51 protein-coding genes, 1 tRNA gene and 1 riboswitch (1 of these 53 running past the window's edge) are annotated in these 57,671 nt (G+C 43.7%); of the genes, 26 read left to right on the top strand and 26 right to left on the bottom strand.

The window, feature by feature from the left end; all coding sequences use genetic code 11:
• Both nhaB and dsbB read left to right on the top strand, forming a co-directional pair.
• A protein-coding gene (gene nhaB, locus ACED48_RS11515; protein ID WP_017054970.1) for a Na(+)/H(+) antiporter NhaB crosses the window boundary here: on the top strand, positions 1-1,253 show its 3' portion. The gene continues 340 nt to the left of window position 1, outside the view; the window shows 1,253 of its 1,593 coding nt (coding positions 341-1,593); the start codon falls outside the window, past its left edge; its stop codon occupies positions 1,251-1,253.
• 147 nt (positions 1,254-1,400) lie between these two features.
• Positions 1,401-1,910 (top strand): disulfide bond formation protein DsbB, encoded by a 510-nt coding sequence (dsbB, locus tag ACED48_RS11510; RefSeq protein WP_017054969.1) that lies wholly within the window; start codon positions 1,401-1,403, stop codon positions 1,908-1,910.
• A 127-nt stretch (positions 1,911-2,037) separates the two neighbouring features.
• Here dsbB and ACED48_RS11505 read toward each other — a convergent pair whose 3' ends face one another.
• On the bottom strand, positions 2,038-2,658 hold the full coding sequence (locus ACED48_RS11505; protein ID WP_017054968.1) for an SEC-C metal-binding domain-containing protein: 621 nt from the start codon (positions 2,656-2,658) through the stop codon (positions 2,038-2,040).
• Between the two features lie 202 nt (positions 2,659-2,860).
• Between ACED48_RS11505 and dusC the strand changes: the two genes are divergently transcribed.
• Positions 2,861-3,817, top strand: a complete 957-nt coding sequence (dusC, locus tag ACED48_RS11500; protein WP_077680187.1) for a tRNA dihydrouridine(16) synthase DusC — start codon at positions 2,861-2,863, stop codon at positions 3,815-3,817.
• Between the two features lie 42 nt (positions 3,818-3,859).
• Here the strand turns inward: dusC and ACED48_RS11495 are convergent, their stop codons facing one another.
• The 3 genes from ACED48_RS11495 to yfbV form a co-directional block, all read right to left on the bottom strand.
• Positions 3,860-5,332, bottom strand: a complete 1,473-nt coding sequence (locus ACED48_RS11495; RefSeq protein WP_029626767.1) for a sensor domain-containing diguanylate cyclase — start codon at positions 5,330-5,332, stop codon at positions 3,860-3,862.
• Positions 5,333-5,588: 256 nt separating this feature from the next.
• Positions 5,589-6,554 (bottom strand): ABC transporter substrate-binding protein, encoded by a 966-nt coding sequence (locus tag ACED48_RS11490; RefSeq protein WP_017054965.1) that lies wholly within the window; start codon positions 6,552-6,554, stop codon positions 5,589-5,591.
• A gap of 268 nt (positions 6,555-6,822) precedes the next feature.
• Entirely contained in the window at positions 6,823-7,275 is a 453-nt protein-coding gene (yfbV, locus tag ACED48_RS11485; protein WP_017054964.1) for a terminus macrodomain insulation protein YfbV, read from the bottom strand.
• Between the two features lie 342 nt (positions 7,276-7,617).
• Between yfbV and ACED48_RS11480 the strand changes: the two genes are divergently transcribed.
• Both ACED48_RS11480 and pta read left to right on the top strand, forming a co-directional pair.
• Entirely contained in the window at positions 7,618-8,814 is a 1,197-nt protein-coding gene (locus tag ACED48_RS11480) for an acetate kinase (RefSeq protein ID WP_017054963.1), read from the top strand.
• 146 nt (positions 8,815-8,960) lie between these two features.
• Positions 8,961-11,126 carry a phosphate acetyltransferase gene (gene pta / locus ACED48_RS11475; protein ID WP_017054962.1) on the top strand — a complete coding sequence of 722 codons (2,166 nt, stop codon included), beginning with the start codon at positions 8,961-8,963 and terminating at the stop codon, positions 11,124-11,126.
• A gap of 81 nt (positions 11,127-11,207) precedes the next feature.
• Here pta and ACED48_RS11470 read toward each other — a convergent pair whose 3' ends face one another.
• The 11 genes from ACED48_RS11470 to moaA form a co-directional block, all read right to left on the bottom strand.
• Positions 11,208-12,146: a glutathione S-transferase family protein gene (locus ACED48_RS11470; RefSeq protein ID WP_017054961.1), complete on the bottom strand. Its 939-nt coding sequence runs from the start codon at positions 12,144-12,146 to the stop codon at positions 11,208-11,210.
• A 183-nt stretch (positions 12,147-12,329) separates the two neighbouring features.
• Positions 12,330-13,316, bottom strand: coding sequence for a murein tripeptide/oligopeptide ABC transporter ATP binding protein OppF (oppF, locus tag ACED48_RS11465; RefSeq protein ID WP_017054960.1), 987 nt, complete (start codon positions 13,314-13,316; stop codon positions 12,330-12,332).
• Positions 13,313-14,284, bottom strand: coding sequence for an ABC transporter ATP-binding protein (locus ACED48_RS11460; protein WP_017054959.1), 972 nt, complete (start codon positions 14,282-14,284; stop codon positions 13,313-13,315). Before ACED48_RS11460 ends, oppF begins: the two co-directional genes overlap by 4 nt.
• Before the next feature lie 42 nt (positions 14,285-14,326).
• Positions 14,327-15,229, bottom strand: coding sequence for an oligopeptide ABC transporter permease OppC (gene oppC, locus ACED48_RS11455; protein ID WP_017054958.1), 903 nt, complete (start codon positions 15,227-15,229; stop codon positions 14,327-14,329).
• Positions 15,230-15,244: 15 nt separating this feature from the next.
• Positions 15,245-16,165, bottom strand: a complete 921-nt coding sequence (gene oppB / locus ACED48_RS11450) for an oligopeptide ABC transporter permease OppB (protein WP_017054957.1) — start codon at positions 16,163-16,165, stop codon at positions 15,245-15,247.
• Between the two features lie 116 nt (positions 16,166-16,281).
• A complete protein-coding gene (locus ACED48_RS11445; protein WP_017054956.1) occupies positions 16,282-17,913 on the bottom strand; it encodes an ABC transporter substrate-binding protein in 1,632 nt (543 codons plus the stop codon).
• Between the two features lie 637 nt (positions 17,914-18,550).
• A complete protein-coding gene (moaE, locus tag ACED48_RS11440) occupies positions 18,551-19,024 on the bottom strand; it encodes a molybdopterin synthase catalytic subunit MoaE (protein WP_017054955.1) in 474 nt (157 codons plus the stop codon).
• 2 nt (positions 19,025-19,026) lie between these two features.
• Positions 19,027-19,272, bottom strand: a complete 246-nt coding sequence (gene moaD / locus ACED48_RS11435; RefSeq protein WP_017054954.1) for a molybdopterin synthase sulfur carrier subunit — start codon at positions 19,270-19,272, stop codon at positions 19,027-19,029.
• Positions 19,269-19,748, bottom strand: coding sequence for a cyclic pyranopterin monophosphate synthase MoaC (moaC, locus tag ACED48_RS11430; RefSeq protein ID WP_017054953.1), 480 nt, complete (start codon positions 19,746-19,748; stop codon positions 19,269-19,271). The genes moaD and moaC overlap by 4 nt, the downstream gene beginning before the upstream one ends.
• 12 nt (positions 19,749-19,760) lie before the next feature.
• Positions 19,761-20,273: a molybdenum cofactor biosynthesis protein B gene (moaB, locus tag ACED48_RS11425; protein ID WP_010437177.1), complete on the bottom strand. Its 513-nt coding sequence runs from the start codon at positions 20,271-20,273 to the stop codon at positions 19,761-19,763.
• A gap of 358 nt (positions 20,274-20,631) precedes the next feature.
• Positions 20,632-21,621 (bottom strand): GTP 3',8-cyclase MoaA, encoded by a 990-nt coding sequence (gene moaA, locus ACED48_RS11420; protein ID WP_017056508.1) that lies wholly within the window; start codon positions 21,619-21,621, stop codon positions 20,632-20,634.
• A riboswitch (molybdenum cofactor riboswitch) is annotated at positions 21,610-21,762 on the bottom strand. (Overlaps the previous gene by 12 nt.)
• A 193-nt stretch (positions 21,763-21,955) precedes the next feature.
• Here moaA and ACED48_RS11415 point away from each other — a divergent pair.
• Positions 21,956-22,843, top strand: coding sequence for a YvcK family protein (locus ACED48_RS11415; RefSeq protein ID WP_017056507.1), 888 nt, complete (start codon positions 21,956-21,958; stop codon positions 22,841-22,843).
• Between the two features lie 99 nt (positions 22,844-22,942).
• On the opposite strand, the gene luxU is transcribed toward ACED48_RS11415, so the two are convergent.
• From luxU to uvrB, 3 genes are all read right to left on the bottom strand, one after another.
• A complete protein-coding gene (luxU, locus tag ACED48_RS11410; protein ID WP_017056506.1) occupies positions 22,943-23,287 on the bottom strand; it encodes a quorum-sensing phosphorelay protein LuxU in 345 nt (114 codons plus the stop codon).
• A gap of 23 nt (positions 23,288-23,310) precedes the next feature.
• Positions 23,311-24,699: a quorum-sensing sigma-54 dependent transcriptional regulator LuxO gene (gene luxO, locus ACED48_RS11405; protein WP_017056505.1), complete on the bottom strand. Its 1,389-nt coding sequence runs from the start codon at positions 24,697-24,699 to the stop codon at positions 23,311-23,313.
• Between the two features lie 302 nt (positions 24,700-25,001).
• Positions 25,002-27,032 (bottom strand): excinuclease ABC subunit UvrB, encoded by a 2,031-nt coding sequence (gene uvrB, locus ACED48_RS11400; RefSeq protein WP_017056504.1) that lies wholly within the window; start codon positions 27,030-27,032, stop codon positions 25,002-25,004.
• A gap of 509 nt (positions 27,033-27,541) precedes the next feature.
• On the opposite strand from uvrB, the gene ACED48_RS11395 reads away from it, so the two are divergent.
• The 10 genes from ACED48_RS11395 to ACED48_RS11350 all read left to right on the top strand — a co-directional run bounded on the left by ACED48_RS11395 (position 27,542) and on the right by ACED48_RS11350 (position 36,111).
• Positions 27,542-27,617 (top strand) — tRNA-Asn (locus tag ACED48_RS11395).
• A 361-nt stretch (positions 27,618-27,978) separates the two neighbouring features.
• A complete protein-coding gene (gene rsxA, locus ACED48_RS11390) occupies positions 27,979-28,557 on the top strand; it encodes an electron transport complex subunit RsxA (RefSeq protein ID WP_004734039.1) in 579 nt (192 codons plus the stop codon).
• A 2-nt stretch (positions 28,558-28,559) separates the two neighbouring features.
• Positions 28,560-29,153 (top strand): electron transport complex subunit RsxB, encoded by a 594-nt coding sequence (gene rsxB, locus ACED48_RS11385; protein ID WP_004734040.1) that lies wholly within the window; start codon positions 28,560-28,562, stop codon positions 29,151-29,153.
• 7 nt (positions 29,154-29,160) lie between these two features.
• Positions 29,161-31,743, top strand: coding sequence for an electron transport complex subunit RsxC (gene rsxC / locus ACED48_RS11380; RefSeq protein WP_017056503.1), 2,583 nt, complete (start codon positions 29,161-29,163; stop codon positions 31,741-31,743).
• Positions 31,743-32,789, top strand: coding sequence for an electron transport complex subunit RsxD (gene rsxD / locus ACED48_RS11375; RefSeq protein WP_017056502.1), 1,047 nt, complete (start codon positions 31,743-31,745; stop codon positions 32,787-32,789). The genes rsxC and rsxD overlap by 1 nt, the downstream gene beginning before the upstream one ends.
• Before the next feature lie 12 nt (positions 32,790-32,801).
• Positions 32,802-33,431 (top strand): electron transport complex subunit RsxG, encoded by a 630-nt coding sequence (gene rsxG, locus ACED48_RS11370; protein WP_017056501.1) that lies wholly within the window; start codon positions 32,802-32,804, stop codon positions 33,429-33,431.
• Positions 33,431-34,123 (top strand): electron transport complex subunit E, encoded by a 693-nt coding sequence (locus ACED48_RS11365; protein ID WP_029626991.1) that lies wholly within the window; start codon positions 33,431-33,433, stop codon positions 34,121-34,123. Before rsxG ends, ACED48_RS11365 begins: the two co-directional genes overlap by 1 nt.
• A gap of 180 nt (positions 34,124-34,303) precedes the next feature.
• A complete protein-coding gene (gene nth, locus ACED48_RS11360; protein ID WP_010437137.1) occupies positions 34,304-34,939 on the top strand; it encodes an endonuclease III in 636 nt (211 codons plus the stop codon).
• 110 nt (positions 34,940-35,049) lie between these two features.
• On the top strand, positions 35,050-35,466 hold the full coding sequence (gloA, locus tag ACED48_RS11355) for a lactoylglutathione lyase (RefSeq protein ID WP_017056499.1): 417 nt from the start codon (positions 35,050-35,052) through the stop codon (positions 35,464-35,466).
• A gap of 210 nt (positions 35,467-35,676) precedes the next feature.
• Positions 35,677-36,111 carry a DUF2753 domain-containing protein gene (locus ACED48_RS11350; RefSeq protein ID WP_017056498.1) on the top strand — a complete coding sequence of 145 codons (435 nt, stop codon included), beginning with the start codon at positions 35,677-35,679 and terminating at the stop codon, positions 36,109-36,111.
• Between the two features lie 108 nt (positions 36,112-36,219).
• On the opposite strand, the gene ACED48_RS11345 is transcribed toward ACED48_RS11350, so the two are convergent.
• Positions 36,220-37,101, bottom strand: a complete 882-nt coding sequence (locus ACED48_RS11345; RefSeq protein WP_017056497.1) for an OmpA family protein — start codon at positions 37,099-37,101, stop codon at positions 36,220-36,222.
• 188 nt (positions 37,102-37,289) lie between these two features.
• Between ACED48_RS11345 and rnt the strand changes: the two genes are divergently transcribed.
• Positions 37,290-37,934 carry a ribonuclease T gene (gene rnt / locus ACED48_RS11340; protein WP_017061178.1) on the top strand — a complete coding sequence of 215 codons (645 nt, stop codon included), beginning with the start codon at positions 37,290-37,292 and terminating at the stop codon, positions 37,932-37,934.
• Between the two features lie 64 nt (positions 37,935-37,998).
• The gene (locus ACED48_RS11335; protein WP_029626989.1) at positions 37,999-39,324 is read left to right on the top strand and encodes a Na+/H+ antiporter family protein; all 1,326 of its coding nucleotides are present in this window, start codon (positions 37,999-38,001) and stop codon (positions 39,322-39,324) included.
• A gap of 193 nt (positions 39,325-39,517) precedes the next feature.
• Here the strand turns inward: ACED48_RS11335 and ACED48_RS11330 are convergent, their stop codons facing one another.
• Positions 39,518-40,147 carry a DsbA family protein gene (locus ACED48_RS11330; RefSeq protein WP_017056494.1) on the bottom strand — a complete coding sequence of 210 codons (630 nt, stop codon included), beginning with the start codon at positions 40,145-40,147 and terminating at the stop codon, positions 39,518-39,520.
• A gap of 98 nt (positions 40,148-40,245) precedes the next feature.
• Complete coding sequence (locus ACED48_RS11325; RefSeq protein ID WP_017056493.1) at positions 40,246-40,584, bottom strand: Grx4 family monothiol glutaredoxin; 339 nt, start codon at positions 40,582-40,584, stop codon at positions 40,246-40,248.
• Positions 40,585-40,853: 269 nt separating this feature from the next.
• On the opposite strand from ACED48_RS11325, the gene sodB reads away from it, so the two are divergent.
• The 3 genes from sodB (at position 40,854) to ACED48_RS11310 (ending at position 43,150) form a co-directional block, all read left to right on the top strand.
• Entirely contained in the window at positions 40,854-41,438 is a 585-nt protein-coding gene (sodB, locus tag ACED48_RS11320; RefSeq protein WP_010437112.1) for a superoxide dismutase [Fe], read from the top strand.
• Positions 41,439-41,687: 249 nt separating this feature from the next.
• Positions 41,688-42,191 carry a VC2046/SO_2500 family protein gene (locus ACED48_RS11315; RefSeq protein WP_261878789.1) on the top strand — a complete coding sequence of 168 codons (504 nt, stop codon included), beginning with the start codon at positions 41,688-41,690 and terminating at the stop codon, positions 42,189-42,191.
• Positions 42,192-42,466: 275 nt separating this feature from the next.
• Positions 42,467-43,150 carry an SDR family oxidoreductase gene (locus tag ACED48_RS11310; RefSeq protein WP_017056491.1) on the top strand — a complete coding sequence of 228 codons (684 nt, stop codon included), beginning with the start codon at positions 42,467-42,469 and terminating at the stop codon, positions 43,148-43,150.
• 200 nt (positions 43,151-43,350) lie between these two features.
• Here the strand turns inward: ACED48_RS11310 and adhE are convergent, their stop codons facing one another.
• Positions 43,351-46,056, bottom strand: coding sequence for a bifunctional acetaldehyde-CoA/alcohol dehydrogenase (adhE, locus tag ACED48_RS11305; protein WP_017056490.1), 2,706 nt, complete (start codon positions 46,054-46,056; stop codon positions 43,351-43,353).
• A gap of 638 nt (positions 46,057-46,694) precedes the next feature.
• Here adhE and ACED48_RS11300 point away from each other — a divergent pair.
• Together ACED48_RS11300 and ACED48_RS11295 are read left to right on the top strand one after the other, a co-directional pair.
• On the top strand, positions 46,695-47,333 hold the full coding sequence (locus ACED48_RS11300) for a YchE family NAAT transporter (protein ID WP_017056489.1): 639 nt from the start codon (positions 46,695-46,697) through the stop codon (positions 47,331-47,333).
• A gap of 145 nt (positions 47,334-47,478) precedes the next feature.
• On the top strand, positions 47,479-48,324 hold the full coding sequence (locus tag ACED48_RS11295) for an ion transporter (protein WP_017056488.1): 846 nt from the start codon (positions 47,479-47,481) through the stop codon (positions 48,322-48,324).
• Positions 48,325-48,402: 78 nt separating this feature from the next.
• Here ACED48_RS11295 and asd read toward each other — a convergent pair whose 3' ends face one another.
• On the bottom strand, positions 48,403-49,521 hold the full coding sequence (asd, locus tag ACED48_RS11290; RefSeq protein ID WP_017056487.1) for an aspartate-semialdehyde dehydrogenase: 1,119 nt from the start codon (positions 49,519-49,521) through the stop codon (positions 48,403-48,405).
• Between the two features lie 498 nt (positions 49,522-50,019).
• Between asd and nhaC the strand changes: the two genes are divergently transcribed.
• Positions 50,020-51,456, top strand: coding sequence for a Na+/H+ antiporter NhaC (gene nhaC, locus ACED48_RS11285; RefSeq protein ID WP_017056486.1), 1,437 nt, complete (start codon positions 50,020-50,022; stop codon positions 51,454-51,456).
• Between the two features lie 88 nt (positions 51,457-51,544).
• Here nhaC and ACED48_RS11280 read toward each other — a convergent pair whose 3' ends face one another.
• The 3 genes from ACED48_RS11280 to yejK all read right to left on the bottom strand — a co-directional run bounded on the left by ACED48_RS11280 (position 51,545) and on the right by yejK (position 55,336).
• Complete coding sequence (locus ACED48_RS11280; protein ID WP_017056485.1) at positions 51,545-52,723, bottom strand: hypothetical protein; 1,179 nt, start codon at positions 52,721-52,723, stop codon at positions 51,545-51,547.
• A gap of 84 nt (positions 52,724-52,807) precedes the next feature.
• A complete protein-coding gene (locus ACED48_RS11275) occupies positions 52,808-54,226 on the bottom strand; it encodes an Hpt domain-containing protein (protein ID WP_017056484.1) in 1,419 nt (472 codons plus the stop codon).
• Between the two features lie 105 nt (positions 54,227-54,331).
• Positions 54,332-55,336 carry a nucleoid-associated protein YejK gene (gene yejK / locus ACED48_RS11270; RefSeq protein ID WP_017056483.1) on the bottom strand — a complete coding sequence of 335 codons (1,005 nt, stop codon included), beginning with the start codon at positions 55,334-55,336 and terminating at the stop codon, positions 54,332-54,334.
• 84 nt (positions 55,337-55,420) lie between these two features.
• Here yejK and ACED48_RS11265 point away from each other — a divergent pair, with 84 nt between their 5' ends.
• Positions 55,421-55,648 (top strand): YejL family protein, encoded by a 228-nt coding sequence (locus ACED48_RS11265; protein ID WP_017056482.1) that lies wholly within the window; start codon positions 55,421-55,423, stop codon positions 55,646-55,648.
• Between the two features lie 28 nt (positions 55,649-55,676).
• Positions 55,677-57,479 (top strand): DUF3413 domain-containing protein, encoded by a 1,803-nt coding sequence (locus tag ACED48_RS11260; RefSeq protein ID WP_017056481.1) that lies wholly within the window; start codon positions 55,677-55,679, stop codon positions 57,477-57,479.
• The last annotated feature ends 192 nt before the right edge of the window (positions 57,480-57,671 follow it).

The following is a 57,671-nucleotide window of genomic DNA, read 5'->3' as shown; positions in this document are numbered from 1 at the left end:
TTTTGTTCATTTTCACGAAAATACTGCTCGGTATCCAATCTAAAATTCTGCTTTCTGTTGCTTTCTGTATCGCCGCCGCTTTTTTATCGGCATTCCTAGATGCACTAACAGTAATTGCCGTTGTGATCAGTGTTGCGGTTGGCTTCTATTCTATCTACCACAAAGTGGCATCAGGTAAAGGCTCAACGTCTGCACACGATCATACTCATGATGAAGAGATCTCTGAGCTAACTCGTGATGACTTAGAAAACTACCGGGCCTTCTTACGTTCACTACTCATGCATGCAGGCGTGGGCACGGCACTAGGTGGTGTCATGACTATGGTCGGTGAACCACAGAACTTAGTGATTGCTAAACAAGCGAGTTGGGAGTTTGGTGAGTTTATCATCCGTATGCTGCCTGTCACGCTGCCCGTATTCATCTGCGGTATTCTAACTTGCGCACTTGTAGAAAAATTCAAAGTGTTTGGCTATGGTGCAAAACTACCAAATAACGTTCGCCAAATTTTGGTCGAGTTCGACAATAAAGAACGAGCAAATCGTACAAAGCAAGACATAGCAAAACTATGGGTTCAAGGTGCAATCGCAGTTTGGCTTATTGTAGGCCTTGCGCTTCACGTTGCTGAAGTGGGTTTGATTGGCCTTTCAGTTATCATCCTGGCAACGGCATTTACTGGCGTTATCGAAGAGCACTCAATGGGTAAAGCGTTTGAGGAAGCACTACCATTTACCGCTCTGTTAGCTGTTTTCTTCTGCATCGTTGCAGTAATCATCGACCAATCATTATTTAAGCCTGTAATTGATGCTGTACTTCACGTTGAAGATAAAGGTGCTCAACTCGCACTATTCTATGTGGCCAACGGTATCTTATCGATGGTTTCAGATAACGTATTCGTAGGTACGGTTTACATTAACGAAGTGAAAACAGCGCTTATTGAAGGTATCATCACTCGTGACCAATTCGACCTACTCGCAGTAGCGATCAACACGGGTACTAACCTACCTTCGGTTGCAACGCCAAACGGTCAGGCAGCATTCTTGTTCCTATTAACATCAGCACTGGCTCCGTTAATTAGACTATCTTACGGGCGCATGGTTATCATGGCACTGCCTTACACAATCGTTTTGGCACTGGTTGGCCTAGCAGGCATCGTGTTCTTGGTAGAGCCGATGACAGCATGGTTCTACGATGCTGGTTGGATCATTCATCGAGCAGGTGAAGTCGTTGCTCCAGTTATCTCTGGTGGTCATTAAGCTAAACACTGTGTCGCAAACCACAATAAGTATAACTAACTAATCAAAAATATTCGTTGATTAGGAAACTTATCCAAGATAAAAAGCTCTGAGTATTCAGAGCTTTTTTATTTTATAGACAGGGTTAAATTCGTGAACTTTTTTATAATGCTCAAAGACTTCTCTAAGGGACGTTTATCTTGGCTTTTATTGCTGGCTTTTATTGTATTTTTTGAGGCGTGCGCTCTTTTTTTCCAGCATGTGATGATGCTTGGCCCTTGCGTGATGTGTATCTATGAACGCGTTGCTATGCTCGCAATTGGTGTTGCAGCCCTCATTGGTGCAATTGCTCCGAACAATCCAATATCGCGCTGGTTGGGCCTAGCGGGTTGGGGATTTGGCGCATACAAAGGTTTGACACTGGCTTTAGAACACGTTGACTATCAGTTTAATCCGTCTCCTTTCGCAACCTGTGACTTATTCGTGACCTTCCCTAGCTGGGCACCTTTAAACCAATGGGCTCCGTGGATGTTTGAGGCTTACGGAGACTGCAGTAAAGTGGTGTGGCAGTTCTTAGAACTTTCAATGCCACAATGGCTCGTGATTGTCTTTGCGGGTAACTTGGTTGCTTTCGGTTTTGTAGTCATTTCTCAATTTGTTAAATCAAAGAGTGATTAACAATTAGCTCATTCATCATGTTCAGAAACTAAAAAGTCGACCCAAAGGTCGACTTTTTATTACTTAAAATTTTATCACTTAAGAAAATCTGTTACTCACTCAAGCTAAGTTGCTCAATAAGCCGTAATTAGCTGTTTTTACCGCAGCATTGTTTAAATTTCTTGCCGCTTTCACAAGGGCAAAGGTCGTTTCGACCAATATCTTTAAACGGGTTCACGCTCTGGGATTTATTACCCAACATAGCTTCATCCGCTGCCATTGCTACTTCTGAGATCATCAGATCGACTTGACCCACTAAATCGGCAAGCGATGGTGGGTTGGTAAGCCCTGCAGCGATCATTTGTTGTTGAGTTTGCTCTTCATCAATCGCAAGCATCAAGGTTGTTAGGAGCGCTTGTAACATGCGCAGAGTACCATCCACGACTGTTACGCTCTGCCACTGCTCTTCCACTGTTGGCCAAACCATCATGAAACCTTCCGCAAAATCTGCGAACTGCTCATTGAAGTCACCTTCAGTCAAAACGTCAGACAGTAAGTATTCACTACGCTGAATCAGGTTATGCTGGCGGTTAATTTGTTCCGTCACTAATGTTACAAGCTCTTTGCCCGCTTCAGGCGCTACAATAGCAAGCCATTCTTCAGGGTCGAGTGGCTTTGTCGCTAGGTTAGACGCAAGGATTGCACCTTCAATAAACGGCGGCGTAATGTCTGAGATAGATTCAGGTAGGCTTAATAATTGATATGTCATGAAAGCTCTGGATATTGGGGCATTTTCTGTATTATAACGCCATCGCTCCTAAAATGTCGCTATTAACCAATGAAACCGACATCCATCTAACCGGCAAAGATATAGTAGTAGGTACACCACACTCATAGTGACAATCCTGTAAGCACACCGTACAATCACGCCTCTTAAATTTTCGGTACACTCAGTTTCGGTAGCAAACAATATGCGAGTAATACTTGGCCCTATGGAGGGCGTACTAGATCATCTGATGCGCGAAATTCTGACAGAGATCAATGATTATGACCTCTGTGTGACAGAGTTTGTGCGCGTAGTTGATCAACTTCTGCCTCCGCATGTTTTCCACCGTATTTGCCCTGAATTACATCAAGGCTCTCAAACCATGGCAGGTGTGCCTATCCATCTCCAACTTCTTGGACAACACCCAAATTGGATGGCCGAAAATGCCTTCCAAGCTGCAAATTTAGGCGCTAAAGGCATTGATATTAACTTTGGTTGCCCTGCAAAGGCGGTAAACAAAAGTAATGGTGGAGCTTCACTGTTAAAAGAGCCAGAACTCATCTATCAAGTGGTAAAAGCCTGCCGAGAGGCGGTGCCTGCACACATTCCCGTTTCCGCAAAAATTCGATTAGGCTGGGAGCATCCTGAAGAGTGCTTTGAAATTGTCGACGCTATCGAGCTAGCAAAAGCTGACGAACTCACCGTACATGCACGAACCAAAATTGGCGGCTATAAAGCCAGCGAAATCAAATGGGACTACATTAATCAAATAAGAGAGAAAACGTCTCTGCCGTTGATTGCCAATGGGGAAATTTGGAACTATCAAGATGGCCAAGATTGCATTAAAGCAACAGGGGTGGACTCATTGATGGTTTGCCGAGGCGCCTTCAACATTCCGAACCTTGGTAATGTCGTTAAGCACGACCATCAAAAAATGCCGTGGAATAGAGTGATTGAACTTTTATTGCGTTATTCAGAGTTTCAAATTAAAGGGGATAAAGGCATGTACTACCCCAATAGAGTAAAGCAGTGGTTTGTCTACCTGAGTAAAGGTTACCCTGAAGCGAACGAACTATTTAAAGAAATTCGTACTTTCAAGAAAGCGCCTCCCATTGTAGAGCGCCTTCAGCTTTATCAAGAGGAACACAGCCAAACAGTTTGAGTGAGTTCCCCCTTATCTCTTTATAAAGCCTCAATAGCGTGGTTAAAATACGATGCGGTCTTTGCCAGTAGTCTTAGCCACATACAGCTTTTCATCCGCGTATTTGAATATCTCGTCAAAGTTGAGGTTGTTGTGTTCAGCCTCAACAATACAAACCCCACCTGATATCGTGAAACCATCAGGGATAATGTCCGTTGAGTTCGCACTAATTGCATTTTTAACGCGTTGTAATGTTTTTATCATGGCCGCTCGATCATCACCTTCCAGATAAACGACGAATTCTTCCCCACCAAACCTTGCAGCTACATCGCTATTTCGAATACTACTACTAATCTGACGCGACATATAACGAATCACATCATCACCTTTATCATGACCATAGGTATCATTAATCGACTTGAAGTCATCAATATCAAATACTATTAAAGCAAACAATTGGTCATGTTCTACGCTACTCCAAAAAACTTCCAAGCCACGTCGATTCAATAACCCAGTCATAGGATCTTTAGCTGCAAGATCTTTAAAATAGATACGTTCCATATTGGAATTAACGTAGAAAAAAATCGTTACAGAAAACATATACACGATAATAGCCACAATAAGGCTGTCTTTCTCATAAACAAAAAAGTACTCAATCTCTTTCGCAAGGTCAAACTCGTAGTAAATCGCTTGATGAGACGCGACCCCTTCCAATGCTATCTCGTGATAGAAGGTGGCATTATCAGTCGGATTGACTAATGTGATATCAACGATATCAATTCGACCCACTAGATGCTCACTAGAGTTAGCAAGTAGCTTATCAGCATCAATATCCACCGATAACATCCCTTGATGGGCTCCTTTATGAAATACTGGAATTGTCATACTAATAATTCGATCAAGGGAATCAAACCGGTATGCAGGGCCAGATAGTGTTAGATGATCTGGGTTGTTAGCTGTTTTCTGCCAATAAGGGCGACTTTTGATTGTCGACAGTAGTTCTTTGCTTAATCCCTTAGCAATATCTTCAGGTGATGAAATAACGTAACCAAGTGTATCAATAAAGTAAATGCCGTTGTGATACTCATCAAGCTGGGACAAGAATGAAAGAATAGGCGCCAGAGTAATCTTCTTTGAGGCATTTATGTAACTGTCACTATCACTGTTTTCAGAACATAAGGACTCCTCACCAACCAACATGTAGTTGATATCAATAGAGGGAATGTCTGAAGTTTTGCCATCGGCAAGCAGTAACACGTCAATAGGCCAAATACGACAAAGGCCACCAACCACTTGTTTGTTATGGTCGAGGGAAAAAGGATTACCGGATTTATGGTAATTAGAAAAGCTATAATCTAAGGCGATGACGATTTTAGCCGTCCGTTTAAACGCCTCTTCGATACGGTGAAATTCGCTGTCGATTTCCTTTTCTACAGCGTCAAAATGGTTCTTAACTATTAAACTAAGCAGCATTAAGGCGATCACGACGGGAAATCCGAAGACAAAGTGAAGGCTAAAGCGCCTGTTTATTTTCATATAATTTGCTCTTAGCGTTTAGCTACTTTCATTTATACCATTAATATTATTACACTAATCCACAGCCCTCTCGATATAAAATAATGTAAATTGATATTAACGGCAGGCTTAACGGTGAAGTGACTATTCGCAAACTAATAAAAAAGAACGCTGTTTGATATTAAGATGATTAAGTTTGAATCATTAAAAACTAATTCAAGCTCTGTTAACAAAGTAACAGATAGATAGTCCGTCAATTGAGACCTACTAAAGAGGTTTATCGGCTAATGACGGCACGCTCAAGCACAGACTGAGGCACGATCACGCCAAGTGCACGAGCAGCGTCTAGGTTAACCACCAGCTGTGAACTCTGCGCAGTTTTGACACTCAACTTTCCAGGTTTTTGCCCATTCAGAATCGCAACTACATAGTCAGCGGTTTTCACTCCAACGTCATAATAATCTAGACCTAAACCTGCAATAGCTCCCTGTCCAACATAAGAAGTGGCCCCTGCAACCACTGGCGTCCCTGCTTGATTCGCTGCTTCTATAAGTTCTTCCATACCGCTTGCAACAGTATTGTCGGTCAACGCGTAGATAACATCAGACTTCCTAGCGACAGATTTTGCTTTTGCTTCTACGTCTTCAACACTCAATGCTTTTTCGATGAGGAGAGTGAAACCAAAATCTCGCGCAGCCTTTCTCAATAGCCCGATTAAAGCAACCGCATTTGCCTCTGCCGGATTGTAAACAACACCGATTGAACTTGCCTGAGGAAAAAGTTCTCTAATTAACGATACATGTTGGGTGATCGGTGATAAGTCAGAAAGGCCAGTGACATTTCGACCCGGTTTTTCCAACTGTTTTACAAGTCTTGCCCCGATTGGATCTGTAACCGCTGTAAACACAATAGGAATGGATCGTGTTGCCGATACCAGAGCCTGAGAGGTAGGTGTCGAGATGCCGACTAATACATGAGGGTTTTCACTGACGAACTTTCTAGCTATTTTCGCAGCTTGCGCTGGATTACCATCAGCTAGCTCATAGGAAAACTCTAAGTTTTTACCAGATTCAAAACCTTTAGCTCGTAGCCCTTCAATCAATCCTAAACGTGTCGCGTTTAAATCAGGATGGTCTACCACTTGCGATACTGACACTTTGACTATGTTTGCCATCACGTTTCCTGTCCATAGCAGCAGAAAACCACTCAAAGCAGCCGTTAATACTTTTCTTACCGAAACCATCAATACTTCCTTCATCAAGATCTCGTTGTTATTGTTCGATCTAAGAGAATAATACCACACCCGCTATTGATACAATTACCAACAACAATTAATAACTTGAAGTGATATCTAACAGAAACACAACAAAGTTCTAATTATGTGAGAAAGATTGGTCGAGATGAGTCAGCAAATAACAAACTAAGTGGGCACAAGTAGATGCACAAAATCTGAGAACAAACCATCAACGATGTGTAGCCGTTCTCAGACGATAAGGATCGATGAGGTATTGTTAGAACCAGCGTTCCATTGACGATTTATCTAACTGGCGGAATGCACGGTTCAAAATGATCGCCAATTCTTTATAGCGAGGGCGTGGCTTCATTGGCTCTAAAGCAAAACCCGTTTCAGTGATCTTCTCGTGCAGTTCGCGATACCACGATACTAACGCTGGCGGGAGTTGAGTGTTTGAGCGATTGCCTAACCACCACATACCTTGAAGCGGTAAACTAATAGCAAACAAAGCCATAACTACGGCTTGCGGTATCGCTTGGTTATTATTAAAGACCATTTGCGTCAAAACGCTGATAGCAGCTATCGCGGGCATCACTTTTACACCAAAGCGCGTGGCTTTAATGATGCGTTGCTCTGGGAAAATAGCGTTTAACTCTTTTCGGACAGGCCAAAGATCCATGTATTTTTGGCCATCTTTTAAACTGCTCGTTAAACCAACTCTATTGCTCATATGAGCCTCCCACTAAAAAAAAGTTGAAACCATCAACTAAAAACACAAGAATTTGACGAAAAATAATATTATTTCAAATTTTTTTGTTATATTTGCACAATATCGCTATTATTTGCAGACCTCAATCTCATTGTTGCCCTTATTTACAATTTAAGCAACTTTGAGAAGACTTCTGCAAGGAATGCTCAAGCCTCTTTTTTGAAAAAGTGCGCTTTCACTTTATACGGAAATTAACGTTTTTTTGACCAAGGTTAGTACGCAAGCCCACATGCTTCGTCTATTCTTGAGATTAATTTTCATCCTTAACTGATTTCGATCAGAAAAATTAACAGGTAGTCATTAATGTCTAAGCTAGTTTTAGTTTTAAACTGTGGTAGTTCTTCTCTTAAATTCGCTGTGGTTGATGCAGAAACAGGTGCGGAGCACCTCACTGGTCTTGCTGAGTGTCTAGGTCTTCCAGAAGCTCGTATGAAGTGGAAACTTGATGGCAAGCACGAAGCACAACTAGGCGCGGGCGCAGCTCACGTAGAAGCACTATCTTTCATGGTAGAAACTATTCTTGCTTCTAAGCCAGAGCTTAAAGCTAACCTTGGCGCTATCGGTCACCGTATCGTACACGGTGGCGAGCAGTTCACTTCTTCGGCACTTATCACTGATGAAGTACTTAAGGGTATTCAAGACGCTGCGACTTTCGCACCTCTTCACAACCCAGCTCACCTTATCGGTATCGAAGCGGCTCAACAGAACTTCCCTGGTCTACAAAACGTTGCTGTATTTGACACTGCGTTCCACCAAACAATGCCTTCTGAGTCTTACCTATACGCTCTACCGTACAACCTGTACAAAGAGCACGGCATCCGTCGTTACGGCATGCACGGTACTTCTCACCTATTCATCACTCGTGAAGTTGCAGGCCTACTAAACAAGCCAGTTGAAGAAGTTAACATCATCAACTGTCACCTAGGTAACGGCGCTTCTGTATGTGCTATCAAGAACGGTCAATCTGTAGATACGTCTATGGGTCTTACTCCTCTTGAAGGCCTTGTAATGGGTACTCGTTGTGGTGACCTAGATCCTGCGATCATCTTCCACCTACACGACGCTCTTGGTTACTCTGTTGAAGAAATCAACAACATGCTGACTAAAGAGTCTGGTCTTGCTGGTCTGACTGAAGTGACTTCTGACTGTCGTTTCGTTGAAGACAACTACGGTGAGAAAGAAGAAGCAACTCGTGCAATGGACGTGTTCTGTCACCGTTTAGCTAAATACGTTGCTGGTTACACTGCAACCCTAGAAGGTCGTCTTGACGCAATCACTTTCACTGGCGGCATCGGCGAGAACTCTGGCCCAATCCGTGAAATGGTGCTTAACCGCCTAGGCATCTTCGGCATCGAAGTTGACAGCGAAGCTAACCTTAAAGCTCGTTTCGGCGGCGAAGGTACTATCACTACAGCCAACAGCCGCATCCCTGCAATGGTTATCTCAACTAACGAAGAGCTAGTCATTGCTGAAGACACTGCGGAACTAGCAGGTCTTTAATTGATTTTTCTGACTAGTTTCACTTGAAGCTAGTCAGCTTTTCATACTAAGAAAATGGGGCTCAACTTCTATTCCTACCCCAATTTAAATATCGGTGGGGATAGCCGTTGAGCTTTTTTATTTCCAATAGTCAAAGGTGTTCGTCAATGTCACGTACTATTATGCTTATCCCTACAAGCGCTGGTGTTGGTCTTACTAGTGTTAGCATGGGTGTTCTTCGCGCTATGGAGCGCAAGGGCGTAAGTGTTTCTTTCTACAAGCCAATTGCTCAACCTCGTAGCGGTGGTGATCAACCCGATCTAACGTCTACTATTATCAGCGTAAACAGCGACATTAAGATTGGTGAGCCTATCGCGATGACTAAAGCTGAAGCTTTGATCGGTAGCGAAAAAATGGACGAACTTCTTGAGTCTGTTGTTGAACAATACAACAAGATCAACAAAGACGCAGAAGTTACGCTTATTGAAGGCCTAGTTCCAACTCGTAAGCACCCATTTGCAAACCAAGTAAACGCAGAAATCGCGAAGACACTTGGCGCGGAGATCGTATTCGTTGCAACTCCTGGTACTGACAACCCTACGCAACTTAAAGAGCGTATCGAAGTAGCATGTTCTAACTTCGGCGGTACTAAGAACAAGAGTATTAAAGGTGTAATCATCAACAAGCTTAACGCTCCTGTTGATGAAGCTGGCCGTACTCGTCCTGACCTTTCTGAAATCTTCGATGATGCAGATAGCGCTCAACAAGCGAATCTTGAAGTCATGCAAATCTTCAACTCTAGCCCTATCCGTGTTCTTGGCTGCGTGCCATGGAGCATCGACCTAATCGCAACTCGTGCGGTTGATATGGCTAAGCACCTTAACGCTGAAATCGTTAATGAAGGTGAGATATCTAAACGTCGTATTAAGAGCATCACTTTCTGTGCTCGTTCTCTACCGCACATGATCGAACACTTTAAGCCAGGTTCACTGCTAGTAACTTCTGCAGACCGTCCTGACGTTATCGTTGCTGCGGCACTTGCTGCGAAAAACGGTGTTGAAATTGGTGCAATTTTGCTGACTGGCGGTTACGACATCCCAGAAAGCATTGCTAAACTTTGTGCACCAGCATTTGCTTCAGGCTTACCGATCTTCAAAGCTCAAGGTAACACTTGGCAGACGTCTCTAAACCTACAAAGCTTCAACCTAGAAGTTCCTGCGGACGATAAAGAGCGTATCGAGTTCGTTAACGATCACGTTGCTAGCCACATTGATGGCCCTTGGATTGATTCTCTATCTGAAGGAACTCAAGGCATTCGTCGTCTAAGCCCACCAGCATTCCGTTACCAGCTAACTGAATTCGCTCGTAAAGCGGCTAAGCGTATCGTTCTTCCTGAAGGTGATGAGCCACGTACGGTAAAAGCTGCGGCTATCTGTGCTGAGCGCGGTATCGCAACATGTGTGCTTCTAGGTAACCCTGAAGAAATCCGTCGCGTTGCTGCACAGCAAGGCGTTGAGCTTGGCGCAGGCGTTGAGATCATTGATTCTGCATCAGTTCGCGAAAACTACGTTGCTCGTCTAGTAGAACTTCGTGGCGCTAAAGGAATGACTGAAGTTGTCGCTCGCGAAAAGCTAAACGATTCAGTATTCCTAGGCACTATGATGCTCGAAGCGGGTGAAGTTGACGGTCTAGTTTCTGGTGCTGTTCACACAACGGCGAACACTATTGTTCCTCCGTTCCAGATCATCAAGACGGCTCCTGATGCTTCTATCGTATCTTCAATCTTCTTCATGCTTCTGCCTGATCAAGTGCTTGTATACGGTGACTGTGCGATCAACCCAGATCCAACAGCGGAACAACTTGCTGAAATCGCTATCCAATCTGCAGATTCTGCTGCGGCATTCGGTATCGACCCACGCGTTGCTATGATCTCTTACTCTACTGGTGAATCTGGTAAAGGTGCAGATGTAGATAAAGTACGTGAGGCAACCAAACTTGCTCAAGAGAAACGTCCTGATCTAGTGATTGACGGCCCTCTACAGTACGATGCCGCTATCATGGAAAACGTTGCTGCTTCTAAAGCGCCTAACTCTCCAGTTGCAGGTAAAGCGACAGTATTCGTATTCCCAGACCTAAACACGGGTAACACGACTTACAAAGCGGTACAGCGTTCAGCAGACCTAGTGTCTATCGGTCCAATGCTTCAAGGTATGCGCAAGCCAGTAAATGACTTGTCTCGTGGCGCTCTAGTAGACGACATCGTTTACACCGTAGCTCTAACGGCTATCCAAGCAGACCAAGCAGCTCAAGCTGAAGAAAAAGTAATTAACTAATTTTTCTTTTGTAGAAAGCAAAAACCCTAGATTCTCATCTAGGGTTTTTTTATGTCTAATGCTTAAGGTTATTTGATGCTTCTAACCTCGTCCATGGGCCGATTCTAAATCAAGTGCAGGCCCTTTCGGCACAACTTGGGTTGGGTTAATACCTGTGTGGCTGTAATAATAGTGACGTTTGATGTGGTAAAAATCAGTTGTTTCTTTAATACCTTCGACCTGAAACAGCTCTTTCAGGTAGCCCTGAATATTAGCGTAATCCGCTATTCGCTGCTTGTTACACTTGAAGTGACCCACATACACTGCGTCGAATCGAACCAAAGTCGTAAACAACCGCCAATCCGCTTCTGTAATCTTATTACCCGCCAGATAACGGTGTTCGCTAAGATGAGCATCAACTTTATCTAACGCTTCAAATAAGGCGTCATACGCTTCTTCATAGGCTTCTTGTGTTGTCGCAAAGCCGGTACGATAAACGCCGTTATTAATGTTCGGATAGATATAATCGTTCCACTCATCAATCTTACTCGTCAATTCCCACGGGTAGTAATCATCGGTGTTACCTGTTAACTCGTTAAATTCTGAGTTAAACATTCGGATGATTTCAGACGACTCGTTACTCACGATAGTGTTGGTTTTCTTATCCCATAAAACAGGTACTGTTACTCTTCCTGAATAGTCCGGTTTGGCTTGGGTGTAGATTTGGTGCATACGAGTGTGGCCGAAAAGAGGTTCCGGTAACCCCATTTGCCAACCTTCGCTCATCATGTCTGGGCAGACTACCGTCACATCAATATGATCGGTTAGGCCTTTCAGCTCACGGAAGATCAGCGTGCGATGCGCCCAAGGACAAGCCAATGATACGTATAAGTGATAACGGCCGCTTTCCGGTTGAAACTGTGCGTCCGGCTTATTCTCTACCCAGTGACGAAAGCCTGCGTCTTCACGAACGAACTTACCGCCGTTTTCTTTGGTGTCGTACCACACATCGTGCCAAACACCTTCAACTAACTTGCCCATATCTAAACCTCTGCCTTGCAAATCTTTTCTCTAGTATAAAAAAGGCCCATTTTTTCAAAACTAGAATAAGTTGGCTTAGTTGTTCGAATTATTTGAAGGAGGTTTGTTTAGGTACAAAAAAAGCGCAACTCATAAACAAGTTGCGCTTAAGCCTGTCACAGGCTGAACCGATATCAATAGATTCTAGACTTGTACATGCAAGCAAGAGACTGCGTGTACGTCATTACCTTGAATGGTTGGTTTGGTTTGTGCGCAGATCTCGGTTGCTTGTGGGCAGCGAGTACGGAACACACAACCCGATGGCGGGTTGATTGGCGAGGGTAAATCACCTTCCAACATCTGGATAGTTTTGCTGCGCTCTAAGCGAGGATCTGGAATCGGAACTGCAGACATCAGGGCTTTGGTGTATGGGTGCTTGGGGTCAGCGAATAAAGCATCCGATTCACCCAGCTCTACCGCGTTACCTAAGTACATCACCAATACACGGTCAGAGATGTGTTTAACCACTGACAAATCATGCGCGATGAATACCAAAGACAAACCTAACTCTTTCTGTAGTTCCATAAGAAGATTTACGACTTGAGCTTGGATAGACACATCAAGTGCTGAAACAGGCTCATCACAGATGATCATCTTAGGTTTCAAGATAAGCGCACGTGCAATACCAATACGCTGACACTGACCACCAGAGAATTCATGTGGGTAACGGTTGATTACGTTTGGAAGTAGACCAACCTTTGCCATCATCTCTTTAACTCTGTCCTTCACTTCCTGTTTAGAAAGCTCTGGATAGAAAGTTTGTAGAGGCTCGGCAATGATGTCGCCTACTGACATACGTGGGTTAAGCGACGCTAGCGGATCTTGGAAGATCATCTGAATTTCTTTACGAGTCTCACGACGCTTCACTTCTTGCATCTTAGTTAAGTCTTGACCTAACCACATTACTTGACCGTCAGTTGCTTCAACCAAGCCGATAATAGCGCGTGCAAACGTTGATTTCCCACAACCTGACTCACCTACTACGCCCAGCGTTTCGCCTTCGTAAAGATGAACATCCACACCATCAACCGCTTTTAGATTTGATGGTTTCGCCCATGGCCAAGCTGACTTAGCCGCGATGCTAAAGTGAACTTTAAGGTCTTTAATATCTAATAGTAATTCTTTACTCATTTTGTCCAAGTCTCCCAATCAGAAAAACAAGCACGCTGACGATCTTTTGCAAATGGCTGCAAAATTGGTGCTTCTTGCTTACAACGGTCCATTACACGGTGACAACGATCCTGATAAGGACAACCTGTAGGCAGACGAAGTAAGTTAGGAGGGTTACCTGGAATCGTCGGTAGAATTTCACCTTCGGTATCCAAACGAGGAATCGCTTTCAGTAAGCCTTCGGCGTATGGGTGGCTTGGCTCGTAGAAAATTTCATCAACCGTACCGTATTCCATAGTACGACCAGCGTACATCACAAGTACTTTTTCACATGATCCCGCAACCACCCCCAAATCATGGGTAATCATGATAATTGCCGTATTAAACTCATCTTTCAATTCGTTCAGCAATTCCATGATTTGCGCCTGAATAGTTACATCCAAAGCGGTTGTCGGTTCATCCGCGATAAGCAGTTTTGGACGACACAATAGCGCCATTGCAATCATCACACGCTGACGCATACCGCCAGAAAACTCATGCGGATACATAGTAATACGCTTGCGAGCTTCAGGGATTTTCACCGCTTCAAGCATGCGTACTGATTCTTCAAACGCTTCTGCTTTACCCATGCCTTTATGTAGCATAAGTACTTCCATCAACTGATCACTTACTTTCATGTAAGGATTCAGTGATGTCATTGGATCTTGAAAGATCATTGCGATCTGTTCGGCGCGAACCTTGTTAAGTTCTTTCTCTGGCAAATTGAGAATTTCATTGCCTTCAAACTTCGCACTTCCTGAAATAATGCCGTTCTTCGCCAGCAGTCCCATCAGTGCAAATACCGTTTGAGATTTACCTGAACCTGACTCACCCACGATACCCAGAGTTTCGCCTTGGTTGAGTGAGAAATTCAGATCATTTACTGCGGTGACGATACCATCTTGCGTGGTAAATTCTACGCGCAGATCTTTGACATCTAATAAGCTCATTATTGCTTCCTTAATCTTTTATAGCTTTTGATTGCTATTTCGTTATCTGTCTTTTGGATCAAGCGCGTCGCGCAGACCATCACCTACGTAGTTAAAGCAGAACAGCGTAACTACCATGAATGCCGCAGGGAATGCCAGTTGCCAAATTGCAACTTCCATTGTTTGCGAACCTTCTTGTAACAGCGCGCCCCAACTTGTCATAGGCTCTTGAACACCAAGACCAAGGAAAGATAAGAATGATTCTGTAAGGATCATGCTTGGAATCAGTAGCGTTGAGTAAACCGCAACAATACCCAATACGTTCGGTACGATATGACGTGTAATGATTTTCCATTTGCTGACACCACATACGTGAGCAGCTTCAATGAACTCTTTACTGCGTAAACTCAACGTTTGACCACGTACAATTCGTGCCATATCGAGCCAAGCAATCGCACCGATAGCAACAAAGATGAGTACGATATTACGGCCAAAGAACGTTACCAATACGATCACGAGGAACATGAATGGCACCGCGTATAAGATCTCTAGGATACGCATCATCACTCGGTCAGTACGACCACCAATGAAGCCTGAAGCAGCACCGTAAAGCGTACCAATCAGGACTGCTACGAATGCGCCCATCACACCCACCATAAGAGAGATACGGCCACCAATCATCGTACGAACATATAGGTCACGACCTAAACTGTCAGTACCAAACCAGTGATCAGCATTTGGACCTACGTGCATTGCGTACCAGTCAGTGTCATCGTAAGCATGCTGCGCAAGCATCGGTAAGAAGATTACCGATAGCACCATAATCGTTAGAATGAACAGACTGATCATTGCGGCTTTGTTTCGCATAAAACGAATACGTGCATCCTGCCACAAGCTACGACCTTCAATTTCCAAACTCTCAGAGAAGTTTTCGATCGCTTCTAAATTTTCTTTTTTATTCAACATAACCATGCGTCCCTGCTAGTAGCGAATTTTCGGGTCAATAAGCGCTAGTAAAATATCAACAATTGCGTTGAACAAGATAAATAGGAAACCAATCAGAATGGTTACACCCATTACTAACGAATAATCACGGTTAAACGCAGCGTTAACAAACAGCTTACCAATGCCCGGTAGGCCAAAGATGGTTTCAACAACAACTGAACCTGTAATGATACCGACAAACGCTGGTCCCATGTATGACACAACTGGTAGCATTGCTGGCTTAAGTGCATGTTTAAGAACAATATAACGGTAGCTTAGACCTTTAGCTCGAGCAGTACGGATAAAGTTACTATTTAAGGTTTCGATCATGCTCCCGCGAGTGATACGAGCAAAGGTTGCTACATATAGAAGAGACATCGCAATAACCGGTAGAACGAGGTATTTAGCCGACCCATCGAGCCAACCACCGGCAGGAAAAAGGTTTAAGTGTAAAGAAAACACATAGATAAGAGCTGGAGCCAATACAAACGAAGGCATTACAACACCGAGCATGGCGGTCGACATTATGGTGTAATCAACCCAGGTGTTGTGCTTCAGCGCGGCTATCGTCCCTATGGTAACCCCCATTAATAACGTAAAGATAAAAGCAACAAGGCCTACCTTTGCCGATACAGGAAGTGCTACCGAGATTAACTCGTTAACAGAGTAATCTAAATATTTGAACGAAGGGCCAAAATCACCTTGTAGAATATTGGTCAAGTACGTGGTGTACTGCTCAAATACAGGTTTATCTAAGCCATATTTTGCTTCGATGTTCGCCATAACCTCTGGCGGTAATGGACGTTCGCTTGAAAACGGATTGCCCGGAGCAAAACGCATAAGAAAAAAAGAGATAGTGATCAACACCAACATGGTTGGAATCGCTTCAAATATCCTTTTCATAATGAATTTAAACATAAACTCACTCTTTCAGTCTGTGACAATGAAAATTAGAAAAACGCTACATGCACACCCTGTGCATGTAGTGTCTGTATCGTTATAGTTATATTAACTTTTTATAATCGAAGCGCTTATTATTGAGCTTTGATATAGAGGTCTTTTGAGTAGATTTTCTCTTCCGCATTATTAGCTGGGAAGCCACCGACATGCGGGTTCAGTAAACGTGTTTTTACGTACTGATAAATAGGAGCAATAGGCATCTCATTCGCCATTAGCTTTTCTGCTTCTAAATACAGAGCGGTACGTTCTTGTTCTGACGTTGAATTAATAGCCTTGTCCATCAAAGCGTCATAATCGGTATTTCCCCAATGTTGGCCGCCTGTTGTATTAGCACTAACCATCAAGGTTAAAAATGTAGACGCTTCGTTGTAATCACCACACCAACCTGCACGAGCGACTTCAAAGTTGCCGGTATCTTTAGAAGATAGGTAAGTTTTCCACTCTTGGTTTTCAAGCGTAATTTTAAGCCCTAGCGTTTTCTTCCACATAGAACCAAGAGCTACTGCAACTTTCTTGTGGTTCTCATCAGTGTTATACAGGAGAGAGAACTCGAGAGGGTTATCTTTTCCAAAACCTGCTTCTTCAAGAAGGCGCGCCGCTTCGGCGTTACGTTCTTTTTGAGACATTTTACCGTACTGAGGAAGCTCAGGATCAAATCCAGCCGTGATCTCCGGCGTCAAGAAGTACGCAGGTTTCTGTCCTTGCCCCATAATGGCGCCAGCAACTATGTCACGATCAATCGCATAAGAAATCGCTTTACGTACACGTACATCATCGAAAGGCTTTTTCTTAGTATTGAATGAGTAGTAGTAACTACAAAGATTACCCACGACGGAAAGGTCTTCTGGGTGCTCCTTTTTCATACGCTTGAAATGCTCAATTGGCAAATCATACGTGAAGTCGATTTCACCGGATAAAAAGCGGTTCATTTCCGCTACTTGATTTTCGATTGGTAGGAACGTTACTTTATTGAGAACGGTATGATCGTTATCCCAGTAATTTTCATTACGAACTAACTCAAGACGCTCATTAACGACCCATTGATTTGGAACAAATGCACCGTTACCAACGAAGTGATCTGGCTTAGTCCATTGGTCACCATATTTTTCAACAGTTGCCTTATGCACTGGCTTCACTGTGGTATGGCCCATCATCATTACGAAGTATGGTACCGCTGTTTCTAATTCAACAACAAGCGTATATTCATCTACAGCTTTAACGCCGAGTTCACTCTTGTCCTTCTTACCCGCTACGATGTCTTTCGCGTTCACCATCTTGGTATATTCCATGTACCAAGCGTACGGAGAAGCAGTGGCAGGATCGACTGCACGTTGCCAACTGTAAACGAAATCTTCAGCTGTTACAGGATCGCCATTAGACCATTTTGCATCTTTACGTAGGTGGAAAGTGAATGTTTTGTTGTCTGTCGTTTCCCAACTTTCGGCTACCCCTGGGATAGTGTTGCCTTCGCCGTCTTGGTTCACTAGACCTTCTAAAAGATCACGAATTACGTGAGATTCTGGTACACCTTGAGATTTGTGAGGGTCGATAGTCGCAACTTCAGTACCGTTACCGCGGACCAGTTCCTGAACTTTTGCTAGTTCTGTACCTGCTGGAACGTCAGCAGCGATAGAAAGAGTAGAAGTGGCAGCCACTGCCAGACCTGCACCTAGAAGAAGGGCTTGAGTGATTTTATTCTTGTACATTTAATAAACTCCAAGTTTTTTGTATTGCATCCATGACTTCTTTGCTCGGTTCACTGAAAGGCAGTGATTTAGATGTATTTAGCTCAAATATTAAGCATTAAAACCTAAAACCTTACAAAGATTGCGGCTCACACTATCAACCATTGAAGTAATTTGCTATTAACATGTCGCAAAAAATCGGAGAATTTCCCAAAATATTCATGATATCAGTGTAAATATCTAATAAAAACCTAATGCGTAGTGAATTACACAGAGTAACTTTATTAAGAAACAGCCTTTAGTGTTGATGTATCTGTATTGATACTTTTTTTTAGCATCTTGTCCTATAACACCGCCAGAAAATTAACATTAATGCCACATTAAATCTAATTGCATATCACATATCACCTAAACAGACTGCACTATTTGTGAGGGTCATCACTTTAAACAAAATAGCATAGTGTTCTGCACTAAAACGGATAAAGCGACGCACCAATCCAGACCAAATAAGCCCTTGAATTTACATGCAATCTAGCCGAGTAATTATTTATTAGGACAACGTTTTTTATACAAAAACTTTATAGTATCCACAAAAAAACCGACGTTAATCGTCGGCTTTCTACTGTTTACTTCTGGATCAAACACAATGTTGAGAGGCTTACTTTCCCCAACGCTCCGCAGCTTTTGCATCTGAATCTCGAGAATCGACCCAACGAGTCGCCTCGGTAGTACGTTCTTTTTTCCAAAACGGAGCTTTGGTTTTGAGGAAATCCATAACAAACTCACAGGCTTCAAAGGCTGAACCGCGATGCGCACTGGATACACCAACGTAAACTATCTGATCACCGATATCTAGGTCACCAACGCGGTGAATCACTCGCATCTTCTGAATAGGCCAGCGCGCTTCAGCTTGATCACAAATCTCGCTCAGCGACTTCTCTGTCATGCCAGGGTAATGCTCCAGAGACAAACCAATCACATTGTCGCCAAGATTCATGTCCCGAACTTTACCGACAAACGTCACTACCGCTCCTGCAGCTGTGCCTTGAGCTAGATAATCGTATTCGTCACCCACAGAAAAATCTTCTTCAGTAACTACTACTCTTAGATCTATAACTCGAGAATCATTCATACTTAGCCTCCCGTTACTGGCGGGAAAAAAGCGACTTCATCGCCATCTTTCACTTCCGTAGTCAAAGGTACGATGGATTGGTTAAGCGCAGCGAGAAGCTTGCCCTCTTCCAATGCGATGTCCCATTTCCCTTCTTTTTCTACAAGATGGCTACGAATCGCTTCAATCGTCTTGAACTGTGCATCAACTTCAACGCTGTCCACACCAACCAGTTCACGAGTTTGAGCAAAGAAGAGTACTGTAATCATGATTCCACCTTGAAGTGACCTGATTTACCACCCGTCTTCTCTAACAGGCGTACGTTCTCGATAACAATGTCTTTCTGGACAGCTTTACACATATCGTAAATAGTCAACGCAGCGACCGAAGCTGCGGTCAGCGCTTCCATTTCTACGCCTGTCTTACCAGCAAGCTTACAGACAGATTCGATACGAACCTTGTTTTCAGATTTGATTGCTTCAAGCTGAACTTCTACTTTAGTCAGTAGCAAAGGATGACACAGTGGAATCAGATCCCATGTCTTCTTAGCCGCTTGGATACCAGCAATGCGTGCCGTTGCGAAAACATCACCTTTATGGTGGCTACCAGAAACAATCAGCTCTAGCGTTTCAGCAGACATTTGAACGTAAGCTTCCGCTCTTGCTTCGCGTACCGTTTCCGCTTTAGCCGATACATCGACCATGTTTGCTTCGCCAGACGCGTTAATGTGTGTAAATTGGCTCATACTAAAACCGCCTTATACAGAAAGGTGTGGCATAAAGTTACAAGGACGATGGCTAGCATCCATCTGTTGCTTGATGATCTTAGTCCAACCTGTGCGACACGCACCTGTAGAACCTGGCATTGCAAAGATTACTGTGTGGTTAGCAAAGCCCGCAATCGCACGAGATTGAATTGTCGATGTACCGATCTCTTCGTAAGACACTTGACGGAATAGCTCACCAAAACCCTCTACTTCTTTATCGAACAAAGGCTTAAGCGCTTCAGGTGTGCTGTCACGAGACGTAAAACCCGTACCACCAGTAATCATGATCGCTTGTACGCTGTCATCAGCAATCCACTGAGATACGATCGCACGGATCTTGTACATGTCGTCGATAACGATTTGTTTATCAACCACGTTGTGGCCGGCTTCTTTAGCATGCTCAGCTAGATAACCACCTGACGTATCATTTTCTTCTGTACGAGTATCTGAAACGGTTAGTACTGCGATGTTTGCTGCTTGGAATTTGCTTTCTGCGTGACCCATTTGTTCACCTATATAAATTTTTCAATTATGAGGGCGTGTTGACCTTTCGTGATTAAATTTTGTTCGAGATAAAAGCGTTTTAATCGCGGCGAGGGGGAAGTAGCCTAGTCATTCTAAGCAAATCTCCCTCAACAAAGAGTAAAACGCTTTTAGCCGAACCCTTCGGGCAGCGTTTGCTGGTCATTTCTACTACGTTATCGGCTTCTCATGTAGGCTAGCTACACATCAAAGCCTCTGCCTTGTATAAATACCCAGCAACTCGCTGCAAAAATCAGCTCGAAAGAGCAACACGCCCTAGACTGATTCGCCCAGCTTAAAGAAGCTGAGCGATAAAATGCTTTAGAGTATGTATAGCGGGTTAACCGCCGATTGACGCCAAGTTTGGAGTCATGCCGCTGTTGCCATCATGCAAGAAGTGGCTAACGGACTTGGTTTGAAGCTGAGCCTGAATTCGATCAATAAGCTCTTGCTCTTGTTGATCTTCTTGAATCAGATCTCTCAGTTCAACACCGTGGTCGCCAAACAGACATAGATGAAGCTTACCGGTCGCAGATACACGCAGTCGGTTACAACTCTCACAAAAGTCTTTCTCGTAAGGCATGATCAAACCGATTTCACCCTTGTAGTCAGGGTGGACAAACACTTGCGCCGGCCCATCATTAACGGCTTTGACTTTTAACAGCCAACCATTAGCAATAAGCTGGTTGCGAATCGCAACGCCAGACACATGGTGTTTATCAAACAACTCGTCCATCTCGCCGGTTTTCATCAGCTCGATAAAACGTAATTGAATAGGTTTGTCTTTGATCCAATTAAGGAAGGCTGGTAATTCCTGACTGTTGAGGTCTTTCATTAATACGACGTTTACTTTGACTTGTTCAAAGCCAACTTCAAACGCTTTATCAATACCTCGCATAACCTCAGTAAACTTATTCTCACCAGTGATCTGATGGAACATGCGCGAATCTAAGCTATCCACGCTGACATTTATGTGGGTTAAACCAGCATCACGCCATTGCCCTACTTGTTTCTCCATGCGATAACCGTTGGTTGTGGTGGCTACCTTTTCGATGCCTGGAGTAGTGGCAACAGTATGTATAATTTCAGGAAAGTCTTTACGCAGGCTCGGCTCTCCGCCTGTAATGCGGATCTTTGAGGTGCCACAATCTGCAAACGCTTTTACAATGCGTTTGATCTCGGGGACACTTAAAAAAGACGAATTTTTCTGCCCTGACGGTTTATAACCATCTGGCAAGCAGTAAGTACATTTAAAGTTACAGACGTCTGTAACCGACAAGCGCAAGTAATAAAACTTGCGATGGAATCTATCTTCGAATTGTTGCGCCACGGAACACCTTTCCAAACACGGGAGGCATAATCATTTCCAATTAAGCCCTTGTGACAACATGTCACTGGCTCTTGATGCGTATCGGTACAGCAAATACCACTGTGCGACTTAGCATGCAAGAGCTCGGAGTTATGGCAACTGCACGTTATACTTACACGAACAGTAGCTGAGTAATAAAATACTTAATATTTGTACGTGAATCTAGCTTTGATAACCAAAAACGGGTCATATCAACAAAAAAAATGTACCAAACCCTCAAATTAACTCTTGTTAAGTATCTGACAAGAAGCATTTAACCTAAATTATAGTTAGTAATAATTTAATAGAACAAAAAATGAACATTTATTCATCAAAGAAAGTCGTAGCAATCGGTGGAGGCCATGGCTTAGGTCGTATGCTTGCTGCATTAAAAGACTTTGGTAGCAATGCGACTGGCATTGTCGCAACAACAGATAACGGTGGTTCAACCGGACGAATTCGAGACTGTCAAGGTGGTATAGCTTGGGGAGACACTCGTAACTGTATCAACCAATTGATCACCGAACCTTCCATCAGTTCGATGATGTTTGAGTACCGTTTTCGCGGTCAAGGTGAACTGAACGGCCACAACCTCGGTAATCTGATGCTCACAGCATTAGACAACCTCTCTGTTCGCCCACTAGAAGCAATTAACCTAATTCGAAATATGCTCAAGGTTGACGTCAATATCGTCCCGATGACAGAGCACCCTTCCGATCTCACAGCGTTATCAATGGATGGTCGCTGGGTTACGGGTGAAACCAATGTTGACGACATGACAGAAAAACTGCGCATGATGGACTTGTCTCCAGAAGTGCCTGCAACCAAAGAAGCCGTTGCAGCTGTCGAACAAGCCGACTGCATCGTTCTTGGCCCTGGCAGCTTCCTGACCAGTGTTATGCCCCCTCTTCTCCTTCCTGAGATTGGGAAAGCCATTGCTGCGAACACCAAGGCTAAGGTTATCTTCATCGAAAACCTTTCGCCAGAACATGGCCCTGCAGGGAAAATGACACTTCAAGAGCAGTTGGAGTGGTGTGAACGTACCTGCAAAGCGAGAAAAATTGATATCGTGCTGGGTAATGCGCCGCACCCTGAACTTGAAGGACTTTGGAACTGCGTAACCACCGACCTTGCCTCCCCTAACCGAGATTGGCGACATGACCGTTTAAAGCTTCAACAAGCGATTCGAGCTCAACTAGCTTAATGCACATAGCTTATAGCTTGGGATAAACGACAGAGGCCAGTAAAAAAAAGGAGCGTCATGCTCCTTTTTTAATACCTACTTATATCATCATCAACCGTTTTAGAGATCAGTCATCAACTGCTGATATTCCGTGTACGTTGATAACAGAAGTTCTTGCATATCTTTAAAATCCACTTCTGTCACTGGCAACGCTTGCTTAACTTTTGCATCTAAACTAATGGCGAAACTACACAAAGAATCAGCACCAAAACTCGCAGCACTGCTCTTCAATGCATGACTGATATCGGCCAAATACTTGGAAGTATCGGTATCTTTATTTAGCTCCAAGTGCTCGTAGTATCCCTTCAATTCTCCTAAAAAGATCTCAAGCAACACCGGAACATTCTCTTGCCCTATTTCACCGGCAAGCTCATCAACTTTTTGCTGATTTAATACTTTCATCATCGTTCTTTCTTATTGTTTGGTAATTACGGCTTCGCATTCCACGTTTGCAATTTACGGTAAATCGTTGATGGACTGACATCCAAGAAACCAGCCGCGCGAGGGATATTACCGTCACACGCTTTTATGGCCTGTTCGATTGCCGTTTTCTCAGTGATCCACAATGGAAAAATATCTTTTACAGTGATGTCTTCATTCTGCTTCTCTTTCAGTCGCAGACGATTCTCAATCGGCTGGTTCAGTGGAGGTGGGAGCATGTTCAGAGTAATCTCTTTACCATTATTCAATACCACCACATTTCGTAAAACGTTTTGTAGCTGACGAACGTTACCCGGCCACTCGTATTGATTAAAGCGATCCAACACTTCCTGAGCAAAGCGTACGAAAGCCTTACCTTCCTCAACCGACATGTAGCCTAGTAACGAGTATGCGATCTCGATGACATCTTCTCCACGCTCACGCAGTGGCGGCAAGTGAAGAGGGATCACGTATAAACGATAGTATAAATCTTCTCTAAAGCGACCTTCTTGTACTTCTTTCCAAGGGTCACGGTTGGTCGCGCAAACAAAGCGCACATCAACGCTCTTCATTTTTGAAGAACCGACTTTTTGGAAGGTGCCGGTTTGAATGAAACGCAGAAGCTTGGTTTGCAATTCAAGATCCATTTCGCATAACTCATCGAGGAACAGGGTTCCACCATCTGCTAGTTCAGCAGCACCTTGGCGATCGGTTGCTGCGCCCGTAAAGGCACCTTTGACGTGGCCAAACAGCTCACTTTCAATCAAATCTTTAGGGATAGCCGCGCAGTTAATCGCAATGAAAGGCTTATCACCACGCTTACTCGCTGCATGAATGGCTTCTGCACATACTTCTTTACCGGTACCACTTTCACCTGTGATAAAAATACTCGCCTTACTTGATGCGGCAGAATCGATGGTTCGGTAAACCTGCTGCATGGTTTGGCTACTACCGATGAATCCTTGGTAGTTTTGATTACCCGGATTTTCAGAGCTGTTCTTAAGTTTAGTGGCTTTGCGTATCGCGTTATTCACCGTAATACGGAGTCGGTCGGCTTCACAAGGTTTAATAAGGAAATCTTGAGAACCATGACGCATGGCTTCTACGGCGGTATCGATCGAGCCATGAGCCGTCATGAAGATAACGGGGACTTCAGGGTATTTTTGTTTTACAGCAAATAGTACGTCCATACCCGTCATATCAGGAAGACGCAGATCTAACAAAATTAGATCTGGGATTCGATGATTCAAACTCTCAATTGCATCGCGACCTGTGCCGACAATGTTGATATCAATTTCGAGCGGTGTCAGATAAGAGCGATACAACGCTGCGACCGAAGCCGTATCCTCCACCATCAACAAATACTTTGATTTGTTATCTAGCGTTTTTGATTGCATATCCTAGCCATTTATAATTTGCATTTCTTATTATAGTCGCATTCCGCTTTGCATTATGCAAATTAACCACAGTATTTGTATTATATTTCTTTACCTGCTTCAAATAATCAATGTATTAGCTACATGGCACGAACGATGCAAAGGCTATATTGACCTTCGGGTCACCTAGCCAACTGACGTTGTTAGTGGACTCATTGTTCACAAACGTAAGCCAGTAGAACATTTACTACTGGCTGTTTTTTGTCTGGAACACTCTCCACTTTAAACTTGTCCGATATGAACTTCTTGAATAAGAAGTGAGATTAGCTGTTGGTAATGAACTGCTTTCTCAACTGCTCTATCTCATCACGCTTTTGTGCCGCTAATTCAAATTCCAAGTTCTGAGCATGTTGATACATCGCCGCTTCTAGCTTACTGATCTCTTTATCAAGCTGCTGCGGGGTAAGCACGGTGTAATTTTCAGAAGGCTCGGCGACTTTCGATAGTGGAACCTGCTTAGATTGTCGCTGCTGTTTAGACTTAGTGAGATCACCCAACTCCATAATATCTTTGATATTACGTTTCAGTGCTTGCGGAGTGATGCCTTGCTCTTCATTGTAAGCCTGTTGTTTCTCCCTGCGACGGTCGGTTTCATCAATCGCTTTTCTCATCGACTTAGTAATTGAGTCTCCATACAAGATCGCTCGGCCCTCCAAGTTACGTGCCGCACGACCAATCGTTTGAATAAGAGAACGTTCAGATCGCAAGAAGCCCTCTTTGTCAGCATCAAGAATCGCCACCAGCGATACTTCAGGCATATCCAAACCTTCACGAAGTAAGTTAATACCCACTAACACGTCGAACTCGCCCAAACGTAGGTCTCGGATGATCTCTACACGCTCAACGGTATCGATATCTGAGTGCAAGTAACGCACTTTAACGCCGTGCTCACTTAGGTATTCGGTTAAGTCTTCCGCCATTCTCTTAGTCAATGTTGTGACCAAAACACGCTCTTCTTTCACTGAGCGTATTCTGATTTCAGACAACAGGTCATCAACTTGAGTCGACACAGGCCTTACTTCAATAACTGGGTCTAAAAGACCTGTCGGACGAACGACTTGATCAGCAATTTCACCATTTGACTTTTCAATCTCGTAATTGCCTGGCGTTGCTGATACAAAAATAGTCTGCGGAGCTATCGATTCAAACTCGTCAAATTTCATTGGGCGGTTATCCAATGCAGAAGGCAGGCGGAAACCAAATTCAACCAGAGTCTCTTTACGAGAGCGATCACCTTTATACATGGCGCCAATTTGCGGTACAGTCACGTGTGACTCATCGATAATCAACAGACCATCATCAGGCAAGTAATCAAATAATGTCGGAGGCGCTTCCCCTTCCGCACGACCACTCAAGTATCGTGAATAGTTTTCGATACCCGAACAGAAGCCAAGCTCAGTCATCATCTCGATATCAAACTGCGTTCTTTGAGAGATACGTTGTTCTTCCAGAAGCTTATTGTTGTCTTTTAAATATTGAGTTCGGTCTCGAAGTTCATCTTTAATGTTCTCAATCGCCTCAAGGATTTTCTCCCTAGGCGTTACATAGTGAGTTTTGGGGTAAACGGTAAAGCGCGGTAAATCTCTTTGTTTAATTGCACCAGTCAGGGGATCAAAGATGCTTATACAGTCGACTTCATCATCGAACATTTCGATTCGCACTGCATCTTGGTCAGATTCAGCAGGGAAGATATCAATGACCTCACCACGAACACGGAACTGGCCTCGTTCAAATGCGACATCATTTCTCGAATATTGAAGTTCAGCTAAGCGGCGTAAGATGTCACGTTGGTCCATAACCTCACCGCGGCTCAAGTGAAGCATCATCTTCAAGTAAGACTTAGGATCACCCAAACCGTAGATAGCCGATACAGATGCGACGATGATAGCATCTTTCCGTTCTAGCAAGGCCTTGGTTGCCGAAAGCCTCATTTGCTCGATATGGGCATTCACAGACGCATCTTTCTCGATGAATGTGTCTGTGGTCGGCACATAGGCTTCTGGTTGGTAGTAATCGTAGTAAGAAACAAAATACTCTACGGCATTATTGGGGAAAAAAGATTTCATTTCACCATAAAGTTGAGCCGCCAATGTCTTGTTAGGCGCTAACAGGATCGCAGGTCTTTGAGATTGGGAAATGACGTTGGCAAGGGTAAAGGTTTTACCAGAGCCCGTTACCCCTAATAGAGTTTGATGTGCCAAACCTGAATCTAGTCCATCTAGTAATTTGGTTATCGCCGTCGGCTGGTCACCAGACGGGCTGTAGTCCGATACCAAGTCAAAGAGTTTACTCATAGGTCGCCATTTCCATACTGTTTTTTTAATCAGGTCATTGTCACTCTAGGAGGAGTGTTGTTGCAACTATTATCTAGAGAAATGCTTCTTAAGACTCGATATCAGTTATAGCTTTTATGTTTAGAACTTGGTATTATCCGTGCCCCTGCAAGATCTCTTCAACTAAATTACTCTATTTTTAATCCACTACTTTTCCCCAAAAAATCTAAAAATACCGCCTATTTTACTGTTATCGCTGTAATCTAAAAAAGTTATACAATAGCGACACCTCTAAATAAACCCTTAAAATACATACGATTAGCTGCATTTGTTACATTTTTAGATTTATTTCAATTATTGTTATTAAAGTTTAACACACACACTTATCCACAATTTTGGTGGATAACTACATCCAAGCTAAATCCAATAAGGCGTTCAAGAAAGTAAAGTTTTTTATCTTACTTTTTTCTGCTATTTTTTGTTGACAGAAAAACGGACTGTTATTAGAATTCTCGCCGTTCACAAGTAATTCCCCTTTAGTTCAGTTGGTAGAACGGCGGACTGTTAATCCGTATGTCGCAAGTTCAAGTCTTGCAAGGGGAGCCAAATTTAAAGAAGCCGTATCACTCGATACGGCTTTTTGCGTTTTGATGCCTTTTATTCTTTTTCTTATACTGTCCCCTTTTACGACTCCTTGGGATAAACCTGCACCCAAAGAACCAACGATTGTTGCCTTGTAGCTAGTGCTAAGATCTGTCTCCATTCATTAAAGATCCAATTTAGCCACTGCTATAAACGTGTCTCAGCAAGTAAAAATTGGCCGTCTATACTTAGTGTGACTTTTAACAATCAAACGATTACCTGATGTTTTTTTCACCAAGTGTCTAAATCCCTAGTGATCCTTGGTTGTTATTAGGTGAGCAAAGCAGGATAATATCGGGATCGGAATCTCAAGAATTAATCCATTATGACCGAATACCTTTTGTTGCTGGTTGGCACAGTGCTGGTCAATAACTTTGTGCTAGTGAAGTTTTTAGGGCTATGTCCATTTATGGGAGTCTCCAAGAAACTGGAGACTGCGATTGGCATGGGCCTCGCGACGACTTTCGTTCTAACGTTAGCGTCGGTCTCTGCATACCTAGTAGAAACCTACATCCTTACCCCTCTGGGTATTGAATACCTGCGTACCATGAGTTTCATCTTGGTTATCGCGGTGGTTGTTCAATTTACGGAAATGGTGGTTCACAAAACCAGCCCAACTCTTTATCGCCTGCTGGGTATCTTTCTGCCTCTTATCACCACCAACTGTGCGGTATTAGGTGTGGCACTTCTGAACATCAATGAAAACCACAACTTCATTCAGTCGATCATCTATGGTTTCGGCGCAGCGGTTGGTTTCTCTCTTGTATTGATCCTATTTGCTGCAATGCGTGAACGTATTGCGGTTGCTGATGTTCCAATGCCATTCAAAGGTGCATCGATTGCGATGATCACAGCAGGCCTAATGTCTCTGGCATTCATGGGCTTTACTGGGTTGGTGAAATAAGCATGAGTACCATTTTAATTGCGATCATTGCGCTAGCCGTTTTAGCCGCTGTTTTTGGCGCTATTTTGGGCTTTGCTTCTATCCGTTTTAAAGTTGAAGCTGATCCTATCGTCGATCAAATCGACACCATTTTACCGCAAACTCAATGTGGCCAGTGTGGCTATCCTGGTTGTCGCCCATACGCAGAGGCGATCGCTAACGGAGACAAGATCAACAAATGTCCTCCGGGCGGCCAAGCAACCATAGAGAAGCTAGCAGATTTAATGGGCGTAGAAGTTGAAGACTCCGCTCATGACTTAGATAACAAAGTAAAAACCGTTGCCTTCATTCATGAAGATATGTGTATCGGCTGTACCAAGTGTATTCAAGCCTGCCCTGTTGACGCCATTGTTGGTGGCACCAAGGCACTGCACACAGTAATTAAAGATGAATGTACAGGTTGTGATCTATGTGTCGCACCGTGCCCTACTGACTGTATTGAAATGATTCCAGTGGCAACAACGACTGAAAATTGGAAATGGCAGATGAACATCATTCCTGTTACTGATATCACTAACCAAGCGACTGATGCGACTGCGTCAGAGCCTAAAGCATAGGGTTAGTATGATCTCTTTAATTGAACAAATTCGCACGGGCTCTATTTGGAACTTCCCTGGTGGCGTGCACCCTGCTGAAAACAAGAAACAGTCGAATACTACTGATATCGTCCATGCAAGGCTTCCAGAAGAAATCGTTCTTCCGGTGAAACAGCACATCGGTAAGCCGGGTAACCTATTGGTTGCTGCTGGCGACACTGTGTTAAAAGGTCAGCAACTTACGGCCTTAGATACAGGTTTTACGTTACCTGTACACGCACCAACATCGGGTGTGATTACCGCTATCGAACCGCGAACTACCGCTCACCCTTCAGGCTTGAGCGAAATGTGCGTGGTTATTAAACCTGATGGCCTAGACACTTGGAGTGAAAAAAATCCAGTTGAAGATTTTTCGACAAAGACTTCTGACGAACTGCTTGATGTGATTCGCCAAGCTGGTATTTCAGGCATGGGCGGCGCAGGTTTCCCTACGGCTAAGAAGCTTCAATCAGGCTTAGGTCGTACCGACATTTTGATCGTCAACGCTGCGGAATGTGAACCTTACATCACCTCTGATGACAAGTTGCTTCAAGAACATGCCGACGAAGTATTAAAAGGCATCGAAGTCGTTGAACACATTCTTCAACCAAAGCTGACGGTTATCGGCATTGAAGACAACAAACCAGATGCGATAAAAGCACTTGAGATTGCAGCGAAAGACAAAGATATCGTCATTCGTGTTATCCCAACTAAGTATCCTTCTGGTGGTGAGAAACAGCTAATCAAGATCCTCACCAACAAAGAGGTTCCGGCTGGCGGCATTCCTGCAGACATTGGTGTTTTGGTTCAAAACGTCGGCTCGCTTTACTCAATTAAGAGAGCAGTAATCGACGGTGAACCAGTGATTAACCGCGTGGTGACTTTAACCGGTAAAACCTTTAAGCAACCTCGTAACGTTTGGGCGCTATTAGGTACACCAGTACACGAGTTACTAGAGGAATTTGGCTACAAAGCGGATAAAAAACTGCCACGTTTGATTTTGGGCGGCCCGATGATGGGCTTTACCTTGCCGCATGCCAATGTGCCAATCACTAAAACGTCGAACTGTATTTTAGCGCCAACGCGTCGTGAGATCTCACCAAGCACTTACGAGATGGAATGTATTCGTTGCAGCGCGTGTGCTGAAGCTTGTCCTGCGTCTCTACTTCCTCAACAGCTGCAATGGCACGCCAAAGCCAACGAGTTGGATAAGTGTGAAGAGCTGAATATTAAAGACTGTATTGAATGCGGTGCTTGTGCGTTTGTCTGCCCAAGTGAAATCCCTCTTGTTCAATACTATCGCCAAGCGAAAGCCGAAATCAAAACAAGAAAAGACGAAGCGACAGCCGCCGAGCGCGCCAAGATTCGTTTCGAAGAGAAAAACGCTCGTATGGAGCGTGACAAAGCCGAGCGTGAAAACCGCTTCAAGAAAGCTGCTGACAACCGTCGTAAAGACATGAAATCAGCCGATGGTGATGATGCGATTGCAGCTGCGATTGCTCGCGTTAAAGCGCAAAAAGCCGCGGCAGACCAAGCTCCTAATGCGGAACCAGCGGTGAAACCTGCGGTTGCGGCTGCGATTGCCAAGGCAAAAGCAAAACAAGCGGCGGCTCAGAAAGCGGATAGCGCTGAACCAGACAATTCTGAAATGTCGAAACTGCGTGAAGAACGTAAACGACAAGCTCGAGAGCGCAAGGCACAACAAGCAGCAACTGATGCTCCTGCAGAAAACTCTGGTGATGGCAAGAAAGATGCTGTTGCTGCAGCCATTGCTCGTGCTAAAGCGAAGAAGGCTCAGCAGGCGGAATCAACATCTGACGCTCCAACTGAAAGTACTGGCGATGCCAAGAAAGATGCCGTTGCTGCAGCTATCGCTCGTGCTAAAGCCAAGAAAGCTCAACAAGCGGAATCAGCTACTCAAACCGAAAGTGAAGCTCCGGCTGAAAGAACTGGCGATGCCAAGAAAGATGCCGTTGCTGCGGCTATTGCTCGCGCTAAAGCCAAGAAAGCCCAACAAGCAGGTTCAGCTTCCGAGGCTCCGGCTGAAAGTACTGGCGATACCAAGAAAGATGCTGTCGCTGCGGCCATTGCTCGCGCTAAAGCGAAAAAAGCTCAGCAAGCGAAACAGACAGAGACAGCAGAAACTCCTGAACCAGTAATTGAAGTTGAAGCTGAAACTCAACAGGAGTCAGTCCATCCCAAAAAAGCTGCCGTTGCTGCCGCTATCGCACGTGCTAAAGCTAAGAAAGCACAACAAGCCAAGCAGGAAGAGACAACTGAAACGCCCGAACCAGTAACTAAAGTTGAAGCTGAAACTCAACAAGAACCAATCGATCCCAAAAAAGCTGCCGTTGCCGCTGCAATAGCTCGCGCTAAGGCGAAGAAAGCACAGCAAGCTAAACAGGTCGAAGCACAAGAAACCGCTCCTGAACCTGCAGATGAAATTGAAACGGAAGCTCACTCAGAATCCGTCGACCCTAAGAAAGCAGCCGTTGCTGCCGCAATTGCTCGTGCTAAAGCAAGAAAAGCGCAGCAAGAGCAAGATAAAAAGAATAATGAGGAGAAAGAGTAGTGGCCTTCTTTATCGCCAGCTCACCGCACGCGCACAATCGTAGAAGCACCCCAGATCTCATGAAATGGGTGGCTATTTGTGCATTGCCAGGTCTACTAGCTCAAACCTACTTCTTTGGATGGGGTACACTCATCCAGTTAGTATTTGCTATCGCACTTGCTGTTAGCTTTGAAGCAGCCGTAATGCTATTGAGAAAACGTCCGCCAGTGATGGCACTGCGTGATTACAGTGCTGTTGTGACAGCATGGCTACTCAGTGTTGCTATTCCTCCACACTCACCGTGGTGGATTCTAGTAATAGGTATGTTCTTCGCTATTATTATCGCGAAACACCTTTACGGCGGCCTTGGACAAAACCCATTTAACCCGGCGATGGTCGCTTACGTTGTTTTGCTGATCTCATTCCCAGTCCAGATGACCAGTTGGAATGCACCGACCAGCTTAACGGCTGAAGCAACGAGCTTTGTTGACTCATTCTTGATGATCTTTACTGGCTTCAATAATGAAGGGTTGTCTCTACAACAAGCTCGCCTTGGTATTGATGGCACAACGATGGCGACACCACTCGATGCATTCAAAACCGCATTAACGGCGGGCAATACAGCTTCAGAAGCACTGTCTCAACCTCAATTCAGCTGGTTAGCTGGTGTAGGCTGGGAATGGGTGAACCTTGCTTATCTAGTCGGCGGCCTTGTGCTCATTAAACAACGCGTGATTCAGTGGCATATCCCAGTGGCATTTCTAGGCAGTTTGACTGTATTTAGCCTAGTGTTCTTGATGTTCACTCCTGGCGAGACCGCATCACCGACCATTCATCTATTGTCTGGTGCGACTATGCTCGGCGCATTTTTCATTGCGACCGACCCTGTTTCAGCATCAACGACAGTCAAAGGCCGTTTAGTGTTTGGTGCTCTGATCGGCGGCTTAGTCTTTATCATCCGCAGTTGGGGTGGCTTCCCTGACGGCGTGGCGTTTGCTGTATTGTTAGCCAACATGTGTGTTCCATTGATTGACTACTACACCAAACCTCGTACATACGGCCACTAAGGAGCGGATACCATGCTAAATGCAATTAAGAAAAACGGTCTTGTACTCGCTATTTTTGCGTGTGCTTCCACCGGTTTGGTAGCGGTGACTCACGAGCTAACCAAAGAGCAGATAACACTGCAAGAACAAGCTCAATTGCTATCGGTACTTAACCAAGTAATCCCACACGAGTTACATGACAATGAGCTTTTTTCAGCTTGTACCTTAGTTGAAGCCGAGGCGCTTGGAACCAAACAAGCCATGCCAGCTTACATTGCTAGACTCAACGAAGAACCGAGTGCAATCGCGATCGAAGCCATTGCACCAGACGGCTACAACGGTGCAATCAAGGTGATTGTTGGAATGAAAATAGACGGCACTATTTTAGGTACTCGCGTTCTTTCCCATCAAGAAACTCCGGGGTTGGGTGATAAGATTGATCTACGAGTGAGTGATTGGATTCTCTCTTTTGCAGGCAAACAAGTAACTGAGTCGAATCTTGATCGATGGAAGGTTCGCAAAGATGGCGGTGATTTCGATCAGTTTACCGGCGCAACTATTACGCCGAGAGCCGTCGTAAAGTCAGTGAAACAAACGGTTGAATACGTTAACAAAAATCGCCAAGCATTGCTTGCTCAACCTCTAAATTGTGGTGGTGAATGATGAATGAACATAAAACACTAATTAAAAATGGCATGTGGGCCAATAACCCTGCCCTAGTGCAACTTCTTGGGTTATGCCCTCTACTCGCAGTTTCCTCAACCGTGACTAACGCGCTTGGATTAGGCATTGCCACGTTACTTGTTCTGGTCGGTTCGAACGTTTGCGTCTCTTTGGTTCGTAACCATGTACCAAAAGAAGTTCGCATCCCAGTATTCGTGATGATCATTGCTTCACTAGTAACCTGTGTTCAACTTCTGATGAATGCCTACGCGTACGGACTTTATCTATCTTTGGGTATCTTCATACCACTGATCGTAACCAACTGCATCATCATTGGCAGAGCGGAAGCATTCGCTTCAAAAAATGCGGTGTTGCCTGCTGCTCAAGATGGTTTTTGGATGGGTCTTGGCATGACATCGGTACTGATTGTGTTAGGTGCGATGCGTGAGGTGATAGGTAATGGGACTCTGTTTGATGGCGCCGACCTACTTCTTGGTGACTGGGCTTCAATGTTACGCATCCAGATATTCCAATTTGATAACAGTTTCTTATTAGCTCTGCTTCCACCAGGTGCCTTTATTGGTGTTGGTTTCTTGATTGCTTTGAAAAACATCATCGACAACCAAGTAAAATCTAGACAGCCAAAACAAGAAAAACCAACTATTGAACGCGCTCGCGTTACCAATGCCTGATAAGTTACAGTAGCTTAAAACCCTGCTGAGAAGCTCAACCGCTCAACAGATATATAGATTGACCAAGTACACACATAATAATGACGCTCATAAGAGCGCGTAACCGATGATAAAGCCTGAGTATTCGGAATTAATTGAATACCGAAACTCAAGCCCTAACTATTTGAAAGTAATGTCGCTATGAACAATGTAAAACGAGTAGAAATACTTGAGCGTTTAAGAGAAAACAACCCAAAGCCAGAGACTGAGCTTAACTGGAACAGCCCTTTCGAGTTGCTGATTGCCGTACTTTTGTCTGCACAGGCAACCGATGTCAGCGTGAACAAAGCAACGGATAAACTTTACCCTGTGGCGAATACTCCACAAGCGATTTTCGACCTAGGTGTCGATGGCTTAAAAGAGTACATCAAGACAATCGGCCTATTTAATTCAAAAGCAGAAAACACCATTAAAACGTGTCGAATGCTGCTTGACCTACACAATGGTGAAGTACCGGAAGATCGTGCGGCATTAGAAGCCCTTCCTGGCGTTGGTCGTAAAACTGCCAACGTAGTATTGAACACCGCTTTCGGTTGGCCAACCATTGCCGTGGATACTCACATCTATCGCGTATCAAACCGCACTAAGTTAGCGATGGGCAAAACGGTCGACGATGTTGAAGCTAAGCTGCTCAAAGTCATTCCAAAAGAATTCAAACTGGATGTCCACCATTGGCTCATTCTTCATGGACGCTACACTTGTGTCGCGCGTAAACCACGTTGTGGCAGCTGTATCATTGAAGATCTGTGCGAGTTTAAAGAAAAAACAGACGTCTAGGGCTAATAAGGTCTAATCAAAAAGCTAATAAGCTAAACAACACCGCACTCTTCTTGCGGTACAACAACAGAATTACAAAACGTATACACAGTTAAAGCTAGGAGCAAATCATGTCAAACGGCCGTATTTTACACACCATGCTACGCGTTGGTGATCTAGATAAGTCTATCGAGTTCTACACCAATGTAATGGGCATGCAGCTATTACGTAAGAACGAAAACAAAGAGTATGAATACACACTGGCTTTCGTTGGCTTTGGTGACGAATCTCAAGGTGCTGTAATTGAGCTTACATACAACTGGGGAACGTCTGAATACGACCTTGGCTCTGCTTTTGGTCACGTTGCGATTGGTGTAGACGATATCTACACAACGTGTGATGCGATTAAAGCCGCGGGTGGTGATGTGACTAGAGAAGCGGGGCCAGTTAAGGGAGGAACAACACACATTGCCTTTGTAAAAGACCCAGATGGCTACATGATTGAGCTTATTCAGAACAAGCAAGCAAGTGCGGGGTTAGAAGGTTAATTTAAATCTAAAAGACCAAGGATGACTTTGAAAAGTAATCCTCAAACGTGGATTGACCAATAGTAGAAAGCGAGCACTATGCTCGCTTTTTGTTTATTGCGATCGCTCATATTTTTGCTCAATCATTTATTGTAACAATCCTATCTAAACGCTTTACATGATAATGATTATCATTTAAATTAAACCTCTCTAAACCAGTGAGGTCATACAATGATTAGCGAATGGGAAAAACACACGTTACTTGCCGACACGGCATTACAACTCGACGATCCTGTACGAAGTATTCTTCACTATAAGCAGGCATTGAACTTAAGCGAAAAAATCACTGAGCGTACCGATATTCAAGCCGATGAACGCTTACTTATTTCCGTCATCTCTTGCCATAATCTCGCCCAGTTTTGGCGATGGGCTGGCGAGACAGATTATGAACTCAAATATCTCCAACTGGCTTCAGAAAAAGTGCTGACACTTATCCCTCAATGCCCTAATACGCAATGTTCAAGCTTCATTGACTCTATTGGCTGCTGTAAAAAAGCGCTTATCGATTTCATGAAACGCCATCCTAACCCTAAAATTGCCTCTATGGTTGAAAAAATCGATACCGCAACCAACTGTGAAATTATCGCCCGTTTTCGCCTAAATTAAGTTTGCTTTTGATTAAACTCAAATAGTTTTTTCGTGGCTAAGGCACTTACATTACAGCCCCATTTAAGTAGAAAAAAGCTCGCCTCTTTACATTTAGGGTCGTTCAGCTTAAACCTGTGTACGACCTAAAGAGATAACAACGCGTCGGTTTTTATCTTTGCCAATTGGTGAGCTGTTATCGGCAATCGGACGACGTTTACCATAACCTTGAACTTGAATACGGTCTCCGGGTAAACCAAGTGACTTGAAGTACTCTCTTAACGACTCAGCTCTTCTCTCAGAGAGGTTCTGGCTAATACTTTTACTGTCTGCAGAGTCCGTGTACGTCGCGACTAGCACAAGGTCGATATCTTGGTTGTAACGAACATAATCTGCGATCTGGCTTAGCCTTTTACGTGACGACTTATTCAACTGATCGCTATTGCGATCGTAATGCAGAATAGTAAAAGAGATATCTTCAAAGCTGTAAGGCAATAAGTTTGCAATACAGTCACTAAATACATTGTACTTTTCTTGGAATAACACCGACGACAACGACACTTCGATACGCTGATCTCGGCTCTGCCACTCTTGATAACTGAATGTCGGGTAGCGCCCTTTCTCCAGTTCACTCAAGATACCCCACGCCGTTTGACCGCCAACGTACCCATCAAATTGTTGGAAGAACTTAATGGTTGTCATGCGATCAGCACTTTCGCCCGGACGCCAAGGTGGCGGCATAGAGATCAAGCTTACATTGCGCGTCGCACCCATTGGGCGGCGCATTTTAAGCTCAAAGTCCAAAATGATTTTTTTACTCGCGCGAGATGAGAACTCAGCATCACCAAAGTTTGGAATTGGGTGAACCAAGCGACATTCTAGTGGTGTGTTGGCCACCATCTCCCACGTTGACTGTTGAGGAGATGCTCCGTAACGCTTTTCTTGTGCCATGACCGATGACGACACAAGTAGCGAAAATAGCATTGAACCTGTTATGAGTTGTTTCTTCATAAAGTGGAGTATCTCTTAAGCAATTCGTTTAACAATGCAGCCAATTGCCGCATTTTTCTCTCGTGTTTAGATATGCAATTATCAAGCCGAAATGGGGTGGCTAATTTATGATTTATTGCCCTTCCCTAGTTTTTATCACTGCTATTATCTGCAATAATGCAGGCTTAATCACACTTATTTGGGCTAACATGACTGTAGAAAACGAGGCTCTGACCCTAAAAAAACGCTTTCGCGGCTATTTTCCAGTGGTCATTGACGTGGAAACCGCAGGGTTTAACGCAGAAACCGATGCATTATTAGAAATCTGTGCCATTACATTAAAAATGGATGAGAACGGAGACCTGCACCCTGCATCAACGCTTCATTTTCACATTGAGCCTTTTGAAGGCGCAAATATAGAGCAGGCAGCATTAGACTTTAACGGAATTAAAGACCCATTTAGCCCATTACGTGGTGCTGTGTCGGAACAAGAAGCCCTTAAAGAAATCTACAAGCTAGTGCGAAAAGAACAAAAAGCTTCAGATTGCAGTCGCGCAATCATGGTTGCTCACAACGCTACATTTGATTTGAACTTCGTGAATGCGGCAAGTGAGCGCTGTAAGCTTAAACGCGTCCCGTTCCATCCATTTGCAACTTTTGACACTGCAGCTCTTAGTGGTCTTGCCTACGGTCAAACTGTTTTGGCTAAAGCTTGCCGCACTGCAGGGATGGAATTTGACAACAAAGAAGCACACTCTGCTTTATATGATACGCAAAAAACCACAGAGTTATTTTGCGGCATAGTAAATAAATGGAAAGCCCTTGGTGGTTGGCCGCTTGTTGACGAAGAATAACAAATAGAGTCGGTAAACGTTTGTTCGTATTACCTTCATAAAAACACAACATCCCGAGAATAATATGAATCCTGTTGTAATTTCAGTTTGCATCATGCTTGTTTTAGCTTTGATGCGCGTAAACGTTGTCGTTGCTCTTACGTTCAGCGCAATTATCGGTGGCGTTGCCTCTGGTATGGGCTTGAACGACGCAGTCGCAGCTTTCGAAAGTGGATTAGGTGGCGGTGCAACTATCGCACTTAGCTACGCTATGCTTGGTACATTCGCTGTTGCTATCTCACGTTCTGGTATCACAGATCTCCTTGCTCAAAGTGTTATCAAACGCATTCACGGCAAAGAGAACAGTGCGGCATCGACTGGCCTTAAATACGGCATCCTTGCGTCGTTGATCTTAGTGACCATGTCTTCGCAAAACGTGATTCCTGTACATATCGCCTTCATCCCAATCTTAATCCCACCTCTACTAGGCGTATTCGCAAAAATGAACCTAGACCGTCGTTTAGTTGCGTGTGTGCTTACTTTTGGTCTGATTACACCTTACATGGTGTTACCGATTGGCTTTGGTGGCATCTTCCTAAACAACATCCTGCTTAAAAACCTTCACGACAACGGTCTTGAAAACGTTGTAGCAAGCCAAGTACCTATGGCAATGTTGTTACCAGCAGCAGGCATGATCTTCGGCCTTCTTACTGCAGTGTTCTTTACTTACCGTAAGCCTCGCCAATACAAAGAAACCTCTCACACTGTTGTTTCAACAGAAGTGAAAGAGATCAACAAGAAGCACATCCTAGTTGCAGCAGCTGGTATCGTTGCAGCACTAACGGTTCAACTGTCGACGGGGTCTATGATCATCGGTGCACTTGCTGGTTTCATGGTATTTACCTTCGGTGGCGTAATCGCTTGGAAAGAGACGCAAGATGTCTTCACCAAGGGCGTTCACATGATGGCAATGATCGGTTTCATCATGATTGCAGCGGCCGGTTTCGCGGCAGTTATGAAGCAAACGGGTGGCGTTGAATCTCTGGTTGAAGCACTTTCAACAAGCATTGGCGACAACAAGCCTCTAGCAGCACTACTTATGCTAATTGTTGGTCTATTGGTTACTATGGGCATTGGTTCTTCGTTCTCTACGATTCCAATCCTTGCAACTATCTACGTTCCACTAGCAGCAGCATTTGGCTTCTCGCCTATGGCAACAATCGCTCTAGTAGGTACAGCTGCAGCACTTGGTGATGCGGGCTCTCCGGCTTCTGACTCAACATTAGGTCCAACGTCTGGTCTAAATGCTGATGGTCAACACGAGCACGTATGGGAAACCGTAGTTCCAACATTCCTGCACTACAACATCCCACTGATCGTATTCGGTTGGATTGCAGCTATGGTTCTGTAATTAGGTTCTGTAGTTAAAGAATCCTACGCTCACTTTTATAAAGACCGCCCTGTGCGGTCTTTTTTGTATCTGGGGTTCATTCCACTCTTCCTTCCGCTCACTCTCAATGAACTAGCGACGCCAAACAAAAAAGGCTTACTCTTATGAGTAAGCCTTAGAGATCATTTCGTCAACACAGACAACTCTCGCTGAATTATGCAGCGGGAGCATTGCTCACTAGAATTTCGCGAATAGATCTAAGCGTTGCTTCCGTTGAATGGTAATCCAATTCAACTTCACTAAAGATGCCGTTCACTTCAAGCATTAAAGTCGGGTAAGAGAACACTCCCATCGCTTCTTTAAAACCTAATTGGTCATCTAACTCACTTTCCAATAACTTGCTAGAAAGGTCATTTTCAAACTGTTGAACATTCATACCTAGCTCTTCAGCCAACTGCAGATGCGTTCCTTGGCAGTGTGGCAGCATCGCACGAAGGTAGTAAGCGTGTTGAATCCCTTCCAGCATCGCTTCGTAGTGATCTTGAAAACCTGCGGCAATCACAGCACGGCACGCAGGGTAAGTGCTGCGAACAGGCTTGCACTCAGTCCAAAACTCGTGGTTAAACTCGGTACCTAGCTTAGCTTCGATCTGCTTCCAGATTGCTTGCAGCTTGCCTTTCATCTCTTCTGACATTGGCTCATCAGAATCCGGGGCTAAACCACCCACTACATAGTTAAACTCAATGCTCGCAGGCAATTGTTGTTTCAATAACTCAAGTGTTGGCTTGTAACCCCAGCACCAGCTGCACATTGGATCATGCACATAATGAAGTTTTACGTTCATTGTTCATTCCTTATCGAGTCAATGATTCGATCAATTCCAATAAAAAAGGAGCCTGATTAAGGCCCCTCATTTTAACTATTCAGCGCAAAGGCTAGAACTTACTCAGCGTCATCGCCAGCAACTTTAGCCGCCGCTTCTTTGATGATTGGCTGAAGTTCACCTTTTTGGAACATCTCAAGAATGATGTCACAACCACCGATTAGCTCACCTTCAACCCAAAGTTGTGGGAAAGTTGGCCACTGTGCGTAAACCGGAAGCTCTGCACGGATATCAGGGTTTTGTAGGATATCTACGTAAGCAAACTTTTCACCACACGCCATTAGAGCTTGAGATGCTTGAGAAGAAAAACCACAGCTTGGTAGCTTAGGTGAACCTTTCATGTAAAGTAGAATCGTGTTTTCTTCAAGTTGCTGTTTGATTTTATCGATAGTTTCCATTGCTTCCTCGTTGATGGATTACGGCTTTTATTGCCTTTATTCTACCCCAAACCAAAAGAATAAAAACCATATAAAAAAAAAGGCTAACAAACTGAGCTAGCAATTCAAATAAAAGTGATGAATTGGGCTTTTAATAAAGTAAAAACTTGCTAAACTATACTCCAAGTCAGAAAATTGACCATGGTTAGCCGTATAGCGAACCATGAATAATAATATCACTGGAAGCAATCGAAAGAGTTAACTCTTTCATATCAATGGAGAATTGATCAATGGCATTTGAACTACCGGCTCTTCCTTACGCGAAAGACGCACTAGAACCACACATTTCAGCAGAAACGCTAGATTTCCACCACGGTAAGCACCACAACACTTACGTTGTTAAGCTAAACGGCCTTATCCCTGGTACTGAATTTGAAGGTAAAACACTAGAAGAGATCATTAAGACTTCTACTGGTGGTGTTTTCAATAACGCAGCTCAAATCTGGAACCACACGTTCTACTGGCACTGTCTTGCTCCTAAAGCAGGCGGCGAACCAACTGGCGCTGTTGCAGAAGCTATTAACGCTGCATTCGGTTCTTTCGAAGAATTCAAAGCAAAATTCACTGATTCAGCAATCAATAACTTCGGTTCTTCTTGGACTTGGTTAGTTAAGAAAGCTGACGGTTCTCTAGACATCGTTAACACTTCTAACGCTGCAACTCCTCTAACAGAAGAAGGTGTTACTCCACTTCTAACTGTTGACCTATGGGAACACGCTTACTACATCGATTTCCGCAATGTTCGCCCTGACTACATGGCTGCATTCTGGAACCTAGTAAACTGGTCTTTCGTAGAAGAGAATCTAGCTAAGTAATTATTACTTAAGCTGCGCTATATTTATAGCGAGTTACCTATTGAAAGCTCATGCCTCGGCGTGAGCTTTTTTGTATCTGCCGTATTCTAGTTAAACGAAGATTACAAAACTAAATAACCGCTCAAGCTTCCTTTTTTAACCTATAGTTACCTTTATCAACCAGCCTGCATAAATTCTCTATTCGCTTGTAATTAAAGACTAAAGTTTGCCGACTCCATGCCGTTAAAGGAGTATCAAATGAGAGGCGTCATGCAAATACACACTTTAGACAAAGCAGGGATCATCAACGAACTGAAGTTCGGCATCGGGATCAGCCAAGCGGTTGAGCAAGGTCGCCGTGCAGATTTCGCGTTGCTGTTATCTATGTTTTCTAATGACGTTCGTGATTGCACGCCGATTGACACCATTGAAGTCACAGAGACAACTGAAGATCGCCTGCGTAAACACTTCGGCGTTGCAGAACCGCAGCAGCTGCGTTCGAACCAATCTTCGTATGAGATTTCAGCTCAGCAATCTAATCATTTTCATCAAGCTAGCCTTGCCAGCGCAAAACTCAGCCATTACTTGAAACCTGAAGCGCTCGCTTTTATGCCTGAAGATACGGCCGACTTACCCGAAGAGGTTTACCAAAACCTTTCTGGTCATGACCGACGTAAACTGGCGAACAAGCATGTCCCTGATCTGTCTCATGCCACGCTCTATAACGCGTTATCTACGGCCCAACGTCAGTATCAAATTCAAGCTCAAGTATAGCTTCACTCTCCTTTTCTTACTCTAGCTCTATATTCATCTGTACTCTCTTCCATTCACGTTAAAGAATGATTGATATGAGTGATATGAACCATCGGCCTTGGATGAATTAAAAACTCGAGTTGTCGATTACTTCTTGAAGTTACTGGAAAATGTGACTTGCCACTAAGTTCATAAAAACTTATTAATTGGCACACCTTAGTTTGAACCAATTCACACCCATTGTATGAAATTTAACCCATCCTTATCCCACATGGACGATTTGTTTAGGTACTGAGATGGAAATAAAAAGCTCAATCATATTGGTGACATCAGCAGGATCGCGTTTAGGAGGGACGATTGCGAACCACTTTGTTAACCTCGGAGCCACTGTTATCCTTTGTGATAAGGATCCTACAGCACTTGAAAAAACCTATCTCCAATGCTCTCGCGTCTCAGACTCCGTCTACCGTTACAAACTCGAAGATAACCATAATCAAGCCATATTAGATGTCTTTGATTTTGTCCAACGCACTTTCAACACCACACCTGATGTATTAGTCAATAACTGGATCAGTTCCCCAATGCCTAGTCTGATTGGTGACCAACCAGTCAGCAGCTTTATCGAGGATTTGTCTTCGAAAGCGTCGACCCTTTTTGCATTTGGGCAGATTAGTGCAGAGAGGTTACGCGAAGCAAATAAGGAGGGGGTGATCGTTAATGTGATATCTCACGACGACTTTCATGACGTATCAGGCTTGGAGAGTGCAAACTCGATGATTACGGGCTTTACCCACAGCTGGGCTAAAGAATTAACCCCGTTTAATATCCGTGTAGGTGGTGTCGTTCCCGCTATTCACAATGCCGACGGTAAGTTTAACCGTTGTCACTGGGCACAGCTGCAAGACGAGCTAACCAGAACTGCTGAATACATAATCTCTAATGACTACTTCAGTGGGCGAGTAGTTGCCGCTGAGGTTTAACTCCTCTCCCATTTTGATTAAAAACAAACAACTTGCACCTACTGGGTAGCACGGGGCAAAAAGCATAAACCTTCGTTAAAGTAGACCACAAAAAACAAACAAATATAAAAAGCCCCAGTCTCTCGACTGGGGCTTTGTTCTTTACCCGATTAGATAAGTATCTTGCTAGCGAAAACTTATCTCAAACTAATACTTACTTATTATGCGTTAGCTTTTTCTTTTTTAGCTTTTGGCGCTTTCGCTTCAGCTGGCTTTTGGTCTGCTTTCTTAAGGATAACTGTAGTACCTTCGAAAGTTTCGCCTTCAACGTATGGTTGGCCGAAGTAAGAAGTTGTTAGAACTTCTTTTAGCTCAGTGATTAGAGGGTAACGTGGGTTAGCACCTGTACACTGATCATCGAACGCTTCAACAGCTAGCTCGTCTAGTTTAGCGATGAAGTCAGACTCGTTAACACCCGCAGCTTGGATAGATAGTGGGATGTCTAGGTCAACTTTAAGCTCTTCTAACCAAGTCAGTAGACGTTCAATCTTCTGAGCAGTACGGTCACCAGCTTGGCTTAGGCCTAGGTGGTCAGCAACTTCAGCGTAACGACGACGAGCCTGTGGACGGTCGTACTGAGAGAATGCAGTCTGCTTAGTTGGGTTATCGTTCGCGTTGTAACGTACAACGTTCGAGATAAGTAGTGCGTTAGCAAGACCGTGTGGTAGGTGGAACTCAGCACCAATTTTGTGAGCCATTGAGTGACACACACCTAGGAATGCGTTCGCAAATGCTACACCAGCGATAGTTGCTGCGTTGTGTACTTTCTCACGAGCGATTGGGTCAGCCGCACCATTTTTGTAGCTTGATGGTAGGTATTCTTTAAGCATCTTAAGTGCTTGAAGAGCTTGACCGTCTGAGTACTCGTTCGCTAGAACAGATACGTAAGCTTCAAGAGCGTGAGTTACTGCATCGTAACCACCGAACGCTGTTAGAGACTTAGGCATGTTCATTACTAGGTTCGCATCAACGATAGCCATGTTTGGCGTGATTTCGTAATCAGCTAGTGGGTATTTAGCACCAGTCTTGTCGTCTGTAACAACAGCGAATGGAGTAACCTCTGAACCTGTACCTGAAGTTGTAGTGATACATACAAGCTCAGCTTTTTGACCCATTTTAGGGAACTTGTAGATACGTTTACGGATATCCATAAAGCGCATTGCTAGTTCTTCGAAGTGAGTTTCTGGGTGCTCGTACATAACCCACATGATCTTAGCAGCATCCATTGGAGAACCGCCACCTAGAGCAAGGATTACGTCAGGTTGGAAGCTCTTCATTGCTTCAGCGCCTTTCTCAACAACAGATAGCGTTGGATCCGCTTCTACGTCGAAGAAAGTTTGAACTTCGATGCCTTGTGCTTTCAGCAGGCTAACTACGTCATCTGCGTAACCGTTGTTGAATAGGAAACGGTCAGTTACTAGGAATGCGCGTTTCTTACCTTCTAGGTCGCTCATTGCGATTGGAAGGCTACCACGACGGAAGTAGATAGACTTAGGTAGTTTGTGCCACAACATGTTTTCAGCTCGCTTCGCTACAGTTTTCTTGTTGATAAGGTGCTTAGGACCTACGTTCTCAGAGATAGAGTTACCACCCCATGAACCACAACCTAGAGTTAGAGAAGGTGCAACATTGAAGTTGTACAGGTCACCGATACCACCGTGAGTAGTCGGGATGTTGATTAGGATGCGAGCCGTCTTCATCTTGTCACCGAAGTAACGGATGCGGTCTGCGTTAGTATCTTGGTTAGTGTAAAGACCAGATGTGTGACCGATACCACCGATTTCAACCATAGTTACCGCTTGAGCAACAGCGTCTTCGAAGTCGTCTGCGCGGAATAGACCTAGAGTTGGAGATAGTTTCTCGTGAGCGAATTCGTCATCGTAAGAAACTTTACCAAGACCTTCACCTACAAGTACTTTTGTATCAGCAGGAACTTTAACACCCGCCATTTCAGCGATTGCTGGAGCAGGTTGACCTACGATTTTAGCGTTTAGGTTGCCGTCGATAAGAAGCACTTTACGTACTTTATCAGCGTCAGCTTTAGATAGAACGTGAGCTTTGTGAGAAGCGAAACGCTCTTTCACTTCGTCGTATACTTCACCAACTACGATTGCAGCTTGCTCAGAAGCACATACAACGCCGTTATCGAATGTTTTAGACATAAGGATAGATGCTACAGCACGTTTGATGTCAGCTGTTTCATCGATAACGACAGGAACGTTACCAGCACCAACACCGATAGCAGGCTTACCAGAAGAGTATGCTGCTTTAACCATGCCTGGACCACCAGTAGCAAGGATAAGTGCAATACCGTCGTGCTTCATCAGCGCGTTAGAAAGCTCTACAGATGGTTGGTCGATCCAACCGATGATGTCTCTCGGAGCACCAGCTGCAACAGCTGCGTCTAGAACTAGTTTCGCTGCGTCGTTAGTTGAGTTCTTTGCACGTGGGTGTGGTGAGAAGATAATGCCGTTACGTGTCTTAAGAGAAATTAGAGATTTGAAGATTGCTGTAGAAGTTGGGTTCGTTGTTGGAACGATACCACAGATGATACCTACAGGCTCAGCGATAGTCATTGTGCCTAGGTTGTCATCTTCTTCTAAGATGCCACATGTTTTTTCGTCTTTGTATTTGTTGTAGATAAATTCAGATGCAAAGTGGTTTTTGATAACCTTATCTTCAACAATACCCATTCCAGATTCAGCAACTGCTTGTTGAGCAAGTGGAATACGAGCGTGGTTAGCAGCAAGAGAAGCTGCGCGGAAGATTGCGTCTACTTTCTCTTGAGAGAATGTTGCAAACTCTTCTTGTGCTGCTTTAACGCGAGCTACTAGAGCATCAAGTTCCGCTAAGTTAGTTACAGGCATGGTGGATCTCCTAAAATAATAAATATTAAAAACTTTTTATTAAATTCGCTGCTTGTCTTTAACTTTAATCGACAACGTTCTTAGTAAATTGCTTTCAGGACTGAGTATATTATTTCATTGTGTGAAAAAAATTGACCCAGATCAGTTACCCAAAAATAATTAACCAGAAAGTAGTAAGACAATCACAAATTTCAACTTAAGAGCATGATTTATATAGATTAAAATCACACTTATCGCGCGTACAAAAAACAATCAAACAGACAAGTTTTTTTCACATAACGCCATAAACTGTAAAAAAATTTCATTTTTAGTCCTTTAAATTACATGTATACAGCTATATTCGTGCTACTGAGAGTATATCCATACCATTGCACGGGCTAGCTTCTGACATAACTTTTATTAATTTCGTGCGACAGCTAACAGTTACCCAACAAGAAGTTACAAAATGAAACACTAACGACTAACTTGAAACAAGACTAATACAAAAGTGAGATTCAATTAGTTTTTCTAAAAACAATCACCTATTTCAAGTTAGTTTTTTTCATTCGTACAAATTGAAATTGTCCCTTACATTACGCGCTCAGAATATTCACAGATCAAACCTTCCACATTAAGTACGCTAACTGGAGATCGCTCTCATGCAAGGCTTAGAACTCGCAATCTTTATGCAATTCTTCCTTGGGCTTGTTGCTGCCGTAAACCCAATCGGCATCATGCCTGTTTTTGTTTCTCTTACTGCCCATATGCCGCCAGAAGAGAGGAACAAAACAGCCTTGCAAGCCAATATTGCTGTTGCCGTTATCTTGATTGTATCGCTGATTGCGGGACAATTACTTCTAGATATGTTTAGCATCTCACTAGATTCATTCCGCGTTGCAGGTGGCCTGCTATTACTAAGCATCGCATTTTCGATGATGAGCGGTAAACTCGGTGAAGATAAGCAGAACAAACAAGAGAAATCGGAATACATCAGCAAAGAGCAAATCGGTGTTGTTCCACTGGCAATGCCTCTAATGGCTGGCCCGGGAGCAATCAGTTCGACGATTGTTTACGGGTCTCGCTACCCTGCTGCTATTGATACGGTCGGCATCGGCATTAGCATCATCGCATTCGCAACATGCTCTTGGCTTTTGTTCCGTTCAGCGCCGGTTATCGTTCGCTTTTTAGGTCAAACGGGTATCAACGTTATCACTCGTATCATGGGCCTGGTTCTTGGCGCATTGGGCATCGAGTTCATCGCCAATGGCCTACGTAACCTATTCCCAGGGTTAGCGTAACGTTTAGCTTGGATCATCTAATTAGTGGCAATCAGCTATGTAATATCAATGAGTCGGGTAAAGCGATTGGACTTTCACTCGCCTCGTTATTATGAAGCTTGTATAATGGTTATTAACAACTTTAACAAAAGATGAACTTCACCTTATGTCACGCCAGCCTATAAAGCATCATTTATACGTCATTATCTTTGGTACCCACACACGTGCTGGACGTGCGTTTGATATCTCACTTATCATCGCGATTGTGGCCTCACTTATCGTCCTGATTTTAGAGTCAATTCCTAGTATGGCGACCGAATGGTCACAACATTTACGCTACATCGAGTACAGCTTCACGGCACTATTCACACTGGAATATCTGTTAAGGCTCTACTGCTCACCTAACCCAAAATCTTACGCCACTAGCTTCTTCGGTGTGGTTGACCTATTAGCGATTCTTCCAACTTACATTGCTATCTTTTTCCCCGGCGCATCGTTCATGGGCGTTATTAGGCTATTGCGTGTCATGCGTATATTTAGAATTCTTAAATTGATTCGCTACTTACAGGACTCTAATATCCTTCTGCGTTCACTGTTGATGGCAAGAAGGAAAATATTCATATTCTTCAGCACCGTCGGTATTCTTGTTACGATCTTCGGCGCTTTGATTTTTATTATTGAAGGGCCAGAAAATGGCTTCACCAGCATACCTCAGAGCATATATTGGGCCATCGTGACCATCACAACCGTAGGTTACGGCGACATGGTGCCGCAAACCGCATTAGGTAAAGCTATCGCATCTCTGACTATGCTCTTGGGTTACTCAATCTTAGCCGTGCCGACCGGGATTATTACCGCAGAACTCAGTAATGAAATGAACTCGCATAAAGAGTTGGTCAAATGCCCAAACTGCAACCGCGCTGGTCATGATTCTGATGCCATGTACTGCAAACATTGTGCTAGTGGGTTAGCAGATCCAGATAAGCGAGTCGTTGTTAAAGAACAAGAGTGAACACAAATCCTTGTCATTAAAAACAAAAAAAGCGCCCTAAGGCGCTTCTTCACTCACTACTTTCAGTAAATCAGTCCGTTATGCTTTCTCAGCTAAGATAATACGTAAAGTACGACGTAGTGGTTCTGCTGCACCCCAAAGTAATTGGTCACCCACAGTGAACGCGTTCAAGAAATCGTTCCCCATAGACATTTTACGCAGACGGCCAACAGGTACCGACATTGTCCCTGTTACTTTAGCAGGCGTCAGCTCTTGCGCTGTGATATCACGATCATTAGGTATCACTTTAACCCAATCATTGTGCGTTGCGATGATCTCTTCGATTTCGTCCATTGGAACGTCTTGCTTAAGCTTGATCGTCAATGCTTGAGCGTGACAACGCATTGCACCGATTCGGACACACGTACCATCGATAGGAATTGGCTGACCATCTAGGCCAAGGATTTTGTTCGCTTCTGCACCCGCTTTCCACTCTTCTTTACTTTGGCCGTTCTCACGTTTTACATCGATCCAAGGAATCAGTGAGCCCGCAAGAGGAGCACCAAATTGATCTGTTGGGAATGAAGATGAACGAATCGTATCGGCAACCTTCTTATCAATATCAAGAATCGAACTTGAAGGATTAGCCAACTCAGAGCTTACACTGTCGTTGATCACACCCATTTGCGAGATAAGCTCACGCATATTCTTAGCGCCAGCACCTGATGCCGCTTGATAAGTCATAGCACTCATCCACTCGACCATGCCTTTCTCATATAGGCCGCCTAGCGCCATAAGCATTAAGCTCACAGTGCAATTACCACCAACGAAAGTATTTGTACCGTCATGAATACCTTGCTGTATTTGAGCCAAGTTCACAGGATCAAGAGCTATGATTGAATCAGTGTCCATTCGCAAGGTAGAAGCAGCATCAATCCAGTAACCCTTCCAACCTGCTTGGCGCAGTGCTGGGTACACCTTTGATGTATAATCGCCACCTTGACAAGTGATCACTGCATCAAGTTGTTTTAGGCTATCAATGTCAAAAGCATCTTGAAGTAGACCCGCATCTTTACCACCTAAAACAGGAGCAGGGATACCAATCTGAGATGTGCTGTAATAAACAGGCTCAATTAGGTCGAAGTCTTTCTCTTCAACCATACGTTGCATTAGTACAGAACCAACCATACCACGCCAACCAACTAGACCTACTCTCATCTCTCACTCTCCATGTATAAATTAAAAAATTATTACCCCCCATCTATAAGTTTTTCAGAAACAGAACTCAAGTGCTTTTTGTAAAAAAGTGTAACTTTTTCGTTTATTTTAAGTGAACACGATGAATAATGCAGTTATCTCAGTTAAGCATTCCATTCCTTTATCATTGACAAAACACTCAGTATTCATTCAATTCAAACGTTTACCTCGATAAAACGTTCAATTTTCAAACGGCCCTCTCGCTCTACAATAGCAATAACCACTAGTTAAGAAAGGTTAAGCAGCATAATGCTTCACAAAATAAAAACAAAAACCAACATATAATAATCATGAATTTAACACTTTTTTAGATTATGAAACCAACTTTGATTTACTTAACAGTCAAATATCACAACTTGGAGGTATTTTTTCGATATAATAAACTAATTACTGTAGTGTCCACTTCGTAAACACACTATAACGAAGCACTATAAATGCTCGAAATCACAAGAGGCTTTTATGAAGCAGAGTAAAACTCGCCTACCGAACCTATTGCAGGTATTCATCGCGTTAGGATTATTCCTATCCCTTGCTTTTTCCTTTACAGCTAAGCTTGACCTTCCTATTCAACTTGCCTTGTATATTGGTTGGTTCATTATCATGGTTCTTGGTATTCGTCTTGGCCACCAATACAAAGACTTAGAAAAAGCAGCGCTCAAAGGTATATCCAACGGTTTAGGCGCAGTTTTAATACTTTTAGCTGTGGGCGCTCTTGTTGGTACCTGGATCTCGGGCGGGATCGTACCTACTATCATCTATTATGGTCTGAAAGCTATTCACCCTTCTATCTTCCTTTTAGCGACCATGATCATCTGCTCTCTAACAGCATTGGCTACCGGCACTTCTTGGGGTGCAGCGGGTACAGCCGGCATTGCGATGATGGGTATTGGCCAAGGCCTAGGTGTTCCAGCACCAATCACCGCAGGCGCTGTACTTTCGGGCTGTTACTTCGGCGATAAGATGTCACCTCTGTCTGATTCAGTGATCCTTGCTTCTTCAATGTCTGGTGTTGAAGTAGTTGAACACATAAAGGGCATGCTGCCTGTTGCGTTAATAAGCTACGTAATTACGGGCATTATGTTTACCGCATTTGGTTTCCACTATGCGGGCAACGTTGACATGAGCCAAGTAGACTCTGTGATTAAAGCAATGGAAGCTCAGTTCTACATCACACCTTACTCATTCGTTCCAGTAGTGATCGTGCTTGGCCTATTAGCTTTCCGCATGCCTTCATTCCCTGTGATCAGTTTTGGTTCTCTGCTAGGTATTATCTGGGCAGTCATGATCCAAGAGATCGACTTCCTTACTGCATTTAACACAGCATGGGCACCGTTCTCTATCTCATCTGGTGTTGAGTTCATTGATTCAATTCTTAACCGTGGCGGCATGTCTTCAATGCTTGGTTCGGTTGCGGTTATCGTGTTTGGTTTAGGTTTCGGTGGCTTATTGGATAAAGTAGGCGTGCTAGAGACGATTGCTAAAGTGTTCGAGCGCCGTGTAAACAGCGCAGGCTCACTAGCAACTAGCACCATTGGTACGGCTTTCATGGGTAACGTATTTGGTTCAGCGATGTATGTATCACTTATCCTTACGCCAAAAATCTGTGCGAAAAACTACGACCGTTTAGGCTACAAACGTAAGAACCTTTCTCGCAACGCTGAGTTTGGTGGCACTCTAACGTCAGGTATGGTTCCGTGGAGTGATAACGGCATTTACATGGCGAGTATTCTTGGCGTTGCGACGCTGTCTTACGCACCGTTCATGTGGCTAAGCTTTATCTGTATCATCGTAACGATCGTGACGTCTTACATGGGCTGGTTCGTTGATAAGTGTGAACCAACAGCGCCAGCACTTGAAACTGAGGAAACGGCACAATTAAACAAGCAGCAAGCGTAAGTCATTCAAACGTTAATGATTTACATGCAAAAAGAGCGCCCTAGAGCGCTCTTTTTTGATCTACTTAGTTACTGAATTAGGAATTTACTTATTTGTTGGCGGTTCGTTTCCCCAACCAGTAACCGATGCCTAACGGTGCAAAGAACACCACCAAGATAAACAGGATGAAGTAGATAATCACACCTTTGATTAACTCCATTAGCTTATCAATCGCAAGCACGACCACTTCTTGAGAAACACGGTCTAGATCTTGAGTGAACAGCTCTCTTTCTGAAGTCACAATACCTGCAATCTCAATGCGCTCTTTCTCAATCATCTGTACTAAAGCTTCTCTCTCACGCGTCACCATCTTTTCCAGTGCCACGCGTTCATCGCTCAGCATCGCTAATTTTTGGTCGGTTTTATCACTAAAATCGTTTAGCAATGGCTGCATTTCTGTCGACAGAATAGAAGCCAGCGTTCGCATGTACTCAGGGTTATTTTCGATAAAGTCTTGCATGCTTGCTGATGTTTGACGAAGGCTTTCCAACGTCGTAGACAGATCTTCACCCGTTAGTGAGCTGTTCAATGCAACCAATTCGGCCTTCCACGACATCAGCTTTGGCGTCTGATCAGCCATTACACTTAAACGGTCTGATGCATCACTCATTGCTTCTGGCATGCTTCCCAAATTTTGCACGATTTGAGATTCGTCTTTACCTAAGTAAGTAAGCCAATCACGGTAAGCGGGCGTAATCCTGAATGTGAGATTTTTAAATGGATAGCTAGCAGCAAACTGCTCGACAAACGCTTGGCTCTTCTTAAAGTCACTAGTACTCAATACGCGTTTTGCCAATTTTTCCGCTTCTTGAGTAAGAGCGTGAGCGGTTTCTACTGCATGATCAGTTTCGAATAGGTCGGCACCATCACCTTGAGTATAAAATTGATCCATTTGAGCAGTAAATACCCACGAATCAATTAACGCTGAAATTGGAGAAGTTTGGTAAGCCGCTTGCTGAAGTCCCTGCTCTGCATGTATTTTCCAAAGCAGAACATAAGATTGGTGTAAGGTATCGTCGTCAGGATAAGATTGAGCGATGAGATCCGCAGAATCTTCCACGCGAGTAAAGAAAATTCTAGCGTATTCACGCGTCATAATCCGAGCATTGAGCTCTTGTTGAGTCAGCGGTGTTGTTTGGCTATCTAACTTAACTTCTAAGAGAGAACAACCACTTAGAACTATGATAAATAACCACACCATCAAACACTTACTAGAAACACGCAACATATCCACCTCTGACAAAGACTAATGGCGCGGATTGTATGAGCACTTCGTCAGAGTATTGTCAAAATTCCCACAAAATTAGTATGATTATTCTAAATATGCCATAGCAGAGTCAACTGAAGCCTGAATCGCCTGTTCCAGCTCTTCTAAATCGTGTTCACTGATAGGTCTAGATTGTTTCATTGTCATTTCAATACTTGCGGCAATGATCGCTAATCTGGAAGCTTTAATGCTACCAGCAACACCTTTTAGGCTATGTACAACACGAGCAGCAGCAGGTTCATCTTGAGTGAGCAAAGATTGGAACTTAGCGAAATCGTCAGCATGATCTTGTACAAAGACACCAAGCAACAATTCAACGGACTCAACATCACCATCGAGCGTGTCTAACATTTCTTCGATATCAATCTCAGGCTTTGAATCCGTCACGCTGACAATATACCCCTCAGACATTTGCGCCTCTTCTGTGTTGTGCTGAATAGTTTGTTGTATTGCAACGCCAGGTTGCTTTGGAGGCTGAAGCTCGGAGTTTTGGTCCCGTGAGTCCCTTTCCGATAGGTAAGAGTCATTCTCGGATTGCTTGATAGCCGAGGACATTACATTGTCATCAGGTTCTTCAAACGCACAATCTTCTGCACTAGAAAACGGGGGGACATTGTCCTGACTAGACTTCATTTCAGGCTCTCGGTCCTGTTCTTTATCTACTTCTTGCATCGCTCGCTTAGAGCTAACTCCCCACCAAACAAACGCTATTATCGCAACTAAACTTAAGCCTAGCATGACAGTTAAGAGCTTGAATTGACGGTCATTAAATTCAGCTTCAAGTTTAATGATCTGTTCGTTAACCGAGTTTTTCTTAATTTTATCAACCAGAAAATTTATCCGAGCATAATCACCCAACAATACGGAAGCGTCAGCCAGTAACTGTTGGATAGCATCTTTCTCTTCGTCTTCTAACGAATAAGACTTATTCAAAATAGAATCAAAAGCTCGATAAGTCGCTGATGAACGATGAGTGTCGGAATACATGGCTTCAAAAACAACCACACCGAGTTCATTCAGTAATGGTTTTAGCTCAGGATACAGGCCAGTATCAGCGCGTAATATCTTTATGTTATCGACAAGATCTTGAACCTGACTTTCTATTGGGATGAATTCATCAAACTTCTCAAGAAATTGGTCCACAACATAAAGTAGCTGATTAACATCAGGCCGAAAGAATGTGTGTTGAAAATCAGATTCAATCTGTAATCGAATCGAATACACTAACTGTGCATCAAGGGCTAAGTCATTAATACGAGAAACTCGAAGCGGTTCAGAGAAGTAAAGCGACTGCCTTAACTCCGTAACACGAATGCCGAGTTCTTCGATGTGAGCAAGGGAATGGTTATAAGAACGGCTAAGCTGAAGGATGGCCAACGCAGGAAGCAACCATAGAGTCAGAAGTACAACCAAGAAAGTTGCAGGCTTTTTAAAGCGATGGGGCGTTGCCACTGATTGTTCCATCAATATTCCTTGTGCGTATCGACTTCAAACCATTGCAGTTATCAGAGAGTGTAAAGCGAAATTAAGCGACAACATCCCGCTGCCGCTATTATACATGAGCAGGTGTTATGACTTGTTACGAGTCAATTGGTCACGCAAGTTCGGGGGCGTACCTTTAATCGTTAGTGTATCTGTCTCCGGATCGTAAAAAACACGTTCACCAAGAAGCAGACTATCAAAACTAACATTCAAACCGCCACCAGCACCAACAAATTTTGTTAGTTTACGCATAGTTGCGCGATCTGCAGGAAAGCTATCTTCTAACTCGTAGCCTTGTTCACTAGTATAGTCAAAGAAGCTAGTGCCATCAGTGCTTGCTGGTAATTCACCTGAAAGCTCACGAACTTGAACCTCATCACCGGCTTTTAGCTGTTCATTGCAGTAATCCGCCACCTGCTTTTTATAGCTAATCGCTTCTTCTTTCTCTAATTTAGAGTCAGAAACAAAATCTTCTACCGCTTGCATCAATACTTGGTTTTGCTGCTTAGCATCTAAACCCACTTCGGCTTGAAGGAAATCTAGGAAGAAATCAGCAACTTTACGCCCAACACGCCCCTTAATATAAGTAAGGTAACGATTCGATTCTTTATCTGTATCGTATGTAGAAAGATCAAGACGCGCGACGATATCCATCTTTGAAATATCAAGGTAGTCAGTCGCGCTAATATCTAGTCCTTCCGTTACTTTCAGACTTTGATTTGAAGGCAATAAACCAATAAAAAGATAGTCCGTTGCCAGTGATTGGTATTCGGCTAACACCAAAGTACCTTCGTCAGCAAAAGGGTATTTTGAAAGTTCATCTTTTAGACGTAGCGCACTTTTCTGAGAAAAATCATAGAAACTTTGCTCTCCCGCCCGAAATTCATGCAACGACTGCTGGAATTCGCTGTCGGATTTGAAAGAACCAAACCCTTTGCCTGCTTTTGAGTTGAACACTCGATGAAGTTCAGCGACTAGGCTTTCAGATGAAGCATCGTTTTCTAGAGATTCAGCACGATAGTTAACAATCAGCTCTTCCTGATCATTCTTGCTTAGTTGATGTAAAATTACGTTGGAAAGGTGAAGGCTCATAGTGAAAATATTACCGTTCAGGTTTCAGTTGTTGTGCATAGTAGGTTATCATAAGCCGCTTTTACTATCATTATTAGAGTCCTTATGCCGATTACATCTAAATATACAGATGATCAAGTTGAAAAAATCCTAGCTGAAGTAGGTGCCGTATTATCTAAGCACAAAGCTTCACCAGAACTTTCACTGATGATCGCTGGAAATATCGCAACCAATGTCTTAAATCAGAACGTTGCTGCTTCACAGCGCAAAGGAATTGCTGAAAAATTTGCCGAAGCTTTGATTTCTTCTCTTGAAGATAAAAAGTCTCACTAAGTTTGATTGACGGATAAAAGAATTATAAATGGTAGACAGCGCAAACTCATATAGCGATCGCGTATCTCGACTGGTTGGTTGGGGTCACTGGTTTGCATTTTTCAACATCATTGCTGCGATGTTGATCGGTACTCGTTATATTACTCAATCTGCTTGGCCAGAAACCCTATTGGGTCAATTTTATTTGGCTGCATCATGGGTTGGTCATTTTGGCTTTTTAGTCTTCGCGCTCTATCTATTAGTGCTGTTTCCGCTCACTTTTGTTCTTCCGTCGAGGAAGTTATTACGTTTGGTTGCCGTTTGCTTCGCGACCATAGGTTTAACTGTCCTGCTAATTGATACCCAAACGTATCAAAATATAAACCTCCACCTGACACCTGTCGTGTGGGAGGTTTTATTTAGTGGAGAGGAGTCTGCATTCACTTCTGATTTGCAACACCTCTTCATTGTTATGCCACTTATCTTCTTATTACAGCTAGGTCTGTCTGAATGGGTTTGGCGTAAACAACGTAAACTATCTCACAAGCACATCGGCCGACCAATTGCGGCAGTTTTCTTTTTATGTTTCATCAGCAGTCACCTCACTTATATGTGGGCTGACGCCTTTTTCTATAACCCGATAACAAGCCAAAAAGCCAACTTCCCACTGTCTTACCCAATGACAGCGAAAAGCTTTATGGAAAAACATGGTCTGTTAGATCGTGAAGAGTACCTACAGCGCTTGGAAGAGAACAAAGAAAGCGTAAATTTAGTTAGCTATCCGCTAGAAAAAATTCAATACAACCGTCGCAGTGATGACCTAAACATCCTGATGGTAAGTGTAAACAACCTTCGTTCTGATGCATTAAACGCAACAGCAATGCCAAATAGCTACACCTTTTCTCAACAAGCAATCAACTTCACAAATCATTACAGCTCAAGTAACGATATGTATGGTATTTTTGGTTTGTTTTACGGCCTGCCAAGTAGTTATTCAAGCAGCATCAAAGCACAAGGCTCAAGCGCCGTGCTATTAGATGTGTTAGAGCATCATAATTATAAATTTGCTGCGTTCAGTGGTGATAACTTTGAAGACCCACTGTATTCAGAAATTATTTTCCGTGGTCGTGAAGTGACGCCAGAGCAAGCGACTCTCAATGATCAGAGTGCTATTCAAGCATGGTCTGATTGGGTTCAGTCACCAAAAACCAAAGGTCCTTGGTTCAACTTTATTGAGCTGACTACACTTGATAACTTTTCGAACTACGATTTAAATTCTGACTCTGAGTTAAGCACTGAAGAACGCTTTGCTGCTGACTACAAAAAATCAGCACAAGCAGCTGATAAGCAGTTGTCTACTATTTATGCTGAACTAGAACGTTTAGAGCTTAGCGATAATACTGTTGTCATCATTACCTCAAATCACGGTACAGAATTTAATGAGACTAAAACGAATAGCTGGGGGGCAAACTCTAACTATAGTCGTTACCAACTACAGGTCCCTTTGTTTATCAGCTGGCCGGGTAAGTCACCATCTGAGTACACTCATCGTTCGAGTCATCTGGACGTGTCTGTCACGTTAATGCAAGAATTACTGGGGGTATCTTCGAACCCCACCGATTTCAGCAGCGGACGCAATCTGTTTGATGAACGTAATAGGAAATGGATTTTAGCTGGAGACTCTCGTGAGCTAGCTCTAATCACAGACAAGCAAACAACGGTGTTAGATAAATTTGGTAACTACAAGTTATACGACCAAAACTATAAACGCCTAAAAGATATCAGCCCTCGCTTACCTGTATTGATGCAAGGCCTTACTGAGCTACAGCGTTTCTACACAAAAAATGATTAAATGATCGTCAATTATAAAAGGGAAGCCAGTCGCTTCCTTTTTTTATAACCATGAACGATTAGAAAACAAGCAACCAAACAAAATTATGAAAATTAAGGGTTTACAAGTTCCTCTACCCCTTATATTATTCACGCCACTGGAGGGATGGCTGAGTGGTCGAAAGCACCGGTCTTGAAAACCGGCAACCGTTAA

The sequence above is a fragment of the Vibrio sp. 5S239 genome (genome assembly GCF_041439575.1).
GTDB classification, from domain to species: domain Bacteria; phylum Pseudomonadota; class Gammaproteobacteria; order Enterobacterales; family Vibrionaceae; genus Vibrio; species Vibrio kanaloae.
The sequence above is the reverse complement of the archived record's forward strand: the minus strand, read 5'-3'. Positions and strand labels throughout refer to the sequence as shown.

Coding starts and splice junctions, on each gene's coding strand:
- dsbB (WP_017054969.1), top strand. CDS start 1,401: ATGCTCAAAGACTTCTCTAAGGGACGTTTATCTTGGCTTTTATTGCTG.
- ACED48_RS11505 (WP_017054968.1), bottom strand. CDS start 2,658: ATGACATATCAATTATTAAGCCTACCTGAATCTATCTCAGACATTACG.
- dusC (WP_077680187.1), top strand. CDS start 2,861: ATGCGAGTAATACTTGGCCCTATGGAGGGCGTACTAGATCATCTGATG.
- ACED48_RS11495 (WP_029626767.1), bottom strand. CDS start 5,332: ATGAAAATAAACAGGCGCTTTAGCCTTCACTTTGTCTTCGGATTTCCC.
- ACED48_RS11490 (WP_017054965.1), bottom strand. CDS start 6,554: ATGGTTTCGGTAAGAAAAGTATTAACGGCTGCTTTGAGTGGTTTTCTG.
- yfbV (WP_017054964.1), bottom strand. CDS start 7,275: ATGAGCAATAGAGTTGGTTTAACGAGCAGTTTAAAAGATGGCCAAAAA.
- ACED48_RS11480 (WP_017054963.1), top strand. CDS start 7,618: ATGTCTAAGCTAGTTTTAGTTTTAAACTGTGGTAGTTCTTCTCTTAAA.
- pta (WP_017054962.1), top strand. CDS start 8,961: ATGTCACGTACTATTATGCTTATCCCTACAAGCGCTGGTGTTGGTCTT.
- ACED48_RS11470 (WP_017054961.1), bottom strand. CDS start 12,146: ATGGGCAAGTTAGTTGAAGGTGTTTGGCACGATGTGTGGTACGACACC.
- oppF (WP_017054960.1), bottom strand. CDS start 13,316: ATGAGTAAAGAATTACTATTAGATATTAAAGACCTTAAAGTTCACTTT.
- ACED48_RS11460 (WP_017054959.1), bottom strand. CDS start 14,284: ATGAGCTTATTAGATGTCAAAGATCTGCGCGTAGAATTTACCACGCAA.
- oppC (WP_017054958.1), bottom strand. CDS start 15,229: ATGTTGAATAAAAAAGAAAATTTAGAAGCGATCGAAAACTTCTCTGAG.
- oppB (WP_017054957.1), bottom strand. CDS start 16,165: ATGTTTAAATTCATTATGAAAAGGATATTTGAAGCGATTCCAACCATG.
- ACED48_RS11445 (WP_017054956.1), bottom strand. CDS start 17,913: ATGTACAAGAATAAAATCACTCAAGCCCTTCTTCTAGGTGCAGGTCTG.
- moaE (WP_017054955.1), bottom strand. CDS start 19,024: ATGAATGATTCTCGAGTTATAGATCTAAGAGTAGTAGTTACTGAAGAA.
- moaD (WP_017054954.1), bottom strand. CDS start 19,272: ATGATTACAGTACTCTTCTTTGCTCAAACTCGTGAACTGGTTGGTGTG.
- moaC (WP_017054953.1), bottom strand. CDS start 19,748: ATGAGCCAATTTACACACATTAACGCGTCTGGCGAAGCAAACATGGTC.
- moaB (WP_010437177.1), bottom strand. CDS start 20,273: ATGGGTCACGCAGAAAGCAAATTCCAAGCAGCAAACATCGCAGTACTA.
- ACED48_RS11415 (WP_017056507.1), top strand. CDS start 21,956: ATGAACATTTATTCATCAAAGAAAGTCGTAGCAATCGGTGGAGGCCAT.
- luxU (WP_017056506.1), bottom strand. CDS start 23,287: ATGATGAAAGTATTAAATCAGCAAAAAGTTGATGAGCTTGCCGGTGAA.
- luxO (WP_017056505.1), bottom strand. CDS start 24,699: ATGCAATCAAAAACGCTAGATAACAAATCAAAGTATTTGTTGATGGTG.
- uvrB (WP_017056504.1), bottom strand. CDS start 27,032: ATGAGTAAACTCTTTGACTTGGTATCGGACTACAGCCCGTCTGGTGAC.
- rsxA (WP_004734039.1), top strand. CDS start 27,979: ATGACCGAATACCTTTTGTTGCTGGTTGGCACAGTGCTGGTCAATAAC.
- rsxB (WP_004734040.1), top strand. CDS start 28,560: ATGAGTACCATTTTAATTGCGATCATTGCGCTAGCCGTTTTAGCCGCT.
- rsxC (WP_017056503.1), top strand. CDS start 29,161: ATGATCTCTTTAATTGAACAAATTCGCACGGGCTCTATTTGGAACTTC.
- rsxG (WP_017056501.1), top strand. CDS start 32,802: ATGCTAAATGCAATTAAGAAAAACGGTCTTGTACTCGCTATTTTTGCG.
- ACED48_RS11365 (WP_029626991.1), top strand. CDS start 33,431: ATGAATGAACATAAAACACTAATTAAAAATGGCATGTGGGCCAATAAC.
- nth (WP_010437137.1), top strand. CDS start 34,304: ATGAACAATGTAAAACGAGTAGAAATACTTGAGCGTTTAAGAGAAAAC.
- gloA (WP_017056499.1), top strand. CDS start 35,050: ATGTCAAACGGCCGTATTTTACACACCATGCTACGCGTTGGTGATCTA.
- ACED48_RS11350 (WP_017056498.1), top strand. CDS start 35,677: ATGATTAGCGAATGGGAAAAACACACGTTACTTGCCGACACGGCATTA.
- ACED48_RS11345 (WP_017056497.1), bottom strand. CDS start 37,101: ATGAAGAAACAACTCATAACAGGTTCAATGCTATTTTCGCTACTTGTG.
- rnt (WP_017061178.1), top strand. CDS start 37,290: ATGACTGTAGAAAACGAGGCTCTGACCCTAAAAAAACGCTTTCGCGGC.
- ACED48_RS11335 (WP_029626989.1), top strand. CDS start 37,999: ATGAATCCTGTTGTAATTTCAGTTTGCATCATGCTTGTTTTAGCTTTG.
- ACED48_RS11330 (WP_017056494.1), bottom strand. CDS start 40,147: ATGAACGTAAAACTTCATTATGTGCATGATCCAATGTGCAGCTGGTGC.
- ACED48_RS11325 (WP_017056493.1), bottom strand. CDS start 40,584: ATGGAAACTATCGATAAAATCAAACAGCAACTTGAAGAAAACACGATT.
- sodB (WP_010437112.1), top strand. CDS start 40,854: ATGGCATTTGAACTACCGGCTCTTCCTTACGCGAAAGACGCACTAGAA.
- ACED48_RS11315 (WP_261878789.1), top strand. CDS start 41,688: ATGCAAATACACACTTTAGACAAAGCAGGGATCATCAACGAACTGAAG.
- ACED48_RS11310 (WP_017056491.1), top strand. CDS start 42,467: ATGGAAATAAAAAGCTCAATCATATTGGTGACATCAGCAGGATCGCGT.
- adhE (WP_017056490.1), bottom strand. CDS start 46,056: ATGCCTGTAACTAACTTAGCGGAACTTGATGCTCTAGTAGCTCGCGTT.
- ACED48_RS11300 (WP_017056489.1), top strand. CDS start 46,695: ATGCAAGGCTTAGAACTCGCAATCTTTATGCAATTCTTCCTTGGGCTT.
- ACED48_RS11295 (WP_017056488.1), top strand. CDS start 47,479: ATGTCACGCCAGCCTATAAAGCATCATTTATACGTCATTATCTTTGGT.
- asd (WP_017056487.1), bottom strand. CDS start 49,521: ATGAGAGTAGGTCTAGTTGGTTGGCGTGGTATGGTTGGTTCTGTACTA.
- nhaC (WP_017056486.1), top strand. CDS start 50,020: ATGAAGCAGAGTAAAACTCGCCTACCGAACCTATTGCAGGTATTCATC.
- ACED48_RS11280 (WP_017056485.1), bottom strand. CDS start 52,723: ATGTTGCGTGTTTCTAGTAAGTGTTTGATGGTGTGGTTATTTATCATA.
- ACED48_RS11275 (WP_017056484.1), bottom strand. CDS start 54,226: ATGGAACAATCAGTGGCAACGCCCCATCGCTTTAAAAAGCCTGCAACT.
- yejK (WP_017056483.1), bottom strand. CDS start 55,336: ATGAGCCTTCACCTTTCCAACGTAATTTTACATCAACTAAGCAAGAAT.
- ACED48_RS11265 (WP_017056482.1), top strand. CDS start 55,421: ATGCCGATTACATCTAAATATACAGATGATCAAGTTGAAAAAATCCTA.
- ACED48_RS11260 (WP_017056481.1), top strand. CDS start 55,677: ATGGTAGACAGCGCAAACTCATATAGCGATCGCGTATCTCGACTGGTT.